This window comes from Bradyrhizobium sp. WSM2793 (assembly GCF_000379585.1).
In the GTDB taxonomy this organism is placed as follows: domain Bacteria; phylum Pseudomonadota; class Alphaproteobacteria; order Rhizobiales; family Xanthobacteraceae; genus Bradyrhizobium.
This window is the reverse complement of the sequence record NZ_KB902772.1, coordinates 56,925-111,854: the sequence shown is the minus strand read 5'-3', so window position 1 is coordinate 111,854 and position 54,930 is coordinate 56,925. Positions and strand designations below refer to the sequence as shown.

Here is a 54,930-nt window from a genome sequence, read left to right as displayed (position 1 = left end):
TGAATCTGCTCGTCGAGCAGGCGAAACTCGACCTTCGCCTTGTCCGCATCGGCCCCGAACACGCTGCGGATGACGTCGAGATTGCCCTGCATCACCGCGATCGGATTGTTGATCTCGTGCGCAACGCCGGCGGTGATCTCGCCGATCGCAGCCAGCTTCTCGGACATGATGAGCTGCTTGGTGGTTGCCTCGAGCTTGAGATTGGCGTGCTCGAGGTCGCGGGTGCGTTCCAGCACGCGGACGTTCAGTTCCTCATTCCACTCCCGGAGCTGCCGGTCGCGTTCCTGGATCTGGTCGAGCAGGCTGTCGAGATGAACCGCGACGCGGCCGATCTCGTCACCCAACACCGGCATCTTGGTGCGGGCGGAGAGGTTCCCGCGCTCCACCTCGCCGATCGTCGCCGTGACGCGCTCCAGCGGCATGAAGATGGAGGTCGCCCAGCGCAGGAAGATCGGTACGGTCGCGGCGGTGATCGCAATGAACGCAGCGATGATGATCACCAACGTCTGGTATTTGGCTTCGCTGAACGGCTTCTCCAGAAAGCCGACATAGAGCATGCCGACCCGCTTGCCATAACTGTCGACCAGCGGCTCGTAGGCGGAGATGTACCAGTCATTGACCACGAAAGCGCTGTCGAGCCAGGTGTGCCCATCGCCCAGCACGGCCGAGCGCACCGCCGCCGACACGCGCGTGCCGAGCGCGCGCCGGCCCTCGAACAGGCGGACGTTGGTCGATATCCGCACGTCGTCCAGGAACAGCGTCGCGGTGCCCTGGCTGCCCTCCGGCAGGCTCGCCGCGCGGTAGACGAGATCGTTGATAGTGTCGATGAATTCGAGGTTCTGGTTGAGCAGCGTGCCGCCGACCAGCGCAGCGGCGCCCCCGTCAGGCAGCATCGCCCGGCTCGCCGCGTGCACGACCATGCCGCGCGTCTCCGTGCTGCGGTCGGTCGGCACCGCGTTCGGGGTCGGCACCAGATCCAATCGCGCGCGCTCGGCCAGGGCCGGCGAAATTGCGGCGAGCTCGTCATTGCCGAAAATGTCGACGCCGGTCGCAGGGACCTGGCCCGACAGCGCCGACATGATGATCGGCCAGTCGCCTCTCGGTTGACGCTGCAGCGGGGGCGATGAGGCCAGGACGTCGCCGCGATCGTTGGTCAGGTACAGGAAATCGAGACCGATCTCCTTGCGGGTCTCGTCGAGCAGGTCCCGCAGCGAGCCGCGCGCATCCGGCGCCAGCACCTCCTGGAAGCGGGCCGACAGGCCGAGCGCCCGGATCTGGACGCCGGTCTTTTCCAGGATGCGGGCGAGATATTGATGGGCGATGGTGAGATCGCCGTTCACCTTGGAAATCAGGGCCGCGTCGAATTTTGCGTTCCAGCGATAGATTGCGACGCCGAGCAGGAGCGGCAGGATGACCAGCATCGGCAGCAGAGCGATCGCGAGCAACCGGAAGCGGACGGACCGTCCCCGCACGAGCTCACCGCTGCGGCGGGCACCATCAGACATCCCATAACGCGCATTTGCGGTCGATGGTCTTGCGCGAGATACCGAGACGCCGCGCCGCCTCCTCGCGATTGCCATTGACCTCCTTCAGCACACCGAGGATGTGACGGCGCTCGAGCTCGGCGAGACTGTCCGCAGGCACCGACTGGCCGTCGTTGCGGGGACCGGCGAAATCGTCGGGGAAGGCGCCGAGGATCAGCGTGCGCTCGATCAAATTGCGCAGCTCGCGCACATTGCCCGGCCAGTCATAGCTTGCGAGCGCCGCCCGCACCGAGGCGTCGATCGGCACCGGCGGCATACCGAGCTGGGTCGACAGCTTGCTCATGAAGATGGCGGCAAGCTCCTGCACGTCATCGCCGCGATCCTTCAGCAGCGGCAGGTGGATCTGCATCACGTTGAGCCGGTAGAACAGATCGGCTCGGAAACGGCCCTTCTCGACCTCTTTCTGAAGCTCGGCATTGGTTGCGAAGATGAAGCGCAGGTCGACCGGAACTTCACGCTCGGAGCCGACCGGACGGACGCGGCGGTCTTCGAGCACGCGAAGCAGCTTGCTCTGCATCGGCAGCGGCAGCTCACCGATCTCGTCGAGGAACAGCGTGCCGCCATGGGCATACAGGAACAAGCCCTCGCGCCCCGAATCGGCACCGGTGAAGGCGCCCTTGATGTGTCCGAACAGCTCCGCCTCGATCATCTCGGGCGGGATCGCCGCGCAATTGACGGGCACGAAGGGCTTGTCGGCGCGATCGGACAGCGAGTGGATCGAGCGCGCTGCCACTTCCTTGCCGGTGCCGGATGCGCCGGTGAGGAGAACCGAGGTCGGCAGGCGCGCGACGCGAGCGATGGTCTCACGCACGCGCAGCGTCGCTGCCGACTGGCCGATCAGATTGTCGCGCAGAAAGGTGCGGTCGGACGAGGCGCGCAGGGCGTAGCGCAGGACATAGTTCTCGCGCTGGAGGCGGACACGGTCGAGGCATCGTGCCACCGCGTTGAGGATCTGGTTGGAGCGGAACGGCTTGAGCACGAAATCGGCCGCACCGGCGCGCAGGGCCTGGATCGCGGTGTCGAGGTCGGCGTAAGCGGTGATCAGGATGGCGTCGGCGAAAAAGCCGACGGCGCGCTGCTCGGCGAGCCAATCGACGCCGTTCTTGCCGGGCATAATGTTGTCGAGAATGACGACATCGTAGCGGTTGGAATCGAGCTTGCGCGAGGCCTGGTCGGTATCGGCCGCCTCGTCCACCAGCTTGCAGCGCGGCGCAAGCGTACGCACCAGGAAATTGCGCATGCCCGGCTCGTCGTCGACGATCAGGATGGAGGCCTGCGCCAGCGCGCCGAACTCCGGCCCCGCAGCCGTCTTGCCGGGCTTGACGGCAGGCTCGCGGCCCGCCGCGGGACCTCCGGCAGCGCTTGCCCTCGATGTTGAGAAAGTCATGCCCGACGTCTTTGAGAGTCTTGGGTTTGAGGGGTCTTGGGTTTGAGGGGTCTTGGGATTGAGGGGTTTTGGGATTGAGGGTCTTGGGTTTGAGAGTCTTGGGTTTGAGCTCATCCACGGCACCAATCGGCGCCTTTCGCATTGCAGCGAAGTTCCGGCCGTGTCCCGCGCAGGCAACATAGTCAAACGTCGCCGCCGTGAATATTCGCCTTTCTACGGGGCGTCGCTCTTTTCGACCAGGAACACGATGCGCGCCTCGTTGCGTTCGGTAATCTCGACCTTGTCGCCGGTCTCGCGGATCAGGTTCGGAATGTCAATCACCGACAAGGGATCGGTGCAGTGGACCTCGAGCTGATCGCCCGGCTGCAATGGCTTGAGCGCCTTGCGCGTCTTCAGGGCGGGCAGCGGGCATTTCAGTCCGGTGAGATCGAGCGTCGTTCTGGCCATGGGCGCAACATGGCGGGACCGACCGATGGCGTCAACGCGACGCCGCTAGAGCAGATCGGCGTAGGACAAAAAACCTACGGCCTGCCCCGGCTCGACGCCCGTGATGCTCTCACCGAGCTCGACGAGGCCGTCGGTCTCAACCAGCGAGGACAACAGCCCGGCCCCTTCGCGCGGAAACTTCACCGCCTCCAGTGTACCGTCCTCCGCCCGCCGCAAGGAGACGCGAACATATTCGCGCCGGCCTGCCTTCTTCTTGTAGGTGAAAGCCGCCCGCAGGGGGATCGGCAGAAGCGGCTCCGGCAGGCCCCCGGCGAGCGCCAGTACTGTCGGCCGCACCACATGGACGAAGGTGACGAAGCTCGCGACGGGATTGCCCGGCAATCCGATCAGCGGCGTGCCGTCGATGATACCCATCGCCACGGGACGGCCAGGCTTGATCGCCATCCGCCACAGCACCAGCGAGCCGATGCTCTCGACCGCCGCCTTGACGTGGTCCTCCTCGCCGGTCGAGACGCCGCCGGTGGTGAGGATCAGGTCATGATCACCGGCCACCTGCTTCAAGCCATTGCCGAGCGAAGTCCGCTCATCGCGCAAGATGCCGAGATCGCTGACCTCGCAGCCGAGCCGGCGCAGCATCGCCATCAGCATGAAGCGGTTGGAATCGAACAGTTGCGAGGCCGCGCGCGGCTCGCCGGGCGGGGCCAACTCGTCGCCGGTCGAGAACACGGCAACGCGAATGCGCCTGATGACGTCGAGACTGACAAGACCGAACGCCGCGGCCAGCGCGACATGCTGCGGCCGCAAGCGCTGGCCGGCGCGCAACGCGACGTGCCCTTTCGGGATGTCCTCGCCGGCGGGGCGAACATTGGCACCGGGCTTCAGCCCCGGCGGCAGCACGATCCTGCCGGAATCGTCGATGCGGACGTCCTCCTGCATGAAGACGGTTTCGGCATCCGGCGGCATCGGCGCGCCCGTGAAAATGCGCGCGGTATGGCCGGGCTTGATCGGCGCCTGTGCGAGGCCGCCGGCCTGGATGCGGCCGTCGAGCGGGAACGCCCGCTCCGCGCCTTCAGGAATGTCGCCGTTGCGCACGGCGTAGCCGTCGACGGCCGAGTTGGTGAAGGGCGGCAGAGGCAAGGGCGCTGCGACATCGCGCGCCAGCACGCGCCCGTCTGCGTCGATGAGCGCCACCGTCTCCAGATCGGCGATCGCGTTGACGCGCGTCGTGATGAGACCAACGGCCTCGTCGACCGACATCATCGGGCCGCCGAAGGCAAAGCAATCGTCCGAGAGTTGCGCCATGGTGCCTCGTCAGCGTATCGCGGCGCTTTTCGCCACCGCTTCCTCGACCGGCATCGCGGCGCGCAGCAGCAACGCCGCAGCTGCCGCGACATCGTCGAGATGGACAGTCGGCAGCTTGGTGTCAATGGCGGTGTCGGCCGCGATCCCGGCAATCCCGGGATCGTCGGGAAACAGCAACGGCTTGCCGTTCGCCGCGCGATGCACCTCGATCTTGCGATGCGGCTCGCGCTTGAAGCCCTCGACCACGACGAGATCGACCGCGGAAAGCTTGTTCAGGAGCTCCGGCAGCCGCGGCTCCGCCGCCCCGCGCAGTTCGTGCATCAGGGCCCAGCGGTTTGACGACGCAACCAGCACCTCCGCCGCGCCGGCCTCGCGATGGCGCCAGGAATCCTTGCCGGGCATGTCGACGTCGAACTGGTGATGCGCATGCTTGATGACCGAGACGCGCAGCCCTTGCGCGTTGAAATGCGGGATCAGCCGCGTCAACAGCGTGGTCTTGCCCGCACCGCTCCAGCCTGCAAGGCCGATGACTTTCATTCCAGCTCCGTGTCCGCGAGCGACTTGGTTTTGGTGGAACCGCTATCCCTTCCCGTCATTGCGAGCGAAGCAATCCAGACTCGTCGCTTCGCTCCTCGCAATGATGACCGGAAGCATTTCGTTTTCCGTCAGCATGCTTATATCGGCTTGACCCGAATGTCATGCTAACCTCGCCGCCATGATGAAGATCGACAAAGCCCCGGTGCCCCTGATCGTCCCCAACCCGGACGACCCGCGCCTGACCCAGAGCGTGACCGGGACCGACCAGACCGGCGCCAGGGTCGAGATCAAGGTACCGATGGAGCGGCCGCTGACGCTCTACCTGAACTCCCAGGAGATCGTCACCATGATGACGATCGGCGATTACCCCGAATATCTGGCGCTCGGCTACCTGCTGAACCAGAACATGCTGAAATATAATGACGTGGTCACCGAGGTCGAATACGACGACGACCTCCAGGTGGTCGTGGTGCGCACCACACACCACACCAATTTCGAGGCCAAGCTGAAGAAGCGCACGCAGACCTCGGGCTGCGCGCAGGGCACCGCCTTCGGCGATCTGCTCGAGGCGGTCGAGAGCGTCGCGCTGCCGAAGGCCGAGCTGCGCACGTCCTGGCTGTACCAGATGACGCAGACCATCAACACCATGCCCTCGCTCTATCTCGAGGCCGGCGCGATCCATGGCTGTGTGCTGTGCAAGGAAGGCACCCCGCTCTGCTACACCGAAGACGTCGGCCGCCACAACGCCGTCGACAAGATCGCGGGCTGGATGTACCGCCACGGTGTCGATGCCAGCGACAAGATCCTCTACACCACGGGGCGGCTCACCTCGGAGATGGTGATCAAGACGGTCCGCATGGGAATTCCGATCCTGGTATCGCGCTCCGGCTTCACGGCCTGGGGCGTCGATCTCGCAAGACAGGTCGGGCTGACGCTGGTCGGACGCACCCGCGGCAAGCGCTTCATCGCGCTCGCGGGCGAGGAACGCATCGTCTACGATCAGGACCTCGCTTACGTCGAGGAAGAGTCGGCCAAGCACAAGCGCAAGGGTGAAGCTGGTGACGACTGACATTCTGCCGACGCAAGGCGTGCTGCTCGCCGGCGGCCTGGCGCGGCGCATGGGCGGTGGCGACAAGCCGATGCGCACCATCGGCGGCCGCACCATCCTGGAGCGCGTGATCGCGCGCCTGTCACCGCAATGCAGCGGGCTGATCCTCAACGCGAACGGCGATCCCACGCGCTTCGCCGCGTTCGGCCTGCAGGTCGTCGCCGACGACGTTCCCGGCTTTCCCGGTCCGCTCGCCGGCATCCTCGCCGCGCTCGACTGGACCGCGGCGAACCGGCCGGGCATCGAATGGGTGCTCAGCGCCGCCGGCGACTGCCCGTTCCTGCCACGCGATCTGGTCGCGCGCCTGCATGACACGCGCGCGCGTGAGAACGCGCAGCTCGCGGTCGCCGCATCAGGCGAGCAGTCGCATCCCGTGATCGGCCTGTGGCGCGTCGCCTTGCGCGACGAGCTCAGGCACGCGCTGGTCGTCGAGGACCTCCGCAAGATCGACCGCTGGACCGCGCGCTATCCGCTCGCGACGGTGACGTGGCCAACCGAGCCGCTCGATCCTTTTTTCAACGCCAATACGGTCGAGGACATCGCCGAGGCCGAACGGCTGGCGGCGCTGGATGATGCATCCTAGGGCATTGCCTGGAGTTCATGGCCTTGAGCTCCTGGCTATGAACCGGGCCTGAGAAGCGAACGACCAATGATTGGGACGTTGCCCCGGATGAGCCATGGCCGACTCGCTCTTGGAAGTCATTTTCGACGTTGTCGATCTCGCGTTCGATGTTTCGGACGCAATCGATCGCACGAAGCAGCTGAGCAAGCCTGACACCGTCGAAGTCCCGCCGGACCCGAAACCGTTGCCGGCCGCCGCCCAGCGTGCGCTCGCCGAAGCCGAGGAGCGGGAGCGCAAACGCGGTCAGTCCGATCAAGCCGCCAGCAGCACCGACCAGGCATCGTAGCTGCAGATCCAGCCGGTATCAGTCCGCTCCTTCCGCCGGATATTTGATGCGCGAGTCTTCTGCACCGTCGCTACGCAGGCCGGAATCCGGCGCGCTCCAGCGCGGCACGGGCCTCATTCGAGCCAAGCGCATCGAGAAACGCCTGCACCGCCGGCCGGTCCTTGCGCGCCGTGACCAGCGCGAAGTCATAATGCTCTTCCGCGAACGGAATGAAACCGAGGCCGGCCGCATGGGCGACCGGTGCAATGGTCATGCCCCAATCGGCGCGGTGCTGCGCAACAGCTGCCGCGACCGCATTGTGCGAACGCGGCTGATTCCAGTAGCCTTCCGGCCGCGCGCCGCCGAGCAGCCGATCGATCAGGATGCGCGTGCCGGCGCCCTGGTTACGGTTGACCATGATGCAGGCGGGGTCAGCGAGAGCGGCGGCGACGGCCTCCTTCGCGCCGAGGCCCTCGAAACGCCTGTCGTCCTTGCGGAAGACGATGCCCTGCATCCGCCGCCAGCCCGGCACGAGCTCGAGGCCCTCGACGAGATAGGGCGAATTGTACGTCTCGCTCTTGTCATCGAACAGATGGATCGGCGCGAGATCGCATTCGCCGCGCTTTGCGGCCGCGAGTCCGCCGAGGCTGCCGACCGCAATCGAGCGCACGGCCAGGCCGGCATGCGCGAGCTGTGCGGTGACGAGATCGAGGCCGGTGCAATGGCTGCCGACGATGACGAGATCGGGCACGCGCACATGCGGCGTGAACAGCGTCACCTCGGCTTCGGTCCCGGCCGGCATCTGGTCGGCGAGCGCGTCGATGCGCAAAAAGCCGTCGGCCTGCGCGAAGGACGTGATCGCGCCAGACCCCTTGCCGGAGGGATAGGCGATCAGGCCGTCCCTGCCCTCGACCAGCGACACCATGACGAACTCGGTGCGGCCGAGCTCGGACGCAATGCGCACCGGCACGGTCGCGTTCACCTTGGCATCCGAGCGCGGCGGCAGGCCGGCCAGCTTGCGCAGCACCGGCACGATCATGTCGTGGAAGGTGAACATCGCCGAGGTCGGAAAGCCCGGCAGGATCACCACCGGCTTGCCGTCGCACACCGCAAGGCACAACGGCTTGCCAGGCTTGAGCGCAACGCCATGCGCGATGATGCCGGGCCGGCCGAGCCGGCCGATGATGCGATGGGACAGGTCGCCCGCGCCTTTCGAGGTGCCGCCCGACAGCACCAGCATGTCGGATTCGGCGAGCGCGCGGCGCATGGCGGACTCGAGTTTCGCCTCATCGTCGGCAATGGCGCCGAGGAAGGCCGCCTCGCCGCCATTTTCGTCGATCGCGGCCGCGACGATCGCGCCGTTGGTGTCGTAGATCGCGGCGGGCGGAAGAGCCCCGCCGGGCTGGACCAGCTCGTCACCGGTGGAGATCACCGCAACCCGCGGCCTGCGCGCGACGAGCACCTCTGCAATGCCGCAAGCCGCGAGCATGCCGATCTCGCGCGAGCCGATGATCGTGCCGGCACGCAGCAGCGCCTCGCCGCGCGCAATGTCGGATCCGGCGTACGACACGAATTGTCCGGGCGAGACGGCACGGCGGACGTCGATCGCATCGGATCCAACCGGCTGGGTGTGCTCGACCATGACGACCGCGTCGGCACCACGCGGCAACGGACCGCCGGTGGCGATCGGCGTTGCGGTTCCCGCCGCCACTTGCATCCTCGGCGCGGTGCCGCAGTGGATGGTCTCGCCGTTCAGCGTGAGGCGCCGAGGAGCGCCTTCGCCAGCCGCCGCAAGGTCGGCCGAGCGCACGGCAAAACCGTCGACATTGGAGCGATCGAACGGGGGAACGTCGATCGGCGCGGTGATGTCTTCAGCGAGCGCCACGCCGAGCGCATCGCCGAGCTTGCGCTTTTCGCTCGGAACGGCGCGCGGGAACAACGCGGCCTCGAAGCGCGCCAGGGCCTCCTCGCGCGAGAGGATCTTGAGGAACTGCTCTTGTTCGAGCGCGCTACGGATTTGCGATTGCGGGTTCATGGACATGTCAAAAACCATATCATTCCCGCATCAGATAGGCATCGATCGGCACGCCCGCCGCAAATCCCTCGTCCCTGTCGGGAATGAGCAGCCATGCGTCCGCACCGGCAATAGCCTGGAGCGGCCATTCGCCCACGGCAAGCGGCATCCACGCGTGCTGTTCCCGGGCCAGCAAAGCGATCTCGGCGATGCCGACGCTGGATGCGATTTTTCGCGCAAGCGGCAGGCTCACCTGCCGGCGCGGCCGGCGCGCCGATAGTCGGTCGACGAGCGGAAGCACGAGCGCGAGCCACGCCGCCAGCGCGTGATCCGGCGAGCCCGGCAAGGCGACGACGGGAACCTTTCCGATCTTCGCGACCGCGGCAGTCCGCCCGGGCTGAAGTGCAAGACCGTGGGCGATCACCTGACCACGCTGAGCCAGCGCCGTCACGGCCGCATCGCCGCGGCCAACGCCGCTGCCGCCGACTGTGAGGATCAGATCGCAGGAGGACGTATCGAGGGCATCGGCAATCGCCACCGCATCGCGCGCGCCCGCCTCACACGTCTTCACATCCAGTCCCGCAGCGCGCGCGATCCCCGCGATCATATGCATCGTTGCCGTTGCACCCGGCACGTTGACGATGCGCAGCCGGGGCCGACGCACGCCGAGCTTGTCCAAACCGGCAATGCGTGCGAGCAGCAGATCGGCTGCGACGACCGGTTGGCCCTCGGCGCCGGCCGGCGTGCGCTCCGCGATGTCGCTGCCGCCACGCCTGACGCCCTGCCCCGGCACGCCCTCCGCCAGCACCTGCACGAGCGGCCCCGATGCATCGACCGCGTCGGCATCGAGCACACAGTCGCAGCCGGCGGGCATTGTGTCACCGGCCTCGACCCACGCGGGCGCTTGTGGCAAAGGCAGCGGCGAATAAGAGGACGCGCCGACGAGATCGTTGGCGCAAAGCGCCCAGCCATCCGCGGCGGCGATGTCGTGATGCGGATGGGCCGCAAGCAGCGGCGTGCCCGCCGCGATGCAGCCGGCCGCTTCGCTCAGCGGCAACTCCACCGGTGCAAGCGGCTCAAGCCCGCTCAGCAACGCGGCGAGCGCGGTGTCGAGCGGCGTCAGCGATGGCGGCAGGCGCTGGGTCATGCGCCATGGTGGACCATGCATCGCCCGGTTTGGCAACCACCGGCGATGCCGACGTCAACCGCCCGACCTGTCCGCATTGGGGAAGAACAGCTGCTGTCCGTCGACCTTGTAGCCTGCGATCGCCGTCTGCCCCTCCGGCGAGGTCAGCCAATCGATGAAGGTCTGCGCGAGATCCTTCTTCACGTTCGGAAACTTCTCGGGGTTCACCAGCATCACGCCATACTGATTGAGCAGCCGCCGGTCGCCTTCGACGACGATGTCGAGATCGCCGCGATCCCTGAAGGCGATCCAGCTGCCGCGATCCGACAGCACATAGGCATTGGCGGCGCGCGCGGCGTCGAGAGCCGAGGCCATGCCCTGTGCCGCCTCGCGATACCAAGCGCCCTTGGCCCCGGCGATGTCGATGCCGGCGACGATCCAGAGCGCAAGCTCCGCAGCATGGGTGCCCGACCGGTCGCCGCGCGTCACGAACGGCGCACCCTTGGCCTCGATCGCCTTCAGCGCCGTCGCGATGTCCTTGCCCTTGACGCCGGCGGGATCGTTCTTCGGCCCGATCAGCACATAGTCGTTGTACATCACGTCAAAGCGCTTCACGCCAAACCCGTCCGCGACGAATTTCTCCTCCTGCGGCCGGGCATGCATCAGCACGACGTCGGCCTCGCCCCTGCGCGGCCCGTCGAGCACCTCGTCGGCGCGCCGCGCGATCACCGTCACGTCGACACCGGTCTTGTCGCGAAAGATCGGCAGCAGATAGTCGAGCAGGCCGGAATCCTGCGTCGCGGTCGTCGTGGCAAGGACGAAGCCGCGGTCCTCGGCGGATGACGCCGCAACGGCGGCGGTGAGGCCGCAGAACAGCGCGAATGCAACGGACAGGCGGCCCATGATCGGGGGTTCCTTTGGCTACGACCCGATCATGATGATGATCGATTGCGCCGCACTCGTGACGCGTTTGCCTTTTGCGCACGTCACCCGGGAAATTTCGGCAACGCGCCGAACGATTCAGGATCATTCACCAAAGCAAAAGACGCGCGCGCGGATGTGTTGCAAAGCAGCGAGATGATCGGGCATGGTTCCGGCGGACACGAATTGAAATGCAGAATTCCACCTGCGTCGAACGTCAAAAAGAAGCAAGAATTTGCATAGGAATGCAGGATGGAATTCCTGACGACCAGCGAAGCCGCCGACTATCTTCGGCTCGGCGAACGCAAGCTCTACGAACTCGTCACCACAGGCGCGATCCCCTGCACCAAGGTGACCGGGAAGTGGCTCTTCCCGCGCCACGAACTCGATCTCTGGGTGCTCTCTGGCCTCGCGCGTCCGGCCGGCATGCTGATCGCGGAGCCGCCGCCGGTCGTCGGCGGCAGCCAGGACGAGCTGCTGGATTGGGCCTTGCGCGAATCCGGCTCGGGCCTGGGATCGATGAGCGAGGGTAGTGTGCGCGGGCTCGAGCGCTTGCAGCGCAACGAGGTGATGGCGGCGGCGATACATTTCCACGGCCTGGATGCTTCCGATGATCTCGCTGGGGATGCCAGTGTCGAGGCGCTGCGGGCCGCGCCGGATTTGCATGATGCGGTGCTGGTCGCGTTCGCGCGCCGCGAACAGGGTCTCGTGCTGCCGCAGGGCAATCCCAAGCACCTGCACGGCCTGACCGACGTGCTCGCGCTCGGCGCCCGGATGGCGATGCGGCAACAGGGCACAGGCGCGCAGATGCTGCTCGACGTGCTCCTGAAGCGCGTGGGCGCCACGACGCGGGATTTGCGCAGGGTCGAGACGCCGGCCCTGACCGGACCGGATCTTGCGGAACTGGTCCGCGCCGGCCAGGCCGATTGCGGCATCGCGACGCGCGCCGCCGCGCGTTCGGCCGGTCTCGATTTCGTGCCGCTGGTCTGGGAGAATTTCGACCTCGCGATGCGGCAGCGCAGCTATTTCCGCCCCGCCATGCAGGCCTTGATCGGATTCCTGAACGAACGGCGGCTGCGCCAGCGCGCCGATGAGCTGACCGGCTACGATCCCTCACCCGCGGGGCGGATCCGCTTCGCAGCCTGACATTGACGCCCGCCCCAAAATAGTTGCAAAAGAAACCAATTCAGCCGGGCATACCCGGGGCAACACCGGCCAACGTGCCGGATCAGGGGAGGACAAGCGTGAATCCAATCAGATTTGGACTGCCGGTCGCGGCCGCCTTGACGGCGGCGCTGCTGTCCGGTGCGGCATCGGCGCAGGTTTCCGACAACGTCGTCAAGATCGGCGTGCTCACCGACATGAACGGCCCGGCCTCTGCGCCGACCGGCCAGGGCTCGGTGACGGCGGCGCAGATGGCGATCGACGATTTCGGCGGCACCGTGCTCGGCAAGCCGATCAGCATCGTGATCGGCGACCACCAGCTCAAGGCCGACATCGGCGGCACGATCGCGCGGCGCTGGTACGACGTCGACCAGGTCGACCTGATCGTCGACGTGCCGGTCTCCGCGGTCGGGCTCGCGGTGCAGAACGTCGCCAACGAGAAGAAGCGGCTGTTCATCACGCATTCCACCGGCACCGCCGATTTCCACGGCAAGTTCTGCTCGCCTTACGCGATCCAGTGGGTTTTCGACACCCGCGCGCTCGCGGTCGGCACCGCGGACGCCGTGGTCAAGCGCGGCGGCGACAGCTGGTTCTTCATCACCGACGATTACGCCTTCGGCCATTCGCTCGAGCGCGACGCGTCCGCGGTCGTCACCGCCAATGGCGGCAAGGTGCTGGGCTCGGTGCGGCCGCCGCTGGCAACGCCTGATCTCTCCTCCTTCGTGCTGCAGGCGCAGGCCTCCAAGGCCAAGATCATCGGCATCGCGGCCGGCCCGCCCAACAACATGAACGAGATCAAGACCGGCTCGGAGTTCGGCGTGTTCAAGGGCGGCCAGCAGATGGCGGCGCTGCTGGCGCTGATCACCGACATCCACGGCCTCGGCCTGCAGGCAGCGCAAGGTCTGCTGCTGACCACGTCGTTCTATTGGGACATGGATGACAAGACCCGCGAATGGTCGAAGCGCTATTTCGCCAAGATGAACAAGATGCCGTCGATGTGGCAGGCCGGCGTCTATTCATCCGTGATGCACTATCTCAACGCCATCAAGGAAGCCGGCACCGACGATCCGCTCAAGGTCGCCGCCAAGATGCGCGAGAAGCCGATCGAGGATTTCTTCGCCCGCAACGGCAAGCTGCGTGAGGACAATCTGATGGTGCACGATCTCTGGCTGGTGCAGGTCAAGACGCCGGAGGAGAGCAAATATCCGTGGGACTATTACAAGATCCTCACCACGATCTCCGGCGACAAGGCGTTCGGTCCGCCGGACCAGGCGTGTCCGATGGTGAAGAAGTGAGTTGGCGAATGGCGAATAGGGAGTAGCGAATGGGGATGCTTCCATTCGCTATTCGCAGCTCGCCATTCGCTACTTCACCACCCCGATCTCGCGAAAATACGTCATCACGCCGGGATGGATCAGCTCCGGCCTCGGCGCCGCTGCGACCGTGTTCGACGCCGTGGTCTCGCAGGCCTGTGTGAGTTTCTTGCAGAATTCTGCTTCGACGCCGTGCAGCGTCTTCGCCAGGCGATAGGCGACGTCATCCGGCAGGTCCTCGCGCGTCAGCACGAAGCTCCAGGACCCCAGCGAGGCGATCGGCGCGTCCTGCTTCGGATAGCTATTGGCCGGCACCAGCAGCGGCTTCAGGAAGGCATGCTTGGCGCGGATGCGCGTCATCTCTTCAACGTCAGGCGCGATGAAGCGCGCGCCTGACGCGCTGGAGGCGACCGCGGCAAAGCCGGGCCAGCCGATGCCGGCGCCCCACAGCGCGGCGACGCGGCCATCCTCGACCATCGCGGGGCCGTCGCCGGCGCGGTCGAGATAGATGGCCTTGAAGTCCTCGTCCTGCTTCAGGCCGAGCCCATCCAGCACATAGCGCGCCAGGATCGGCAGGCCCGAGCCCTTGGCGCCGAACGCAACGGGCTGGCCGACGAGATCGCGGATCGTCTTGTAGGGACTGTCCGCGCGAACCACGAACATGCCGGGATTGGAATAGATCGCCGTGAGAATCTTCAGCCGCACAGGCGCGCGTCCGATGCCGGCGAAGGCTTCATAGGCCGGCTCGCCCGCGACCAGCGCGAGATCGAGCTCGCCCTTCTCCAGCAGCGGAATGTTCTCGTTGCTGCCCTTGGTGTTGCGGGGCGCGATGGAGATTTGCGGATCGGCCGCGTTCATCACCTCCGCAAAAGCGTTGCCATAAAGCGGAAAGCCGCCGCCGGGCGTCGCCGTGCCCAAACTGATCGTCGTGGTCGGAATGGCCGTGCCTCCGGTTTGAGCAGCAACGGGGCTTGCGAGCAGCGCCGCGCCGAGAAGGGTGAGGATCGCGAATCTCATGGGCGTCCCTGACGGACCTGCGTCAACACCGACTTGCGGCGATGTAGGCAGGGAGCGGATTTTGTGAAAGCATGTCGCCAACGACAATAGAACAATGGGAGGCGTCATGTTGCGAATTTTGCGTAACGGTTTTTTCGGGCTCACCGTCCTTTTAGGTCTTTTCAGCGCCACGCCTCCCGCCTCCGCCGCCTATCCCGACCGCCCCGTGCACTGGCTGATTGGATTTGCCGCCGGCGGCCCGGTCGACATCGTGGCGCGGATCATGGCGCAGTGGCTGTCGGACCGTCTCGGCCAGCAATTCATCGTCGAGAACCGCACCGGCTCCGGCGGCAACATCGCTGCCGCCGCCGCGATCAATTCGCCGGCCGACGGCTACACGCTGCTGTTCGTCGCGCCCAACAACGCGATCTCGACCTCGCTGTACAAGAAGCTGCCGTTCGACTTTTTGCGCGACACCACCCCCGTGGCGAGCATCATGCAGCTCACCAACATGCTGGTCGTCTCCAACGCGTTCCCCGCGAAGACGGTCCAGGAGTTCGTCGACTACTGCAAGGCCAATCCCGGCAAGATCTCCTTTGCCTCGTCCGGCAACGGCACCTCGGTGCACATGTCGGCCGAGCTGTTCAAGGTGCTGACCAAGTGCGACATGGTGCACGTGCCCTATCGCGGCTCCGCCATCGCCTTCCCCGACATCATCTCCAACAAGGTGCAGCTGATCTTCGACAATCTGCCATCGGCCATGGAGCAGGTGAAAGGCGGCAATGTCCGCGCGCTGGGCGTGACCTCGCCGCAGCGCTGGCCGAGCGTGCCCGACGTGCCCGCGATCGCCGAGACCGTGCCGGGCTTCGAATCGGTCGGCTTCTACGGCATCTCCGCGCCGAAGGGCACGCCGCCCGAAGTGATCGAGATCCTCAACAAGGCCGTCGGCGAAGCGCTGAAGGACCCGAAGCTGGTGGCACGTCTCGCGGAGACCGGCGGCATCCCCAAGCCGATGACGCCGGCCGAGTTCGGCAAGCTGGTCACCGACGAGACCGAGAAGTGGCGCAAGGTGGTGGAGTTCGCGGGGGTCTCGGTGGACTAGCAATCAGAGCCGCCGCCGGACCATCGGTCGCCGGCAAGACCGTTGAGGGCGCCAACAGGCCCTCTCAACATAAAAATCGCGAAAACAACCCCATGCACAGTAGACGAGGCCAGTGATTTCAATGGGTTAGGGGATCCAAAAAACGGGCTTCGACGAGGTCGTTTTGCTTCGTCGGGCAAAACAGGGGTATACAGGCATTATCGCCAATTTCGGTTATTTGAAACTCGCCGGCGATGCGGCTCCGGTGGTCCCGTCCGCCCCGAGCCAGCATTGCACCCCCGCCTCCATCCCTGTAAACGAACCGCGCACCGTTGCCGGCCGCGCATCCCGCGAACCGTCTCGCGGCGGGGCCTGTAGCTCAATGGTTAGAGCCGGCCGCTCATAACGGTCTGGTTGCAGGTTCGAGTCCTGCCGGGCCCACCAGCGGGATCAATGGTTTCCTCGCGATCGTGTGGTTGCGAATCTGCAAGCGGAACGTGCAGATTGGCGATGTCCAATCCTTTTGGACTCGGCAAACCGGCCAGGACGTACGGCACCTGGACGCCCGTCGATACCGATGCCCCGCAGCCGCAAATTTGCGGATGGCGTAATTCCCTACTCCAGCAACAGCCTGCCGAAGTCGTTGGCTTCGGGCATTTCGCCATGCGTTAGCTCTGATGCATATTCGCGATACGTCAGGCATTCCTACGGCGTCGCCCAGTTGCGAGCAGCACCAGCACGAAGGAAGCCGCCGTCATCAGTGTCGAGATCGCGGCAATGGTCGGATCGATCTCGTCGCGGAGCGCGGTGAACATGCGCTTGGTCAGCGGCTGATATTGCCCGCCGGAGATGAACAGCGCGACGATGGTCTCGTCCATCGCCGAGATGAAGGCGAAGATGCCGCCGGCGACCACGCTGGACTTGATCTGCGGCAGCGTCACCGCAAAGAAGCTGCGCAGGCGGTTCATGCCGAGGCTCCGCGCCACCATCTCCTGCGCAGGATCGAAGCTCTGCAGGCCCGCCAGCACCGAGATGACGACATAGGGCAACCCCAGCATCACATTCGCCAGCACGAGGCCGGGCATGGTCGCGACCAGGCCGACCTTGGCGTAGAAAAAGAAGATGCCGACCGCGGTGATGATGATCGGCACCACCAGCGGCAGCAGCAGCGCAATGTGGATCACGCGCATGATCCGCAGTTTTGAATGGCTGATGGCATAGGCGGCGGCTACCCCCAATGGGGTTGCGATCACCACGGTCAGCAACCCGACCGTCAGCGTTACCCGCGTCGCCTGCATCCAGGCCGGATTCGAAAAATACTGCTGGTACCAGCGCGTAGAGAACGACGGTGGCGGGAAAGTCAGGAAGCGCGCGCTGGAAAACGAGATCGGCGCGATGATCAGCACGGGCAGGATCAGATAGACCAGCACCAGCGCGCTGATCACGTAGAGGGCAATACGTGCGGGCGAGATGCGCGTCATTTCTGCCCCAGCACACGATCGAGCGAGATGAAGCGGCTGACGACAAAGAAGATTGCGAGCACGCTGAGAAGCAGCACCACCGCGACGGCGCTCGCCGCGCCGAACTGGTTGTAGAGCTCGACATTGCGGCTCACCAGCATCGACACCATCACGGTGCGGCCGCCGCCGAGCAGCTCCGGCGTGATGTAGAAGCCGAGGCAGAGCACGAACACCATGGTGCAGCCGGCGAGCACGCCCGGAAACGACAGCGGCAGGAAGACCCTGAAGAAGGTCAGCGACGGGCTCGCGCCCAAACTGGCGCCGGCCTGCATCAGGTCGTTCGGAATCTTCTGCATGGCGGCATAGAGCGGCAGCACCATGAAGGGCAGCAGGATATGCACGGTCGCGACCACCGTGCCAAAGGTGTTGTGGACCAGCGCGAGCGGCTCGGAGATGGCGTCGAGATAGCGCAGGAACTGGTTGATCACGCCGGTGCGCTGCAGCAGCGCCAGCCAGGCATAGGCGCGCACCAGCACGCTGGTCCAGAACGGCAGCACCACCAGCGACAGGATGAGGATACTCCAGCCTTTCGGCAACGCGTTGGCAAGATAAGCCACGGGATAGCCGAGCAGCAGCGCGATCAATGTGACCGCGAGGCTGATCTCGAAGGTCAGTGCGAAGCTGCGCCAGTAGATGTCCTCGGTAAAGACGCGGCGATAATTCTCCAGTGTGAAGCCGTCATGATAGATCGACTGCCAGGCGAGCCAGCCGACCGGCAGCACGATCAGCGCCAGAATCACCAGCAGTGCCGGCGACACCAGCGCCAGCATCAGGCCGTGCTCGCGGCGCTGATGCCTTTGCGATCGATCTGGCTCTGATATCGTCAACGCCGCCTCGTCTTACTTCTGCATGAACGAAGCCCAACGCTTCTCGGCCGCCTCGCCGGCGGGCGAGGACCACCAGGCGTAGGACATCAGCGCCTGCTTCGCTGCATTCGCCGGCTCGCTCGGCAATTGCGCGGCACGCTCGGGCTTGATCACATTCGTTTCGAAAGCCTTTGGATTGCCCGGGCCGTAGTCGATGTGGAGTGGCAGGTTGGCCTGGTGTACGGGATCGACGGCCTCGTTGAGAAATTTCACCGCCGTGGCGAGATTCGGCGCGCCCTTGAGGATGCAGAGCGAGGTGCTCTGCAAAATGCCCTGATTGTAGGTGAAGGAGACTTTGGCGCCTTCCTTGGCGACCGCGCTGACACGGCCGTTCCAGGCCATCTCCATGTCGACCTCGCCGTCGTTGAGCAGCTGCGCCGACTGCGCACCCGAGGTCCACCACACCGTGATGTGCGGCTTAATCTCCTCCAGCTTCTTGAAGGCGCGGTCGACATCGAGCGGATAGAGCTTGTCGGGCGCAACACCGTCGGCCATCAGCGCGGCCTCGAGCGTTGCGAACGGGTGGTTGCGCAGCGCGCGGCGGCCGGGAAATTTCTTGACGTCCCAGAAATCGGCCCAGCCACTCGGCGCGTCCTTCGGGAACGTCTTCTGGCTGTAGGCCAGCACGCTGGAATAGAACTCATAGGAGACCGAATAGGGACTGCGATACGCCTCCGGCATCGCCGCGCCGTTCGGGATCTTCGAGAAGTCGAGCTTCTCCATCAGCCCCTGCTCGCCGCCGCGCAGGCAATTGCCGGTCGGCGTGTCGACGACGTCCCAGATCGGCTTGCCGCTGCCGACCTGGGTCTTGATCGCGGGCCAGGCGTCGGGAATGGAATCCTGGTTGATGGTGATGCCGAGCTTCTTGGCGGAGGGATCCAGGATCGCCACCGTCTGCGCCTGCTGGTAGGCGCCGCCCTGCGAGACGAAGGTGATCTGCTCGGCGGCATCGGCCGCATTGGTCAATCCGATTGCGCCCAGCAGCGCGCAGCCCAGTCCAAACTTCTGCTTCATCGTCATCCTCGCCTCCTCCAAAGACTTCTCACTGACCGATCGCATCCAGAAACTGGTACCAGCCGGCGACCATGCGCACGGCGGGCTCGCGCAGCGGATAGAACGGAATGGTCTTCATGCGACTGACATCGAGCAGGCCGACGTCGGGGCTCTCGCCGCGCACGAAGGCGGCGAGATAGCGGCCCATCAGGCTCGACATCGCCACACCTGCTCCGTTGTAGCCCAGCGAGACCAGCGTGCGGTCGTCGAGCCGGCCGATATGCGGCACCGAGTCCAGCGTCATCGCGACGAGGCCCGACCATTTGTATGCGAGCGGGACCTCGGCCAGATCAGGGAAGATGCTGACCATCGCCTTGCGCAGCGCGTCGAACGCGGCCTGGGAATCCTGCTTGCCGAATGCGCCGCGCCCGCCGAAGATCACGCGATTGTCGACCATGCGGAACCAGCGCATCATGCGCTTGGTCTCGGTGTAGGTCCGTCCCGTCGGCATCAGCTTTCCAGCGAGATTGCGCGGCAGCTGCTCGGTCGCCACCATGGCGCTGCGGAACGGGATCAGCGTGCGCTGCAGATCCGCGGTCGCGCCGGTCAAATCCGAATAGCTGTTGGTCGCGATGATCGCCTGTTTCGCGCGCACCGCGCCTTGCGGCGTCTCGGCGACGATGCCGCCATTCTCGCGCCGCAGCTTGACGACCGGAGATTCCTGGAAGATCGGAACACCGCGGCGCGCCACGCCATCGGCGAGGCCGCGCAGATAGTTCAGCGGATGGATCCCGCCCGAGCCGGGATTGAGCACGCCACCGACGAAAATGTCGGAGCCGGTCTCCTCGCGCACGCCGCTTCTGTCGAGGATGCGGACCTCGGCGGAGCCCATCTCGCGCGTCATCCAGTTGGCTTCGTCGATTGCCGCCTTGAGCGTCGTCTCGTTGTGGGCAGCCTTGACCTGGCCGGTGCGCGTCAGATTTGCGCTGGTGATACCGAATTCGGACACCAGCTCCTCGACCATGTCGGTCGATTCATGAGCGATCTCGTACATGCGCTTTGCCATCGCGCGGCCGTGCACGGCGTCGATCTCACGGAACGACAGGCGAAACTTTGCGGTGATCACGCCACCGTTGCGCCCGCTCGCGCCCCAGCCGGGGCGGTTGGCCTCGAGCACGATCGGTGCGAGCCCGCTCTTGGCGATATGGTGCGCGGCGGAGAGCCCGGTATAGCCCGCGCCGATGATCACCACATCGGCCTGATGCTCGCCCGACAGCACGGGACAATCGCGCGCCGGCTCCGCCGTGGCTTCCCACAGCGAGTTGACCGATGGCTGCGCGCTCCAGTCCCGTGTCATGCCCGCGCTCATGGATTTATGCCGCCGGCCCGATCGCTGCGTCGGCCAGTGCCTTCAAGGTCGGATAATGGAAGTCCGGCTTGGTTAGCGTCTCCACCGCGGGCGTGCCGCCAAAACCGGCAATGCCCTGGCGGCGCTCGATCCAGCACACCTTGTAGCCCAGCTTCCGCGCGATGCCGATGTCGTGGTACTGGCTCTGCGCGACATGCAGAATGTCGGACTGCTTGTAGCCGAAGGCGGACTGACGCCCCTTGTTGTAAGCGAAGAACTCTGGATTGGGCTTTGCCACCCCGGTGTCGTCGGCGCAGACGGTGTCGTCGAAGGGATTGCCGAGCGCATGCGCGTAACACGAGAGCGCGACGCGGTCCGCATTGGTCATCGCCACCAGCCGGAATTTCGTGCGCAAGCGCTTCAGTGCTTCGACTGAGTCCACGAATGGTCCCCAGCGCAGCACCGAGAGCTGGAAGACATCGCACGACGCGTCGTCAGACGGCAGGCCGAGCTCCTTGGCGAGATGGCGATAGACGTGGAACATCGCCTCGCTCGAGCGCTCGTAGTGCATGTCGCGGCCGCGCTTGTAGGGCTCGAAAATCTGATCGTCGCTGAGCTCGGCCGGCGTTTTGCCCGAGATTTTGCGCACTGCGTTGATCACGCCGGTTTCGAAATCGATCAAGGTGCCGACGACGTCGAAGGTGAGGACCTTGAAATTGCTGAACGCGGCTTGGGTCGACATGTCGTTTTTCTCTCAGGTTAGACAGGCTAGGGTTCAGTCCACCCGGGGCACGATGATGGTGTCCTCGGGGTGAAGGGTGACGGTGAGGCTGCCGCCGAGTGGCGGAATGCGGCTGTAGGCCTGGTGATAGCTCGGCTGTCGCAGGCTGAGCGCGACGCCGTCGGCAAGCGCCAGAAAGATGCGCAGGCTCTCGCCCTGATAAACGATGTCGGTGACCGTAGCCGTGAGCCGGTTGCAGGCGGCATCCTGCGCGCCATCGTCGATCAGCAGTTTTTCGCTGTGCACGGCCAGCATCAGCGCATCGCCTGTGGGAATGGCGCGGGCGCTGCGCAGCAGCGCGTTGCCGAGCGCGACGCTGGAGGCGTCGACGCGGCGCACCGGCAGCATCGTGGCCTCGCCGATAAAGCTTGCGACGAAGGAGTCGGCGGGATGATCGTGCAGCCGCTCGGGCTCGTCGATCTGGATCAGGCGGCCGTCCTTCATCACCGCGACGCGGTCGCTCATGGTCAGCGCCTCGCGCTGGTCGTGGGTGACGTAGATGATGGTGGCACCGATGCGCTTGTGCAGCGCGCGCAGCTCGATCTGCATGGTCTCGCGCAGCTGCTTGTCCAGCGCCGAGAGCGGCTCGTCCATCAGGATCAGCCGCGGCTCGAAGATCATCGCGCGCGCGAGCGCGACGCGCTGGCGCTGGCCGCCGGAGAGTTGCGCGATGCCGCGCTCCTCGTAGCCGGCAAGGCCGACCATCGACAACGCCGCGCGCACCTTATCGGGCCAGATCACCTTCGGCAGACGCCGTGCACGTAAGGGGAAGGCGACGTTCTCGCCGACGCTCATATGCGGGAACAGCGCGTAGTTCTGGAAGACCACGCCGATATCGCGCTTGTGCGGCGGCATCCAGGTGACGTCGCGACCACCGAAGAGAATTGCGCCCGACGTCGGGATGATGAAGCCGCCCAAAATGCCGAGCAGCGTGGTCTTGCCGGAACCGGAGGGACCGAGCAGCGAGACGAACTCGCCGGCGCCGACATTGAGGGAGACGTCATCGAGGGCGCGAACCGGGCCATAGGCCTTGCTCGCGGATCTGATCTCGACGCTTTCCGCTCGTTTGTCCAACGATCGACCTCGCCTCGTCCCTGCAATGGCGTGCCTCACTGCACGCCATAAGCCTGCTTTATAGACAGGGGAGTTGACGCACTCACGCTCGAAGCGTGCACCGCACCATCTCTTCTCCCGTAAGCCCTGTCTTTAGGCTGTCATGCCAATGACACCAGACTTGGCAAAACTCGGCAATTGCCAAATTCTCACCGCGCTCATAACATGACGTTATGCCTGAGCTACGCCGGATGCTGCCCTCCAGCAACGCCCTCTTCGTCTTTGACGCAGCGGCGCGCAACGGCAGCTTCACGGCCGCAGCCGCTGAATTGAACGTCACGCAACCCGCGGTGAGCCGCATGCTCGGCCAGTTCGAGGAGCATCTCGGCGTCCGCCTGTTCGATCGCAAGGCGGGCCGCGCGGTGCTCACCGAGGAAGGCGAGCTTCTGTATCGCCGCGTGCTCGAAGGCTTTCGCAGCATCGAGACCGGACTGGTCGAGATCGAGCGCCGCCGCAAGGGCACCGAGACGGTGACGCTGTCGGTGTCCTCCGCCTTCACCACGCACTGGCTGATGCCGCGCATCGACAAGCTGCAGAAGCAGTTTCCCGAGGTCGATCTGCGCTTCCAGCTCATCTCCGGCGCGTTGCGCGGCCCTGTGGAGAATGTCGATCTTGGCATGCGCTTTCGCGATCGCGACGAGCCGTCGTCGGGCGGCACGCTCGTGATGAAGGAAGTCATGCTGCCGATGTGCAGCCCAACCTATCTCGGGGAAACCGATCCCACCGAGAGCAACACCATCATCCGCCTCGCCGAGACGCCGGGCGACTGGGCCGCGGATTACGCATCGCTCCTCACCGGACGCCGCGGCGCGGCCAAGGCGCTGAGCTTCACCGATTATGCCGTCGTGGTGCAGGCCGCCCTGCTCGGCCAGGGCATCGCGCTCGGATGGTTGACGGTCGCCTCGCACTGGCTGCTCACCGGCGCGCTTGTGCCGGCATCCGACCGCCTGACCACCACGCGCCGCGTGTGCGAATTCCTGCCGCCGCGCAACCGGCCGATGCGCCCGATCGCTGCTGAGATCCGGGATTGGATCATCGTACAGATGCGGGATGAGCTAGTGGCAATCGATCGGCAGTACCCACCACTTGGATTGATGGCTGCGTGCTACTGAACCGAAGGCAGGTTGGTGACGCCCCAACTTGCAAAATCTAGACGTGCCAGAAGGGGTTAGAGTGTGGGGTCTCCGCAGAGACTAATTGAGACGGCCACTGTGTTCCGCGGGGCTGCCGCGCCGAAGCCCTGAGGGCGAAGGCGGCGCTGCGTTACGCCGCTTGAGCGTTCGAGACACCGTTCGGATCGAAGCTCTCTTGCTGCGATCGGAAGACGCCAGGCTCCTCGCGAGCTGATCAGATCGCCTACTCCGCAGCCATTGCCGTTCGCAACTCCGGTTTGTCCGTCGCGCTCTCAGGGCTCTCATCCGCGGTCGGCTTGATGCGGAACCACGCGGCATAGAGCGCGGGCAGGAAGAGCAGGATCAACACCGTGCCGACGGCCGTGCCGCCGATCAAGGTATAGGCCATCGATCCCCAGAAGACGGAGTGTGTGAGGGGGATGAACGCCAGCACGGCGGCAAGCGCGGTCAGGATCACGGGCCGCGTGCGTTGCACCGTGGCTTCGATGACGGCGTGGTAATCGTCGAGGCCCGCCGCGCGGTTCTCCTTGATCTGTTCGGTCAGGATCAGGGTATTGCGCATCAGGATCCCGGCCAGTCCGATCAGTCCCAGGATCGCGTTGAATCCGAACGGCTGGTTGAAGATCAGCAACGCAGGGACGACGCCGACGAGACCAAGCGGTGCGGTCAGCATGACGAGGGCCATCATCGAGAATGATCTGACCTGAAGCATGATGACGATCAGCGTTGCGGCGATCATGGCGGGAAAGATGGTCGCCAGCGCGTCATTGGCCTTCGTCGCCTCCTCGATCGAGCCGCCGGTCTCGATGCGATAGCCGGCCGGAAGCGATGCGATCAGCGGCTGAAGCGCTTTCATGATGTCCTTGGAGACCTCGGGAGGCTGGGTCGCCTCGTTGATGTCCGAACGAATCGTGATGACCGGCGTGCGATCGCGGCGCTTCAGGATCGGCTCTTCGAGCTGGACTTCCGAATGGCCGATCTGGTCGAGCGGGATCAGACGGCCGTCCCGGCTCGTCAGTGAAAAGTCGGCCAGCCGCGCCGGATCCAGCCGCTCGCCGCCGGCGCTGCGCGCCACGATCGGGACATTGCGAATGTCCTCGCGGACCTGCGTGACGGCGATGCCGGTCAGGAGGAACTGGAGCTGCCGCCCGACTTCCGCCGGCGAGAGGCCGATGAGGTTCAGCCGATCCTGATCTGGAATGAAGCGGAGCACGGGTGTGCGATTGCCCCAATCGCGATTGGCTTGTCGCACGTCGGGAACGCCACGCATGACCTCGACGGCTTTTTCAGAGAGCGCATACAATTTCGCGGGATCGGGGCCCATCACCCGAAACTCCACCGGGAACGGCGTGTAGGGTCCGAAGACGAGCTGGGTGACGCGCACGCGCGCTTCCCGGGCAAGGCCGTGTGAGACCGCGCTCCGGAGGCGCTGCTTCAAAGCCTCGCGCGCCTCGGCGTCAGGCGTCAGCACGACGATCTTGGCAAAGGCCGGATCGGGGAGCTCCGGCGCCATCGCGAAGAAGAAGCGGGGCGCGCCCTGACCGACATAGCTGGTGACGATCTTCGCCTCGGGCTGATCATGCAGCCAGCCTTCGAGCTTCTCGACGGCGGCGGTCGTCGTCTCGATGCTGGTGCCCTCCGGCAGGCGAACCTCGACGAGAACCTCGGGGCGATCCGACGTCGGGAAAAACTGCTGCTTGACCGCGCCCATGCCGAGGCCGGACAGCGCGAAAGCGATCACGACGAGGCTGCAGGTCAGAAACTTGTGGCGCACGGCGAAGGTGATGAGCCCCCGCAAACGCCGGTAGTTCGGCGTGTTGTAGATCGCGTGGTGGCCACCCTCGATGGGCTTGATCGCGGGCAGCATCTTGACGCCAAGATAAGGCGTGAAGATCACCGCAACGATCCAGGAGACGATGAGAGCGAACCCGACAACCCAGAAGATGTTGCCGGCATATTCGCCGGCCGTCGAGCGCGCGAAACCAACCGGCAGGAATCCCGCGATCGTCACCAGTGTGCCCGAGAGCATCGGCGCCGCGGTGTGGCTCCATGCGTAGGCCGCCGCACTGAGGCGGTCCATGCCCTCTTCCATCTTCACCACCATCACCTCGATGGCGATGATGGCGTCGTCCACGAGAAGGCCAAGCGCGAGGATGAGAGCACCGAGCGTGATGCGGTCGAAGAACCGGCCCGTCTCGAGCATGATGAGGAACACGACGGCCAGCGTCAGAGGGACCGCTGCGGCCACGACGATTCCCACGCGCCAGCCGAGGCTGAGCAGGCTGACCAGCAGCACCACTGCGAGCGCCATTGCGAATTTGATCATGAACTCGTCGACCGCGGAGGTGATGTTCACGGCCTGGTCGGTCACCTTGTCGAGCGTCATCCCGAGCGGCAGTGTCCGCGCCATGGCAGCGGACCTCTCTTCCAACGCCTTGCCGAGCGCCAGGCCGTTCCAGCCCTCCTGCATCACCGCCGCGAGCATGATCGTGGGCTCACCCTGGTGCCGGATGATGTAGGTGGGAGGATCCTCATAGCCGCGACGGACCTCGGCGATGTCGGACAGCTTCAAGGTTCGTCCCGCCGCAACGATCGGCGTGTCGGCGATCGCCTGCACGCTGTCATAACCGCCGTCGACCCGGATGAAGACCTGCGGCCCGCTTGTGTCGATCGAGCCCGCCGGGGTCACCGTATTCTGCCGCTGAAGGGCGGCAACAATATCCTGTGCCGACACGCCGAGCGTTGCCAGCTTGGGATAGGAAAACTCCACGAAGATCTGCTCGGGACGTTCGCCGAAGATATTGATCTTCTTGACGCCGGGCACGTGCAGCAGGTCCTGGCGGATCACTTCCGCCTTCCTGGCGAGCTCACGCATCGGCATGCCCTTCGCCTTGAGGGCATAGAGTGCGAAGCTCACGTCCGAATATTCGTCGTTGACGAAGGGGCCGAGCACGCCGGCCGGCAGCTTGCGCGCTTCATCCCCGAGCTTCTTGCGCGCCTGATAAAACTCTTCCTGCACGCTCGATGGCGGCGTGCTGTCCTTCAGCGTCACCGTCATGTAGGCATAACCCGGCCGCGTGGTCGTCTCGACCCGGTCGTACCAGGTCAGCTCCTGAATCCGCTTCTCCAGGGGTTCGGCGACCTGGTCCTGCATCTCGCGTGCCGTCGCACCCGGCCAGACCGTGGTAACCGTGAGCGTCTTGATGGTGAAGGACGGGTCCTCGGCCCGTCCGAGCATGAAGAAGGCGTAGGCGCCTGCGGCCGCCAGCAGCATGATGAAGAACAGGCTCACGGCCCGCTCGCGAACGGCGACCGCGGAGAGATTGAAGCTCATGATTTGCTCCCGCCGTCAGTGACGGTCCTGACGCGAGCGCCCTCGTGCAGGAGGTGAGCGCCGAGGGACACAATGGGGTCACTGGAGCTCGATCCAGAGATGATTGCCGCTTCGCTGGTCACGCGCAGAAGCTTGATGGGGCGAAAGTGTACGGTCGAGCTGGCGCTATCGAACACCCAGACGCCGGTGGTCCTGCCATCATCGAGCACGGCGCCGAGCGGCACCTGGACTTCCGACTGACTGTCCTGGCTTGCGAGCCGAATGGTGACTGTCGCGCCGAGTGGTGCTGCTGCCGCCTCGCCGCCGAGCACATAGCGGGCCTCGTAGGTCCGGGTCTGCGCGTCGGCAGAGTTCGACAATTGGCGCAGATGCGCCGCGTAACGGCGTCCATCGCTGCCATATAGGCTAGCCTCGGCGAGCGAGCCGATCGCCGGCCGGATCGTTTCGGGAAGCGCCACCACGGCTTCGCGAGGCCCGGACTGCGCGAGCCGAACGACGGTCTGGCCGGCCGAGACCACCTGGCCGGGCTCGCCAAGCGTTTGCGTGACCGTGCCGTCCGCGTCTGCCACCAGCACAGAATAGGTCGCCTGATTTTCCGCGACCCCGGCCTCGGCTTCGGCCGCGGCGAGCTGGGCCTTGGCTGTATCCGAGGCGGCCTTCGCCTGCTCGTAGCGCTGCTTGGACGTCCATCCGTCGTTGACCAGGTTGGCGTATCGACGCTCATCCGCATCGGTCTGCACGACGACCGCGCGCGCTGCGGCGACAGCGTTGCGCTTCGCCGCGAGCGCAAGGCGGAGGTCGGTCTCGTCGATCCGCATCAGCGGCTGCCCGGCCTTGACCTGCTCACCGACATTCACCAGCCGCTCGACGATCTTGCCGGCGACGCGAAAGCCGAGATTGCTCTCCACCCGCGCGCCGATGGTGCCCGTGAACCCGCGGTCGGATCCGCTCACCCGCGTGGCCGTCGCCAGGCTGACCATCGGCGGCTCCTGTCTCGGGTCGCTCACGGCAGAGGCGTTGGGGGCGAAAATGCCAAGACTGACGAACGTGGCCACCCCCGCCGGGATCATAATACCGGCCAAAACGGCAATTCCCCTCTTCATGACGGTCTCCTCTGGAATTTAGATTTCGTTCGAACTCTATATTGACTTAGCGCTCGATCGCAATCTAAATTTGCGTCCTGACGGAAACGTGATCTCAGGAAACCACCGCGTCGTCCGACGGCAACTTGATAGATGTCGTTCGAAATCTATATTGGGCATAGATTTCGACTGAAATCCAAATGGAGGAGCATGATGCGCGTCAGTCGCGTTCAAGCCGCGGAGAACCGCCAAACCGTGATCAATGTGGCAAGTCGCCTCTTCAGGGAGCGCGGCTTTGACGGCATTGGGCTCAAGGATCTGATGGAAGGGGCCGGGCTCACCCAGGGCGCCTTCTACAAGCAGTTCGCGTCCAAGGAGGACTTGGCGGTCGAGGCCTCCAAGCGAGCGTTGGAGAGCGCTTCCACCCGATGGTCGGACGCGGCCGCGCGCAATCCTGACGATCCGCTCAGCGCAGTGATCGGATTCTATCTCAGCGCAGATCATCGCGAAGAGAGAATGGACGGATGTCCGATCGTGGCCCTCGGCTCGGATGCCGCCCGGCAGGGTCCCGACGTCAAGGCCGAGTTCGAAGCAGGCATCAAGGCCCATCTCGACGTGCTCAGCCGCTTCATCGCCAAGGACGGCGGCAAGGGGTCGAGAGACAAGGCCATGGCCATTCTCGCGACGATGGTGGGCGCCGTAACGCTGGCGCGCGCGGTCAACGACACAGACCTCGCACGGGCCCTTCTCGATGCCGCGGCCGCGCTGGTCCGTGAAGCCGCCGCGGCTTGAACGACGGCCCCCTCGAAACATGGAGAGACCGGATGCTTGACGTGAGCGAAGCCGGGCCGAGCTTGCTCAAATTATCGGAGAGGCTCAGTGTGCGTTTTCACAAGACCGGCAGCGGGCCTCCGCTGCTCCTCCTCCATACGATCCGGACGCAGCTCGAGTATTTCCGCAGCCTTGCGCCTCTGCTCGCAGGATCGCACACGGTATACGCCATCGATCTGCCCGGCCACGGACACTCGCCGATCGATCCGGACGCAAGCTTCAACGAACCCTATTTCAGGCAGGCGCTGATACGTTTCCTCGAGGAGCTAGACCTCTCGGATGTCACGCTCGTCGGCGAGTCGATCGGGGGCGCATTGGCTCTCACGGTGGCGGCGTCACTTCCGCAGAGGGTGAAGCGGGTCTTTGCAATCAATCCCTACGATTACGAGACCCGCTATGGCGACGGACTTCGACGTGGCAACTGGCTCGCGAACTTCATCATCGGAAGCCTGCAAGTGCCGGTGCTCGGCGCGATCAACGCGTCGCTCGAAAACAAAATCGTTCTCGGCAAGATCATGGGCGGCGGATATCACGACCCGCGCAAGCTGCCGGCCGATCTGCTCGCCGAGTTCGACAAGGTGGCCCATCGCGCGGGATACAAGCGGGCCGCACGCAAGGTGTTGGCCGGATGGCGATCCTGGAGCCAGGCCCGCGACTATTATTGGCAGATCGCGGCGCCGGTGACGCTCATCTATGGCGACAGCGATTGGTCCCGGCCCGACGAGCGCGAGCGCACACGGTCTCTCATTCCCAACGCGCAGATGGTGACGCTGAGGAATACCGGCCACTTCTCGGCTGTCGAGAACCCGTCGGAGCTGGCCCGGGCGATATTGGGCGCAGAATGAGCGCATGATCAAGCAGAGCACGCTCCTCCAACAGAAGGAGGCGAAGCGCGGCCAATGTGCTATCCTCCCCGCGAGGCCACCAACGGAGACAAAACATGCCAACCAGCGTCAAGCAAATGCTCGAAGCCGCCAATGCGGCGGTGCCCAAGATCACGTCGGAACAGGCCACTGACATGATCAAGAACGGCAACACGCTGGTCGTCGACGTTCGCGATGCGCCGGAGGTTGCGGCCAGCGGCAAGATCGCGGGGCCGTGCACGTCTCGCGCGGGATGCTGGAGTTTCGCGCGGACCCGGAGTCACCCTATCACGACAAGGCGTTCGACAAGAGCAAGTCCGTCATTCTCTACTGCGCGTCCGGCGGCAGGTCGGCGCTGGCGGGCAAGGTGCTGAAGGATATGGGCTACGAGAAGGTCTATAACGTCGGCGGCTTCAAGGACTGGTCGGGGGCGGTCGAGAAATAGAACACGCGGGCTGGCCGCCTGCCGGGCCTGGTTGCGGCCGAACGTCATCACCGGCGCTCGGCGCCCGCCCATATACGCCGCGATCCATTGACGGTTGCCCGCCACGTCGCAGCACAATCGACGGAACCGATCAGGCGGAACGCGGCATGGAGACAGGCTGCGCGCTTCGCTCGCCCAGCAGCTTGCCGGTCGTACTGTTGACGAAGTGCAGCGACATGCAGGCCGGGCACCTCACGGACACATAGCTGTCCGCCGGCTCGAAACTCTCGGGCCGCGCGTCATCGATCCGATGCTGGACGTTCATGCCGGTGCGCGGGCACCTGAAGAGGATCTGGCGCTGCATGTCCTTATTGATGCGCCCGAACCGCGGCCGGCGAAATTGCGGATGATTCCTTAGGGGCCTTCCCCGTGTTTGAGATGGGTCAAGGCGAACGGTCTGCCCACGCCTATGCTCTGCATGACATCGGGCGCTCCTGCTCCGGTGCCGAACGAAGCGGAGCCCGGACTCCTAGGCACTCCGGGCACCGCTTCGCAAGACGGGCACCGACCGACCGCGACCAGGAGCCGGCTCCGGACGAGCGGCTTCGTTGGAACCAGGGCAAGAACCGCGGGTTGAGATGGCGCAGCCCTGAACAGAACACGCAATCGGCCTCGGCGCTTCAAGGAAGCCGACGCTGATTGACGTCGTCCTTGTCGCCTGACCCGACCAACACGGCCGTACGGTACGACCTCCGCCGGAAACGGGCCACCATCGGGACCGCCACGATCAGGAGAGCAGCCATGATATCCGCCAACATCGACGATCTGACCGCAGTGGTGCGCTACGCGCTCGAAACCACCCGTGCGACCACGATCTGCCCTTTCCACGATGAGGTGATCGTCCGCGTCGGCGACGACGCCGCCGAGAGCCATGCCTACGAACGCGCCAAGCGAATCCTCAGGAGCGACGGCACGGCCTTCGAGGCGGACGCTCTCAGGGAAGAGATCGGCCACCAACTCGCCGCCGCCGCGGACGGGCGATGCCCGAGATGCGACCGGACCGATCCGAACGGATAGGCCGCAATCCCCTCAATCCTCCACCCGAAACAGCCGCCACCGCTCCGGCACGCCCTTGAGCTGATGCACGCCGTGATCGCGGAACCGGATCTCCGACTGCGCCATCAGGTCCTTGACTGCGCTCGAGACCAGGACTTCGCCGGCGCGCGCTTTGGCGGCGACGCGCGTGCCGATGTGAAACGCGAGACCGACCATCTCGCCTCCGCTCACACTGTACTCGCCCGCATGCAGCCCGACCCTGATGTCGAGCCCCAGCGTGCGCACGGCCTTTTGGATCGCAGTCGCGCAACGGACGCCGGAAGCCGGCGCCTTGAATGTCGCCAGCACGCCGTCGCCGGTCGTCACCACTTCCTTGCCACGCGTACTCTTCAGCTCCTTGCGCACGGCCGCGTAATAGTGGCCCATGACCTTGGTCCACCGGGCATCGCCTAGCTTTGCCGCCTTTTCGGTGGAGCGGACGATATCGACGATCAGGATGGTGGCGAGTGCCTGCTTGAGCTCCGCGCTCCGCTCGCCGGATCGGGGCCGGAGCGCTATCGGCCCGGCCAGCGGTTCGTAGCGGTGGCTGCGGCGCCGGGCGATAGCCGCTTTGGCGTAGTCCTGGGCGCGCTGCGTCGTGCCGCAGCGAACTGTCTTCTCCTGCGGCAGTCGCGTCCAGTAGACCCTTCGCCCATCGCCGGCGCCCTGCACCTCCACGGCACCCCACTTCAGGAACACCGCCGAGCCGACGCGCCGAACGCACCACGCCTTCGACGTGTAGCCGGATACGTTGGACTGCAGGACTCCGATGCGAAGGAATTTGGGCATGAACGTGCGGCCGATTTGAAAGACCCTTTGGGCGTCTTCGGGGCGGAAGCCTATTCGTACAATCCTGCATCGGCAATAGGGGCTTGCCAGGGCTGCCGGCGGCGCCTGACATCGGGATCATGCTGACAACGCCCAAACGCGAGCCGCCCGTCCATTCGTCGGTCGGAAGATTCTCTTGTCCAAGCAACGATCAGCCTCCAGACGTGTTCTTCCGACATGAGATGCAGTGAGGCGCGCCATGGGCAAGGATGATGGACTGAAGCCTGACGACTTCCCGATCGAGGCCGACAAGGACAAACTCAGGACACGCAAGGGCGAGCCCGTCGCCTCGGCGGAGTCGGACAAGATTGCGGACCAGATCGCCGAACGTCTGAACGAGCACGCGCACCAGGAAGAGCAGGATCGTTGGTCCGCGTAGGCGTGATGGGCGTGCCGTCCCAGATTGGAACGACCGCGCGGTCCTGAGCATTGGCCTGCACCGGGGTCCGACAATTCCGGCGAATGGCGGCCTCGGCTCGACCTCCGCCCCCTGGACCGAGAGCCGGGGCTGCTTGACCGAAGCAAGAGGAGCGGACATGAAAGTGCTTGTTCTCGCAGGGCTCGTTGCGGCTCTCGCATCGCCTCCCTCCGCGTTCGCGCAAGGCGGCGCGGGTACCTCCAGGACCGGGTCGAGCATCAATTCGACCGGGACGGGCGGCACGACCGGAGCAGGAGCTTCGGGCCTCAATACCTCATCGGACAACAATAGCGGCGGCGCCAGCGCACCGGCCAAATCGACAACGACGCGGCCGGGGGACAACGACCCAAGGCAAACCCAGGGCGGCCAGCAGGCGATGCCGAACTCGGGCTCCACCGGAGCGAACCGCAAATAGATGCGCCGCTGGCAATTCGTCCTGGGTGAGGCAGTCGCCCTACCCGTGATACGCGAACAGCTCGATCGGATCGCTGAAGCCGCGGACCTCGTGCTTGCCGACGTGCTCCAGCTCGAACTTCTCCTCCACCAGCTCCGCAAAGTCGCGTGACAGCAGCACCGTTCGACCGAGCTTCTTGGTGAGGGCTTCGAGGCGGGAGGCCATGTTGACGGCGGGGCCGATCACGGTGAAGTCGAGCCGGCTGGTTGAGCCGATATTGCCGTACATGACATCGCCGACATGGACGCCGATGCCGTAATTCAGCGGCGCGCGGCTGGTCGCATTCTTCCGCTCGTTCAGCGCGGTCATGGCTTGACGGGCTTCGGTCACGGCGTGGAGCAGGTTCGCGCAGGCATCGGGCTCATGAAGCGGGAAGATGGCGAGCAGGCCGTCGCCGATGAATTTCAGGATCTCGCCGCCGTGCCGCGCGATCGGCTCGGACATCGCGTCGAAATAATCGTTGAGCAGATCGATGACGTCGTCGCGCGGCCAATTGTCGGAGATCTTGGTGAAATCCCTGAGGTCGCAGATCATGATCGCGGCGCGCACGGTCGTGCCGCTGCCGCGCCTGGTGGCACCGGCGAGGATCAACTGGCCGGCATGGGAGCCGACATAGGTCTCCAGCAGCGTGCGCGCCAACCGGTTCTTGATGCGGATCTCGCTGACCAGCGCCAGCACCGGCAGCAGCTTCTTGAGCGCAGCAATATGCGAATCCTCGAAGCCGCCGGGACGGTCGGTCGCGAAGGTGATGAGATGCCGCTTGCCGAGCGTGTGGTAGAGCGGCCAGGCCACATAGTCGGTCAGGCCCTTTTCGCGCATCTCGTCGTAGAGGGCGTGCTTGCGGCCGAGCGAGGGATCGCGCTCGAGATTCTCGCGCACCTCGCTGGCGCCGTCCTGCATTTCGTTGGCGGGACTGCCAATGAATTCGGACCGCTCGCGGACGTCATAATCCACCCGCGCGATCTCCGCCTCGCGCATGCCGTCGGACCACATGAACCGGGCGCCAAGCCATTGCGGATGGTGGATCAGGACATGCAGCGTCGACCGCTTCAGCGGAATGCCCGCCTGCTGCAGACGGATGCACATGTCGGCGAAGATATTGTCGATGAAGCGTTCGTCGCGCGTGCCGTTGGTCAGCCAGTCGACGACACCGTCGGCCTGCGTGGCGTGGTTGTCTTGCGCGGTCATGTCCTGCCCTTCACGGCGGTCTGCATCAGGGCAGATATCGTGCCCCGGCTCCGCCGCGTCAACCTAGCCAGTTGCATGGATTGTACGCATCGGCCGGTCGGGGCTATCGCCCCTTAGCCGACGATCCGGATCGACCCCAGCACCACCAGACCCGAAACGAGCGCGAGCCTCGATGTCTCGGTCATTTCGATCCTGAGCGTGCCGTTGCCGGGGATGGCAAAATCCTCACCATCGAGGCGGATGCGGCAATCGCCGTGCGCTGCGTAAACCAGATGCGTGCCGGCATGCAACGGTCGATCGCCGGCTTCCCTGAGCGCTTCAAGCTCGATCTCCACGACGCCGCGCCGCGCCATCAGGTTGACGACCTCGACCGGCCCGGCGTGAAGCTCCGTCACAATCTCGAGCTCGCCGGTGAAGCGCACGGTCGTAAAAGGTTCACGCTCGTCGAATTCCTGGCCCGGAGCCTTGAGCACCAGCCCGCGCCCACCGACCACCATCTGCAAGCGGTCGATGCCCGGCATATGGGAGAAGGGACCGGGCGCCACGATCGGCGTGCTCGCAAAACGCCAGAGCATGCTATCCCAATTCTTCTGCGGCGCATCGGCCCGATGAGCGTCCGCGATATCGGTGAAGATGCCGCCGCCGTTCTTCCATGGCGAGCGGGTGTAGTCTTCAGATCTGAGCAGTGTTGCCTTCATGGCGGTCCTCGATGCGATGGCGATGCAGGGAAGCGCGTTCGCCCGGCGGGCGGCAATGCGTCCGGAATTGCGGTCATGTTGCGGCTTCCGCTCGCCCGGGTGCGCTGGCCTTGAGATGACGCAAAAGCGCTGCCGCCTCCGTCGGCGGCCGACGCTCGATCCGGCGATACGCGCGCCCGTCGGCCGTTCGTGAGACCATGCCGTGATCGCACAGCGCGCGGCGAAGCAAGGCATCATCGGCGAAAGCGTGCTGACGGTTCAGCAGCGTCTTCACTTCCGCCTCGGCCAGACTGCTCCGCGGCGGAAAGCCGGCCCACAGCACCCAGAGACTCAGCTGCTGCAGGCTGTGGCGGGCCGGCCAGCGCAACAGCCTGCCGTGGTCGTCGAAATGGCGCGCCGCGCGTTGCACGCGCTTCAGATCGACCGCATCGACTTGTGGTGCGGGCGTGCCGCGGTCATCCACGGCAGTGCCGACCGCACGCGCGCGGAAATGCTGATAGTTCCTGTGCCCTGTCGCACGTGCAAGAATGTTGAGCAGCTCGACGTGACCGGGCGGCGACGTGCGCTCCAGAAGCTGGGCGCGCAGAGATTTCGCGAGCGCGGAGATGTCGCCCGCAACGAATTCAACGGGGGTTCTGGTCATGACCAATCCTCGATGTGCCGATCCACAGATGGATTGTCGGAGGTCACCGGCTTACGACGCGGCACGAGGTTTGGTGTCGGTACGATTGAGCCTTGCAGGTTTAGCTTCCCTCGCGGGACGGTGACGCCTGGGTGAACTGCAGACCCACGCAGTTCCTACTATAGACGCCCGGCGGGCTCAAGAGCCTGATGCGAGATGCGCGGACAAACGCGATTAGAACGCCAGATGTCCCGGACTCGGACGCCGCTATTTCGACGCCAGTGTCGCCACGGCCCGCCAGGCGGGGTCGGGCGCGGCCGATGCGAGCTGCTTGCAGCGGTCGCGCATCAGCTCGGCGGGACGATCGTGGCCGCGGCGTTTCAGCACGGCCTCGAAATCGCCGAGCGCATCGGCGAACCGCCGCGCGCGATAGCAGGCAAGGCCGCGCTCGTAATCCCCGATCCAGCCGATCGCCTCTCCGTCGATGGCGTCTTCGTCCGCGATCCCGACCAGTTCGTGGACGGAAAGTCCCTCCTCCCGTCCGTAGACCGCGATGCTGTCGACCTCCCGCGTGATGACGGCGCCGCGCGCCAGGCGTTCGGTCGCCTCGCCGATCAGGATCTGCGTGCCATAGGATTTGTTGGCGCCTTCGAGCCGGCTGGCGACATTCACGGCATCGCCGATCACGGTATAGTTCAGCCGCAACTCCGAGCCGATATTGCCGACCAGCATCCGGCCCGAATTGATGCCGATCCGGATCTGGAGCGGCTGACCGAGATCGTCGGCGAGGCCCGATGCTTCGATCGCCCTGCGACAAGCGAGCGCCGCGCGGCAGCATCGCGCGGCGTGGTCGCGTTGCGGCTGCGGCGCACCCCAGAACGCCATCACGGCATCGCCGATGAACTTGTCGATGGTGCCGCCATTGGCGACGATGATCTCCGAGGTGACGTCGAGATAGCGCGACAGCAGCGGCACCACACGATCGCCCAGCCGCTCGGACAGCCCGGTGAAGCCGGCAATGTCGATGAACATCACACTGAGCTCCTGGACGCTGCCGCCGGGCCGCGCCTCGACGCCCTGGCGCAGCAGGCCACGGACGAGATCGGCCGGGATGAATTTGCGGAAGGCGGACAATCCGGCCGCCATCTCGGCGATCGCTCCCGACAGGCTTGCGATTTCCTTGAGCCGCGAGGGGTGGCGGCGGACCTGCTCCAGCGCGAAAGCCTCGACGTGGCGAAGCTCGCCGACGACACGCGATAGCGGCGCGGCGATGACGGACCGCGCCAGCATCGCCGAGGCCAGCGCCGCGAGCACGGCGCCGATTGCGAGGCCGAGGATCAGGCGGTGCAACGTCGTCTCGACCGGCCCGAGAAATTCGGCCTCCGGAATCACGGTGGCGAGCGACCAGCCGGGAAACGGCAGCGGCGTCAGCGCAACCTCGTAGGCCGCGCCGCCGGAGGTGAGCTGGCTTCGCCAGGCCTCCTTGCGGCCGTCCTCGCCCGCCTTGTCGAGCGCAGCGCGCGCCAGCGGCAGCAGCGTCGTGTTGCCGCGCGCCGGATGGAGTTCGTCGGCCTCCTTGTCCGGCGCCGCGACGAGCTCGCCGCTTCCATCGACGATGAAGGCAGTTCCCGTGCGCCCGACCTCGAGCTGCGACAGGAAACGCGCAAGCCTGGTATATTCGATGATGACGGCCAGAACGCCCTGCCGCTCCTGATAGACGTCGATCGGCCCCGCGAACGCGATCGACGGCCGCTCGCCGGTCGGGTGGTCCATCACCCTGAACCATTGCGGCTCGTCCGCGGTCAGCCCCGCCTTGAACCAGGCCTGATCGGCGACGTGGAATCCGCTGGGCTCGAACCGGCGATTGGCGAATTCGATATCGCCGGGCACCACGTCATATTCGTCGACGCGGCGCTGGCGCGGATGATCGGTCAGCGAGATCTCCATCATCTCCAGGCGGCGATCGCCGAGCTTGTGCGCGGCGAAGAAGGAGCCGTCGGGCCAGCCGAAGGCGACCCAGGAAATCGTCGCCTGCGACTGCAATTGCGACAGGAACACGAATTCCCGCTTGTCGGCCTCGCGGGTGTCGAGCACGTTCTGCAGGAACAGCGTTCGGATCGCGGTGTGCGCGGCGCGGGCCTCGTCGACGATGGCCGAGACCTCCTTGCGCACCGCCGCAACGATCTGCTCGTTGATGGTCGCGGCGAGCTGCCGGCTGGTCGCCTCCGCCGTGCGCCACCAGAGCAGGCTGGAGAGCGCGGCCGTCAGCAGGATCGCCGCGAGGACCAGCGCGGACACCGCAAGACGGATGCTGACCGTCAGCCCAGCGATCGCATGAAGCCGTCGTTCGGGATCAACCTTCATCGCTGTCTTCGCCTGCCGGTCCATACGAGCCACTGACATTGCTCTACGCCGCCGGCGCTCGCCCCGTTACGTCTGGCAGGAAATGAACGCGCGCCGCCAATGCCCGGTGGCTACCGTCTCGATAGACCCTAGGCATTGGCCTTCAAGGGACGCTTGCCCGCTAATGCCGACCCAAGCGCACCGGCGGTGCGCCCGATCCCATCGGTCTCACGGGTTCGTGAGCAGTCTCGCCGTAACGCGGGCTGCGCGCGCAACGAAGGAGACCATGCGCGCGTCGCCTGCCAGGCGATGCCATCTCGAACAGGAGAATCTCGATGTCTGCCAAACATGCCGTCACCTCGCTCGTCCTTGCCGGCGCCGTCTCGACCGCGCTCGCGACCCTCGCCGCCGCCGGCCCGCTGACCAAGGCCGAGGGCGAGGCTGCCATTGCCGCCAAGAAGGAGAAGTGCTTCGGCGTCGCACTGAAGGGCCAGAACGATTGTGCCGCAGGACCGGGCACGACCTGCCAGGGCACCTCGACCATCGATTTCCAGGGGAACGCCTGGAAGTTCGTGCAGGGCGGCACCTGCACCAGCATCGAGCTGCCGGGCGGCAAGAAGGGTTCGCTCAAGCCGGTCTGACGGCCGCCGCGACGTCGCCAACAAGCACGAACGGAGCAGCACGATGAGCACGGTGATCCAGCCGACCCGACCAGCAGCCATGCCGCTCCGCTTCGCAACCCCAATCGGCGGCGTTGCCGGGACGAGCTTCAAGCCCGAGCATCTGCCTGATATCCTCGAGGCGGGACCTCGGCGTGGGTTCTTCGAAGTCCACGCCGAGAATTACATGGGCGATGGCGGTCCGCCGCATCGCGCCCTGGAAGCGATCCGCCGCGACCATCCTCTGTCGCTGCATGGCGTCTGCATGTCGATCGGCGGACCGCGGCGGCTCGACAAGACGCATCTGGCACGCTTCCGTAGCCTCGTCGCGCGCTATCAGCCGGCGCTGGTGTCCGAGCATCTGGCGTGGTCGACCCATGAGACCAGCTTCTTCAACGATCTGCTGCCGCTGCCCTATACCGAGGCGTCGCTGGCTTGCGTCTGCGACCATATCGACCAGGTGCAGGAGGCGATCCGGCGACCGCTGCTGCTGGAAAATCCGTCGACCTATGTCGCCTTCCGCGAATCCACGATGCGCGAGACTGACTTCATCCGCGCCATTGCCGAGCGAACCGGCTGCGCCCTGCTGCTCGACGTCAACAACGTGTTCGTCTCCGCCACCAATCAGGGCTATTCGGCGCTCGACTACCTCGCGGATTTCCCGCTGTCGCTCGTCGGGGAAATTCATCTTGCGGGCCATGCCGAGCAAGCCGACGATGAAGGCGATCTGCTGTTGATCGACAGCCACGACGGCCCGGTCGCGGACGCCGTCTGGAAGCTCTACGAAATCGTCATCAGGCGCCGCGGCGCTGTGCCGACGCTGATCGAATGGGACAGCAACATTCCGGACTGGCCGGTTCTGCAGGCGGAAGCCCTTGCCGCACAGGCGATCCTCGACCGTCATCAGTCCACAGCAGTGGCGGGAGACCGTCATGCTGCCTGAACCCGGCTTGTGCTTCGCCGCTTCGTTCGCGCCGGCGCTGCTGGATCCAGCACGCAGCACGCCTGCAATCGTGACCGGCCCGAACGGCAAGGCCGCCGGCCGGCGTTACGACGTCTACCGCAACAACGTCACGGTCAGCCTGATCGACGCGCTGGCCGCGGTCTATCCGGCGGTGCAGCGCATCACCGGCGCCGAGTTCTTCCGCGCCATGGCGCGCTTCCATGTTCGCAGCAATCCGCCGACCTCGCCGCTGCTGTTCGAGTATGGCCGCGACTTTCCGGAGTTCATCGCAGCCTATGAGCATGCGCAAAATATGCCGTGGCTCGCCCACGTCGCGCGTATCGAGCGGGCCTGGCTCGATTGCTACCATGCGCGCGATGCCGCCCCGCTGTCGCCCGCCCGGCTGTCGGCGGTAACGCCCGATCGTTTGGCCGATCTGATGTTCGTTCCACACCCCGCCGCGCGATGCCTGCGCTCGCAATACGCAGCCGTCACGATCTTTGCGGCCAACCGCGACGGTGCTGCACCACTCCTGCACATCGATGCCTCGACGCCGGAGGACGCCCTGATCACACGGCCCGAATTTGACGTCACGGTGCGTCGCCTTCCGCCGGGCGGAGCGGTGTTCGCGGACGGCCTGATCTCGGGACGGTCGCTCGGCGAGGCCGCGGCGGTGGCGCTGGACGCTGCGCCCGAATTCGACATCGCCGCGAACATCGCCGGACTGATCGAAGCCGGCGCCTTCATCTCGCTCGCCTGCGGAGATCCATCATGATCACGGACCAACATATGACCACCGAAAGCCGACTGCCCTCGCCCTGGTTGCTCGTCGACAGGGCCAATCGTCTGATCCAGACGCTTGCGACGCCGTCGCTCGTCCAGTTCGTGCTGCGCCTCGCGCTGGCGGTGCCGTTCTGGCGCTCGGGCATGCTCAAATGGGCCGGCTTCCTCAAGTTGAACGACACCGCCGTGACGCTGTTCAGCGACGAATTCATGCTGCATCTGCCCGGTGGGCCCTATCACTTTCCAGCACCGACGGTGATGGCGTTCCTGTCGGGCTGCGGCGAGATCCTGCTTCCGATCCTGCTGGTGCTGGGACTAGGCACCCGGCTGGCCGCGCTCGGGCTGTTGTTCATGACTGTCATCGTCGAGCTCACGGTGCCTGACGGCTGGCCGATCCATCTCACCTGGGCAGCGATGGCGCTCGGCATCATGGCTCATGGGCCGGGGAACATTTCGCTCGATCATTTGCTTTGTCGCGCGCGATCGCAGCCGCAGTAGATACCCGATTTTGTGTCTCCACATGCATCGCCGTCATCCTGAGGTGCGCGCCCTTGCGCGCCTCGAAGGATGGGCCGCAAGCGCCCGTGGCCCATCCTTCGAGGCTCACCCTGCGATGCTCTCGCATCGCAAGGTGAGCGCCTCAGGGTGACGTCAAAGGGTGTGGTCAGCAGTAGCCCGAATGGCAGGCCTCACATTCCACTGAGACCGCTATCCACTGCGAGTGTCTGCGCGGTGACGTAGACGCTTTCGTCCGACAGGAAGAACAGCACCGCATAAGCGATCTCCCAGGCCGTGGCCTGGCGGCCGAACGGGACGTGGCCCTTGCCGCGGTTGGGGCGGCCGGCGCCGGCTTCGCGACCGTTCGGGGTATCGACCAGACCGGGATAGACGAGGTTGGCGCGGATGCCGCGGCGCGATCCCAGATGAGCGATGTTGCGCATCAGGCCGCCGAGCGCGGCCTTGGAGGAATCGTACACCGCCATCTGCGATCCAGCCTTCAAGGCGGCGATCGAGGAGATGAAGACGACCGAGCCGCCATTGTCGAATCGCGGCAGCGCGGCGCGGCAGCACAGCATGGGACCGCGGACATTGACGTCGTAGATCCTGTTCCACTCCTCGGGGCTGACGTTATCGAGGCCGGTCTTGCCGAAGGTGCCGATGTTCAGAACCATGCCATCAAGGCCGCCCATGGCGCGATGGGCTTCCTCGATCATGCGCTGGACGTCCGCCTCTGACGTGACGTCGGCCACGATGGCAAAGCCCTCGCCGCCTTCATCGGTGATGTGCTTGACGGTCTGCTGCGCGGAGGCATGGTTGAGGTCGGCCACCGCGACCCTCGCGCCCTCGCGTGCGCACAAAATGCTCATGGCACGGCCATTGCCGATCGGATCGCTGGCGGCGTCGAACACGCGCTGGCCGCCGCCGACGATCAGGATGCGGCGGCCTTTCAGCCGCCCCCTGCCCGGCGCTTCGCCTAGCGATTCCGCGCTCGGCGGACGAACATGGCGCTCCGGCCTGCTGTCGGTTTCCGCCATCTCAACCACCCGGCCTCTTGCCGCCGTCATAAACCGTCATCCCGGCCGCGGGATCGAGATCGGTTTCGGTCGCCTCGGTCAGGCGCGCCATCATCATGTAGAAGCCGAGCGCGACGATGGATTCCACGATCTCCTGCTCGCTGAAATGCGCGCGAGCAGCGGCGAAGGTCGCCTCGGGCACGCGGACGTTCTCGACCACCTCGCGGCCAAACTTGAGCAGCGCACGCTCGGCCTCGCTCAGCGCGGCGGCGTCATAATCGCTGCGCTCGACGGCATCGACCTGCCCTTGCGTGCAGCCGACCCCGAGCGCGATCGGCACGTGCTGGCGCCATTCATAGGCGCCGCTCTCGAGCTGAGCGGCCTGGAGGATCAGGAGCTCGCGGTTGACGGCCGAGAGCTTCTGCTTGTGCAGGATCGAATTGCCGAGCCGCATCGCCGGGATCATGTTGGCCTCGGCATGGGCCATCATGCGAAAGATGTTGAGCTTAACCGGCATGCGGTCGAACGAGGCGCGGATGTCGCCGCTCGTCGTCTCCGGATCAATCAGGGGCAGCCTTGCCACGGTTCTCTCCCTTGGGCTTTCGTTTCTTGTTGTCGGTGGCCTCGCCTGCCGCGATCAGCGACAGGAAGAAGGCGAGATAGCGCTCGATCGCCTCGATCACCTTCGCCCGCGGCGAAGGTGCTGCGCCCATCACGTAATGCTCGAGACGGATGTAGATCAGGCCCGCCGCGAACAGCCGGGCGGTCTCGCGCGGATCCGGCGTCTTGACCAGGCCGGCGAGCGCAAAGCCGCGGAAATAGTCCGTCATCATGCTCTGCTCGCGCGCGTAGAAATGATCGGCGAATTTGGCGCGGATACCGGGCACGCGGTTACGCTCGGCGGTGATGACTTTCTGAAACTGGTGCTCGCGCGGGTCGGACCATTGTTCGACGAGGTCGAGCGCAAACTGCCGGCAGAACGCGGCGGGCTGGCGCGCCAGCTGCTTGTAGCGCACTTCTTCCAGCCGGCTCGCCGAGCTCGCTGGGCCGTGCTCGCTGACGATCGCCTCCAGGATCGCGGCCTTGCCGGAGAAATGATTGTAGAGGCTGCTCTCGCGGATGCCGACGCGGCGCGCGAGCTCGCGCATCGAGGCGCCGCCATAACCGCTCTGCGCAAACAGGTCGAGCGCTTCGACGAGGATGCGCTCACGGGTCGTGGGCGCAGCCGCTTCCGCCGCGCTGGAGGTGTGGACAGCCATGCCGACTTGACTAACGAACGATCGTTCGCTAGTCAACCGTACGAACGATCGTTCGTTTCGCCAATCTGGCGGCAACGGTCGCGGCCGCAAGTCCGCTTGCGGGCGCTGTTCTCGCGTTTCAACTCCGCCCTCGAGAGGCGGAGAGCAATTTTGGGGAGACGACGTCATGGCGCGCTTTGCCCGCCTTCGTGCGGCCTGCATCCTGTTGCCGCTGTTCGCAAGCAGCGCCGCCTCTGCCCAAAGCAAATACGATCCCGGCGCCGACGACAGGACCATCAGGATCGGCACCACCGCGCCACTGAGCGGCCCGGTCTCGGCCTTCGCTCAGATCGCGAAATCGGCGGAGGCCTATTTCCGCAAGGTGAACGACGACGGCGGCGTCAACGGCCGGCGCATCCAGATGATCATCGCCGACGACGCCTATAGCCCGCCGAAGACGGTGGAGCAGACCCGGCGGCTGGTCGAGAGCGAGGAGGTGCTGCTGATCTTCGGCGGCGTTGGCACGCCGACCAACAGCGCCGTGCACAAATATCTCAACGACCGCAAGGTGCCGCAGCTCTTTCTGGGTTCGGGCGCGGCGAAGTGGGACGATCCCAAGAACTTTCCGTGGACAGTCGGCTGGCAGCCGACCTATCGCGACGAGGCGATCGCCTACGCCAGGTTCATCAAGGCAAGCCACGCCAATGCGAAGATCGGCGTGCTCTACCAGAACGACGACCTCGGCAAGGATTACCTGAAGGCGCTGGAGGAAGGCCTTGGCAGCGGCGAGGCCATTGTAACGCGCGCCGCTTACGAGACCTCGGGGCCGACCGTGGACACACAGATTCTGCAGTTGAAAACCGCCGGTGCCGACGTGGTGCTGGTCGCGGCGACGCCGAAATTCGCGGCGCAGGCGATCCGCAAGATCGGCGAGATCGGCTGGAAGCCGGTCACCATCATCTCCAACGTCTCGGCCTCGATCAGCGGCGTGCTGGAGCCGGCCGGCAAGGACAATTCCACCGGCGTCATCTCCAGCCAGTATCTGAAGGACGCCACCGACCCGGCCAACAAGGATGACGCCGGCTACCGGGAGTGGCTCGCCTTCATGGACAAGTACATGCCGGACGCCAACAAAAGCGACTGGCTCAACGTCTACGGCTACACCATCGCGCAGACGTTGGTGACGGTGCTGAAGGCCTCCGGCAACGATCTCACCCGCGCCAACGTGATGAAGCAGGCGACGACCATGAAGGACGTGAAGCTGCCGATGCTGATCAACGGCACCGCGGTGAACAACTCGCCCGAGCGCTTTACGCCGATGACGAGCCTCCAGCTGATTCGTTTCGACGGCACGCGCTGGGTGCCGTTCGGCGATCTCCTGAAGAACTGATCGATGCGGCAGGTCAAGATCGGCGGCATGTGGGTCGATCTCGTCAGCGAGATCCCTTCGCTTGCCTTCGACAAGAGCTGGCTGTTCGCCAACGTCACCGACGCGGTGATCGCGGAGAACCGGAGCTGGCTCGATCATCGCTACATCGAGCCGGAGACCGGCCGGTTCATCCTCAGCCATCACTCCTATCTGGTCCGAACACCGCGCTGGACCGCGATCGTCGACACCTGCTGCGGCAATCACAAGAAGCGGCCCCGCGTGCCGGCGTGGAACAACCTCGACCAGCCTTATCTCGAGAACCTGCAGGCGCTGGGCGTTGCACCCGAACAGGTCGACTTCGTGATGTGCACGCACCTGCATGTCGATCATGTCGGCTGGAACACGCGGCTGATCGACGGCCGCTGGGTGCCGACCTTCCCCAATGCGCGCTATCTGATGGGCCGCGCCGAATATCGCCACTTCGAAGCCGCGCACAATGCGGCGCCGAGGAGCCCAGTGAACCACGGCTCGTTTGAGGATTCCGTGCTGCCGGTAGTGGCGGCCGGCCTTGCCGAATTCGTCGAGACCGATCATCACCTATTTAGCGATCACGACGCGACCTTGCGCTTTGCGCCGGCACCTGGGCACACCGCCGGCAACATGCAGATCCACCTCAACGGCGGCCACGATCACGCGGTGATGTCCGGCGACGTCATCCATCATCCGATCCAGTGCGCGGCGCCGTGGCTATCGAATGCCGCCGACGTCGATCCGGCTGCGGCGGTCGCAACGCGCATGGCGCTGCTGGAAGAGCTTGCGGATACGCCGAGCTATCTGCTCACCGGCCATTTTCCGGCACCGACCGCGGGACGCGTGGTCAGGCACGGCGATGCCTACAGATTTCATTTCGAGAATTAGGGGGAAACATCATGAAGCTGCGCACCATCACGCTTTCGTTTCTAGCATTGCTGTCGGCGGCCCTGCCGGCACGAGCCGAAGATCCCGCCGCCTACCCGACCCGCAAGATCCGGATGTTGCTGCCCTACGCGGCCGGCGGCGGCGGTGACGTGGTCGGCCGGCTGCTTGCGGACAGGATGGGCAAGACGCTCGGACAGAGCATCTACATCGAGAACCACACCGGTGCGGCCGGCACGCTCGGCACGCAGATGGTCGCGACATCTGCGAATGACGGCTACACCATCACCGTCGGCGGCATGACCACGCATGTGCTGGCTCCCGCGATCTATCCAAAACTGCCCTACGATCCGATCAAGGATTTCACGACCATCGGCCGCGTCGGCACCTCCTCGATCATGCTGGTCGCCACCAGGAATTTTGCCGCCAACGACATCAAGGGCCTAGTGGCGCTGGCCAAGAAGGGCGAGCCGATCCAGTACGGCAGCTGGGGTGTCGGCTCGACCGGGCAATTCTGCGCGGAGATCCTGATGCAGCAGGCCGGCATCAAGATGGACCACGTGCCGTTCAACGGCATCGCAAAACTCGCCGGCGACCTGCTCGGCGGCCACATCTCCCTTGCAACGCTCGACGTGGCGACGGCAACGCCGCTGGTGAAGGACGGTTCGATCAAGGCGCTGGCCGCTTGCGGCGAGCGTTCGCCGAGCCAGCCGGATGTCGCCAGCTACGGGGAGCAGGGGGTGCCGTTCGATCGCAGTCTGTCCTGGGCGATGTATGCGCCGGCGGGCGTCGCTCCGCCGGTCGCACAGAAGCTTTCGGCGGCCCTGAAGGACGCGCTCGGTGACGAGGTGGTGAAGCAGAAGCTGCTGGCACTCGGCATCACGCCGCAATTCGTCCCCGGCGACGAGCAGCGCGATCTCAACGCGCGCGACATCGCGGCCTGGAAGCAGGTTGCCAAGGACGCAGGCATTGAGGTCAAGTGAATAGGCAAAGGACAGGAGCGCGGGCATGAGCCGCATCTTCGGCGCGGTGCGCCAGAACGGATATGTGGTGCGGGACATCCACGCTGCGATGAAGCATTGGATCGAGGTGATGGGGGTCGGCCCCTGGTACTACATGGACCGCGTCAAGACCGACTGGTTTCGCCATCGCGGCGAGGACTCCGCCGTGGAGATGAGCATCGCGCTGGCCAATTCCGGCGAGCTCCAGATCGAGCTGATCCAGCAGCGCAACGACGCGCCCTCGCTGTACAAGGAATTCCTCGACGCCGGGCACGAAGGCCTCCAGCACATGTCGTACTGGAGCCACAACTATCAGGCGCTCTACGATAAGGCGATCGGGCTCGGCTACAGGATTGGCCATGAGGGCCAGATCGGCGGCGAGAAGGGGCGCTTTGCCTATTTCGACACGCAGGACCATCCGGGCACGGTGATCGAGATCTCGGACATCAGCGGCACCAAGGGACCGTTCTTCGAGCGTGTCCGACAGGCGGCGTTGAGCTGGGACGGCACCCGGCCGATCCGCGAGGTCGGTGGCGGGAAATCGTAGGAGCTTTCGCCGGCTGGGCAGGCGCGTTGGCGGACAAACCATGGTACATAAGCCAGGTGTCCGAACCTTCAGCGAGGCAAGCATGTCCGACACTGACAAGGTTTTCGCCGGCTCGATTCCGAAAATCTACGACGAGTATCTCGTCCCGATGATCTTCTCCGTCTATGCCGAGGACATCGCAAGACGGATCGCCGCCCGCTCTCCTTCCGTGCTGCTCGAGATCGCCGCGGGCACCGGCGCAGTGACGCGCGCCGTGGCGGCGGCGCTGCCGCGCGGCATCCGTTACGTAGCCACCGATCTCAACGAGCCCATGCTCGCAGTCGCCGCGCAGCGTCAGAAGGACGATGATCGCATCAGCTGGCGCCAGGCGGACGGCATGGCCCTGCCCTTTGGTGATGCCGAGTTCGACGTGGTCTGCTGCCAGTTCGGCGCGATGTTCTTTCCGGACCGCACCAAAGCTTACACGGAAGTGAAGCGCGTCCTGAAGCCGGACGGCGCGTTCGTGTTCAACGTCTGGGATCGGATCGAGGACAATGTGCTGACGCATGAAGCGACGGTCGCGCTCGGAAAGCTGTTTCCCGACGACCCGCCGCGCTTCATGGTCCGCACGCCCCACGGCTATCACGACAAGGCCATCATCAGAACCGAGCTCGAACGAGCCGGCTTCCGCGACATCTCGATCGAGACGCGAGCTGAAACAAGCCGCGCGCCATCGCCCGAATATGTCGCGCTCGCCCTTTGCCAGGGCACGCCGCTGCGCAGCGAGATCGAGGCAAGGGATGCCAGCAAGCTTCAGGCTGCGACCGACATCGTTGCCGAGGCGATCCGGACGCGTCACGGCGCCGGACCGGTAGAAGGCAAGATTCAGGCTGTGGTGATCGAAGCCCGCCCGTAACTGCAGGCCGCCCGGGCGGCTATCCTGCGTCCTACCACCAGCTCCGCTGCATCGGCTCCGTCGATTGATAATATTGGTACTGGCCGCGCTGCCGGCGCGGATTGGCCGGCTGTACATAGGGGTCACGTTGGTAGAAGAAGCCGAAGCCGTTACCTCCATTGTCCCAGCCGTCATCGCTGGCGATCATGGCAGGAGCGGTCGGCTTGCGCGTGATGAAGCCGCCTTGCGGCTGGTCGCTCAGCACCGCGACGAATTCAGTCCGGTAATTGGTTTCGCTGCTCAGCGGCTCGTCCGAGATGATGATGGAAGAACGCGGCAATGCAGTTGGCCCGATGCGATCCCAGACGTCCTGTGGGATGGTGATGCGGTCGAGCGCATTGCGGGCCTCATCGCCGTTTTCGATCGTGACCACGCTCCAGCGCAAGCCCGTAGCGGACTTCGCCATCGCCGTGAAGATATGCGTGCCGATCGGCTGCTCGGGATTTCGGATCGTGACGGGAACCTCGATGCTGGTGTCGAACACTTCGCCGCCGCCATCGGGGGCTGGCTTGTGCGTGTTTCGCCGCACGTAGAGCTTCTGTGTCGAGCGGCTGATGTAGACCGAGACCGGCTCACCCGCGAGCTTCGCGTCGGTCGCAGCCTTCACGGCGTCGGCCTTCCTGGCCGCGGTGGCCTTCGCGGCGTCCTTCGTCGCGGCCACGGCATCGCGCTTCGGCTGCGCGGCGGCCTTGGCGGCGTCGAGCTGCGTCGCCGCGTCGGCGGCCTTGGTCGCCGCCTTCTGCTTCAACTCCTCGGCCTTGGCGCGGGCCTGATCGTTCTTGGCATTCGCGAGCGTCTTGTCGGCGAAGGCGAGCTCGGCGTCAGCGCGGGCCTTCTGCTGTTCCAGCTTGCGCAGCGCGGCAGGAAGCGACGCAGCTTCCTTGGCGGCGGCGGACGCAGTCTTCTTGGCCTCGTCGGCAGCCCTTGTGGCCTCGTCGGCCTCGACGGAGAGCTTGTCGGCCAGCCTGGGCGCTGCCGCGATCGCTTCCGGCTTCGGTACGAACAGCGTGGGGTGAGCGATATCGGTCGGGACCGTGTCGTGTGGCGAGATGATCACGCGCATCCCGATATAGGTCTTGTCGAACAGGTTCTCGGCAAAGCCGAAGGGCATGCGCACGCAGCCGTGCGAGGCGGCATAGCCGGGCAGCGGTCCGCCATGCAGCGCGATGCCGTTCCAGGTGATGCGCTGCATGTTCGGCATCCAGGCGTCGTCATACATGGTCGAGCGGTGGTCCTTGTCCTTCTCGACGACGGCGAAGACGCCGGCCGGCGTCTCGCGTCCCGTGGTGCCGGTCGACACCGGCGCGCGCAGGATCCAGCCCTCTGAATCGTAGAACGTGACCTGCTGGCTCTTGATCGACACGATCGCCATGATGGGATCGCCGGCCTGGCGCTGCGCCACCGCCTCGGCCGGCTGCCGCGCCTGCTTGGCCGCACCGGCCGGCGCGACCGACGCCAGGACCGCAATTGCCGCCAATGTCACGATTCCGGGAGGCAACCGACGCCGCATCGCCTTGGTGGGTTGCGCCGTCGTCAGTCGGTTTTTCATGCCATCCTCGGTCGAAATGCCGGCCCGCTCGTGCCGATCATGTATCAGATTGCGGTCATTCAATTAAGAAATCGCAGCCGCCATACGTTCCGTCTGTGGCGATATTCGGCCCGGTCCGGCGACAAATCCCTCATATATGACGGCCCGAGCCGGCGGAAGGTCGGTTGCAGCCGGGGGTGGTCCGAACCGGGTGGCAGTCACTGCGGCAGAATGTCCGGCTGTGCCGGCGAGGACACGCCCGTCAGACGCCCAGAGCCTTACGGTTGAAGCCTCGCAGGAAGCGCAGCGACAACGTCCGGACATTGGCGACGTTGAGCAGCCAGGCCGCTCCGACATAGGCAAGGCCGCCGGCGAGGCTGACGATGAGGAGCGAGACGAAGCCGGTGCCGCCCGCTTGCGACCGCGCCGCCAGGATTGCAGCCGCCATCGCCGCTGCGGAGGCCGCAATACCGGCGAGGCGGCCGAGGTCGAACGGGACCGGGTGGGCGCGATGCATCAGGACGACGGCGACGACGAAACCGAGCGCCTCGGTCGCAAGCGTCGCAAGCGCGGCGCCGTAGATGCCGTAGCCGGCGACCAGCGCGAACATCAGGACCACGCTGACCACCAGCGTGAGAAAGGACTGCGCCGCCAGCATGAAGGGCCGCTCGGCAAGCTGGAAGCTGATCTGGACGTAGAACTGATTGGCGATACCGAAGAAGCGGGCGAGCACCAGGGTCGGCAGCAGCGCCGACACGCCGGCGCGGAAGTCGATGCCGACGAGCGTGCCGGCAACCTGATCCGCTGCAAGCGCGAGCCAGATCGCAACGGGGGTGACGACGACGAGCAGAAGCTCGAGGCTCTCGGTCAGCCGCTCCCGTGTCGCCTCCTTGCTATTCTCCGACAACGACCGGAACACCAGCGGCACGGTGGCCGCGGCAACGCTGGATGCGATCATGACCATGAACTGGCGCGGCAGGTCGGCGGCAACGCCGAAGATGCCGGCGGCGTCCTTGCCGAGCAGATACGCGACAATCAGGCGGTCGCAGGCCGAATAGACTGCAACGGAGAGCCCGGCCAGCGTCAGCGGCAGACCGTAACGCGCGAGCTGCATGAACTGGCTGCGCTCAAAGCGGGCGATTTTGGTGCGGTCGCCGACGAGGTTCAGGATGATGCCAGTGAGCGACCCCAGACCAAACGCGGCAAGCAGCCCCAATCCACCCCAGCCGAGCCAGATGCCGAGGAGGCCGAAGCCGACGCTCGACACGCTGCGCACGATCGAGATCGCGGCAAACCGGTAGGGACGCAACTTGGCGCGCTCGAACTCCTGGCCGACATCGACGGCATTGGCCATGACCGCGACGAACATGCTGGCGAGCAGCAGCTCGACACTGAGGTCGCTGCGGAACACGAAGACCAGCGGCGTCGTGGCGCAGAGCACCGCGACGGTGAGCCCGAAAGCCACCATCGCCGTGCCGCGAAAATCAACCTCCGCCGACATCGCCTGATAACGCGACACCGACAGCTTGATCCAGGCGAAGAAGATCGCGCCCAGAATGCCGGCGAGGCTGATGCCGACGACATAGACGCCGTACTCTGCCGGCGTCAGCAGCCGCGTATAGGCCGTGACCGCGAAGAAGCCCACCGCCGCAGGCAGGATGTAGGCGACGAGATAAATCGAAAAATGTCGGTTCAGCATGCGAGCACGGGACCGGCAGCGGTCTTGCGAGTGTGGCGGCCGTTCATCAATGGGGCCTTGAATGGGGCCTTAAATGGGGCCTTTGGCGGGGCAAACGAATGCGCCGCAGCATCGCTCAAGAGTGTCACATAAGTCTGCAGATCGGGCGGCGAATGAAGCCTGGGAGCCGCTTTCGCGCGTTAGCGTTAAATTTGCCCTTCCCTGAACGGCAAGGCGCGATCACGAAAAGGAACCATGACTTCCAGGCGGCAGAGGTTAACCCAACAAGGCGAAACCCCGGCGTCGCCGGGCGCCGCTTGGTACGATGGTGCGTTGGTTCGAAAAGGACGGCCGTGACCAGGCTCGACAGACGCGAATTTCTCCTCGGCAGCGCCGCAGCCCTCGCGGCGGGCGCATCCGCGTCGGCGGCACCGGCGTCGAAACTTGCGCAGCGCCATCCGGGGTTCGGCGCAGCGGCCACGCTCTGGGACCTGCAGGCCGATCCCAGGCTCGGCGAAGCCATCAGCACCTATTGCACCCAGGTCGTCCCGGTGCTCGAGCTGAAATGGCCGATGCTGCGGCCGAATGCGCACACGTTCAATTTCGAGCGCGCCGACGCGATTCTGGATTTTGCGCGGGACAACGATCTGACGATGCGCGGCCACGCGCTGGCCTGGTATCACGACATTCCGGACTGGGCCAAGCAGATCAAGGACACACGCGGCGTCGAGCGCGCCTATGTCGACCACATCGGCACCGTCGTCTCCTATTACAAGGACAAGCTGACGTCGTGGGACGTCGTCAACGAGCCGATCCCTGACAATCCCCGCAGCACAAAGGACCGGCGCGACACGTTCTGGACGCAGCATCTCGGCCAGAGTTGGATTCCGCTGGCGTTCCGCACGGCCGCTGCGGCCGATCCGTTCGTCAAGCTCGCGATCAACGAATATGATATCGAGTCGGCCAAGGACTCGTTCATTGCCAAGCGCGCGGCTTATCGCAATTTGATCATGGACCTGCTCGACCAGGGTGTTCCGCTGCACGCCGTCGGACTGCAATCGCATCTGCACGCCGAGCTCGAGATCGATACCCATGGGCTCGCCGAGTTCGTCACCGAGCTGCGCTCGTGGGGACTCGAGGTGTATGTCACCGAACTCGACGTCGACGACCAGAAGCTGACGGGCAATCCGGCCGAGCGCGACGCCATCGTCGCCAAACGCGTCGACGATCTGCTGACGGCCATTTCAACCAGCGGCCCGGTGCGGTCGATCCTGACCTGGGGCCTCTCGGATCGCTACAGCTGGATCAACGGCACCTTCGCCCGCGCGGACAAGCAGCCGAACCGGCCGCTGCCGCTCGACGGCGAGTTCAAGCCGAAGCCATTCATGGACGTGATCAGCAAGTTCACAAAGGACGTTTGAACGCGCGAGCTTAGCTGCGCGTCTTCACCTCGAACTCGGCCGCGTCACCCATATCTTCGGGAGACAGGCTCGGAGCCCGGCGATCGCGCGAGCTGAGGCGGAACACGTCGCGGATGTCCTCGACCGAGGTCGAGGAATAGGACTGGATGCAGAGCGCGACCTGCCCGGGCGAAGCGGCACGCATCAGCGCTTCGATCGCCGGGCGGTCGAGCGGCGTGTCATCCCAATGCGAGACCGCGATGCTGTCTTCGGTGACCCGGTGGGCGGCGAGATACGCGGGCGAGTTCGCGACGAAATGGCCATACATCAGATATTCCGAGAACTTCTTCTTCCGGCACAGCGCCAGAACCCAGTTCAAGCCGGTCGCCGACTTGATGGCGGCGGTCATCGCGCGCGCGGTGTCCTTGTCCCAGACCAGCGCATTGCCGACATAATCGTCGGCGGGAAACGAGCGATCCTTGATACCGAGAAGCTGATCGACGGTGCGCAGCCACAATCCGTGCAGCGGGTGGTCAGCGCGGATGTCCTTCGGCGTGACGAACAGAGGCGTCTTCTCAGCCCCGGCATATTGGCCGACGTCGAATTCGCGGAAGAACAGATTGTCCGAATCCAGGATGCAGACGCGCTGCTCGGGCGCATTGAGGACGCCGGCGATCTTCAGGATCTGCTGGATGTGCCAGCCATGCACCGGCGAGGACAGCAGCGACAGCCAGACGCGGCGCTTGCTGATGAACTGGAGCGCCGGCGGCAGCGCAAACAGCCATTTCGGCAAATAGCGCGAGGCCGGAACGATGACCCGCTTGTCGGAGGCGAAGCGCTCGAACAGCGGCACGTCTTCATCGTTAACGAGAACATAATGCCGCGTGTATCCCGAGAGCCAGGTGTCGATGCTCTCGCTGAGCAGCGAAAAGCGTTCGATATCCTTGGCATAGCTGGCGGTCAGCAGGGCAACGGAATGCATGGAGCGCGCTCAAATGGCCATCAGGCCGTACTCATAGCGGCGCGGATAGAGACTGGAAACTCTCAACCCGAATCAAGGTAAAGCGAAATGGAGCGCGACACGGGAAATCTAGCTTTTGGATTTCAGGCTTCTGATGTAGGCGACCGCTCGCTCCGCAATAGCCGGATCAAGGTCGGTTTCTCGGATTCTCCGTTCGATCAACTCCAGGTCCAACGGATGCGTCTCATGGATCGCGCCAACGAACCGCTTGTCTGGCGATTTTGGACACGACGAGGTCTTCCGGCGCAGGCGCCACGCCAATTACCGTCCGTCCTTCGACTTCGGTCTGCACTGTAACGGCGCGGTGCCGCCAGCCTCTCGGAAGCTTGGCCGTCGTCTCATCCACGCCGTCGATGTAGAAACCATGTGTTCGGTGAAAGTGGCTTTCAGATCCGAAAAGACCATCGATGTGCTCAGACGCAATAGGCTGCACACCGTCACGCGTGCGCTTGGCCTCCGTCATTTCCCAGACTTTCGCGTTTGCTGGAAACGCATCGATTTCCGGCGATTCCGTCGCCGCCTCCGGCGCGTCCGACATGGAAGCCAGAATCGCCTGGCTACCAACGATGAACACGGTGTCCGTCTTGAACTCCAAGGCAAGTGCCCTCACCACTCTGAGCAAATCCTCGAAATCGCGGAAGGGGCCACCAGGCATCACAGGCCTCGAGCAGAAGCGAGTTGAGTGCTCAAGCCGCGCTCGACGATTCTTCTCGCAGCCCTCCGTAGCCGGATCCTCGTGTCGTAATCGCCGAAATGAATGCCATCGGTTAGAAAGAACGGCGACGAATTGCGCAATCTGACCATCTCGCGATCGCGACTGATCAGTTTCACCGCCAACTCTCCGGTCGGAAGCGCCAACAATTCCTGCCATTCCTGCACGAATGGCCAGTCGGTGAATTGGTCGGCCTGACGCGTGTGAGCTGCCTTGGCCTTGTCCACCAAAGTTGGGTCACGACGAAGTCTCCGCGCGATCAGCCGATGCATCATCAGCTTAGCGGTGTCGCCAACCACGCCTTCGTTCAATCCGTCACTCATCTGCTTGTCCGTGGACCGGACCAGAATATAGACAACCAACGCGAAACAAAAAAGAGCATAACTTCCAGATAGTTGCCACCTCGATTCCGGCAAGCCCTAATCCGAGGGCAGTCCCTGCTCGATCCCGCGAAAGCGCAGCGGCGCCAGAGCCGCGGCGCGCTGCCACCAGTCGGCGACACGGTCGTCGAGCGCGGTCACACCACGGCCCTGGCCGGGGAAGATCCGGATCTGCTGCACCGCCTCGGCTTCGAACCCCCCGCCCCTGCGCGTGATCTTGAGGGCGGCGCCTTCACGGTCCCGCTGGGTCAGCGGCACCAACAGGCGGCCGCGCGGCCGAAGCGCCTCCAGCCAGAGCGGATGCGGATGCGAGAAGCCGGCGTGGATGATGATCACGTCAGCCGGTTCGCGGATCTCCTCACATCCGTCGCCATGGACCACCTCGACGTTATGATAAGTCTGAAGGAAACCTGCAGCGCGGCGCGCCAGACGCTCGTCGCATTCGATGGCGATCACCCTGCCCTTGGGTCCCACGATCTTCGACAACACCGCCGAGAAATAACCGAGCCCGCAGCCGATCTGGACCACGCGGTCCTTCTCCTTGATG

General features: G+C 65.0%; 55 protein-coding genes, 1 tRNA gene and 1 pseudogene (2 of these 57 running past the window's edge). 25 read left to right on the top strand and 32 right to left on the bottom strand.

What is annotated here, in order from left to right:
- The 5 genes from A3AS_RS0107695 to mobB all read right to left on the bottom strand — a co-directional run.
- A protein-coding gene (locus A3AS_RS0107695; protein ID WP_026201773.1) for a cache domain-containing protein crosses the window boundary here: on the bottom strand, positions 1–1,505 show its 5' portion. The gene continues 520 nt to the left of window position 1, outside the view; 1,505 of the gene's 2,025 nt are visible here — the first part of the coding sequence; the start codon lies at positions 1,503–1,505; its stop codon lies off the left edge, out of view.
- Positions 1,498–2,931 carry a sigma-54 dependent transcriptional regulator gene (locus A3AS_RS0107690; protein WP_018317015.1) on the bottom strand — a complete coding sequence of 478 codons (1,434 nt, stop codon included), beginning with the start codon at positions 2,929–2,931 and terminating at the stop codon, positions 1,498–1,500. Before A3AS_RS0107690 ends, A3AS_RS0107695 begins: the two co-directional genes overlap by 8 nt.
- Positions 2,932–3,144: 213 nt before the next feature.
- Positions 3,145–3,378 carry a sulfurtransferase TusA family protein gene (locus tag A3AS_RS0107685; RefSeq protein ID WP_018317014.1) on the bottom strand — a complete coding sequence of 78 codons (234 nt, stop codon included), beginning with the start codon at positions 3,376–3,378 and terminating at the stop codon, positions 3,145–3,147.
- Positions 3,379–3,423: 45 nt separating this feature from the next.
- Positions 3,424–4,680, bottom strand: a complete 1,257-nt coding sequence (glp, locus tag A3AS_RS0107680; protein WP_018317013.1) for a gephyrin-like molybdotransferase Glp — start codon at positions 4,678–4,680, stop codon at positions 3,424–3,426.
- A 9-nt stretch (positions 4,681–4,689) separates the two neighbouring features.
- Complete coding sequence (mobB, locus tag A3AS_RS0107675) at positions 4,690–5,217, bottom strand: molybdopterin-guanine dinucleotide biosynthesis protein B (protein ID WP_018317012.1); 528 nt, start codon at positions 5,215–5,217, stop codon at positions 4,690–4,692.
- Between the two features lie 178 nt (positions 5,218–5,395).
- Between mobB and fdhD the strand changes: the two genes are divergently transcribed.
- The 3 genes from fdhD to A3AS_RS0107660 all read left to right on the top strand — a co-directional run bounded on the left by fdhD (position 5,396) and on the right by A3AS_RS0107660 (position 7,233).
- Positions 5,396–6,286, top strand: a complete 891-nt coding sequence (fdhD, locus tag A3AS_RS0107670; protein ID WP_018317011.1) for a formate dehydrogenase accessory sulfurtransferase FdhD — start codon at positions 5,396–5,398, stop codon at positions 6,284–6,286.
- Positions 6,276–6,908, top strand: coding sequence for a molybdenum cofactor guanylyltransferase MobA (gene mobA, locus A3AS_RS0107665; protein ID WP_245283156.1), 633 nt, complete (start codon positions 6,276–6,278; stop codon positions 6,906–6,908). The genes fdhD and mobA overlap by 11 nt, the downstream gene beginning before the upstream one ends.
- Before the next feature lie 94 nt (positions 6,909–7,002).
- Complete coding sequence (locus A3AS_RS0107660) at positions 7,003–7,233, top strand: hypothetical protein (RefSeq protein ID WP_018317009.1); 231 nt, start codon at positions 7,003–7,005, stop codon at positions 7,231–7,233.
- 70 nt (positions 7,234–7,303) lie between these two features.
- Here A3AS_RS0107660 and A3AS_RS0107655 read toward each other — a convergent pair whose 3' ends face one another.
- The 3 genes from A3AS_RS0107655 to A3AS_RS0107645 are packed head-to-tail and all read right to left on the bottom strand — an operon-like array spanning position 7,304 to position 11,255.
- Positions 7,304–9,253: a molybdopterin biosynthesis protein gene (locus tag A3AS_RS0107655; protein ID WP_026201772.1), complete on the bottom strand. Its 1,950-nt coding sequence runs from the start codon at positions 9,251–9,253 to the stop codon at positions 7,304–7,306.
- Positions 9,254–9,266: 13 nt separating this feature from the next.
- Positions 9,267–10,373 carry a molybdopterin-binding protein gene (locus tag A3AS_RS0107650; protein WP_018317007.1) on the bottom strand — a complete coding sequence of 369 codons (1,107 nt, stop codon included), beginning with the start codon at positions 10,371–10,373 and terminating at the stop codon, positions 9,267–9,269.
- Between the two features lie 54 nt (positions 10,374–10,427).
- On the bottom strand, positions 10,428–11,255 hold the full coding sequence (locus A3AS_RS0107645; protein WP_026201771.1) for a substrate-binding domain-containing protein: 828 nt from the start codon (positions 11,253–11,255) through the stop codon (positions 10,428–10,430).
- Between the two features lie 45 nt (positions 11,256–11,300).
- On the opposite strand from A3AS_RS0107645, the gene A3AS_RS47070 reads away from it, so the two are divergent.
- From A3AS_RS47070 to A3AS_RS0107635, 3 genes are all read left to right on the top strand, one after another.
- A complete protein-coding gene (locus tag A3AS_RS47070) occupies positions 11,301–11,516 on the top strand; it encodes a hypothetical protein (RefSeq protein WP_157644218.1) in 216 nt (71 codons plus the stop codon).
- A gap of 9 nt (positions 11,517–11,525) precedes the next feature.
- Complete coding sequence (locus tag A3AS_RS0107640; RefSeq protein ID WP_018317006.1) at positions 11,526–12,419, top strand: helix-turn-helix transcriptional regulator; 894 nt, start codon at positions 11,526–11,528, stop codon at positions 12,417–12,419.
- Between the two features lie 98 nt (positions 12,420–12,517).
- Positions 12,518–13,732, top strand: coding sequence for an ABC transporter substrate-binding protein (locus tag A3AS_RS0107635; RefSeq protein ID WP_018317005.1), 1,215 nt, complete (start codon positions 12,518–12,520; stop codon positions 13,730–13,732).
- A gap of 69 nt (positions 13,733–13,801) precedes the next feature.
- On the opposite strand, the gene A3AS_RS0107630 is transcribed toward A3AS_RS0107635, so the two are convergent.
- Positions 13,802–14,767, bottom strand: coding sequence for a TAXI family TRAP transporter solute-binding subunit (locus A3AS_RS0107630; protein WP_018317004.1), 966 nt, complete (start codon positions 14,765–14,767; stop codon positions 13,802–13,804).
- A 106-nt stretch (positions 14,768–14,873) separates the two neighbouring features.
- Between A3AS_RS0107630 and A3AS_RS0107625 the strand changes: the two genes are divergently transcribed.
- A complete protein-coding gene (locus A3AS_RS0107625) occupies positions 14,874–15,848 on the top strand; it encodes a tripartite tricarboxylate transporter substrate binding protein (RefSeq protein WP_026201770.1) in 975 nt (324 codons plus the stop codon).
- Positions 15,849–16,195: 347 nt separating this feature from the next.
- Positions 16,196–16,271 (top strand) — tRNA-Ile (locus tag A3AS_RS0107620).
- A gap of 251 nt (positions 16,272–16,522) precedes the next feature.
- On the opposite strand, the gene A3AS_RS0107615 is transcribed toward A3AS_RS0107620, so the two are convergent.
- The 6 genes from A3AS_RS0107615 to A3AS_RS0107590 form a co-directional block, all read right to left on the bottom strand.
- Entirely contained in the window at positions 16,523–17,308 is a 786-nt protein-coding gene (locus A3AS_RS0107615) for an ABC transporter permease (RefSeq protein WP_018317002.1), read from the bottom strand.
- Complete coding sequence (locus tag A3AS_RS0107610; protein ID WP_049814808.1) at positions 17,305–18,117, bottom strand: ABC transporter permease; 813 nt, start codon at positions 18,115–18,117, stop codon at positions 17,305–17,307. Before A3AS_RS0107610 ends, A3AS_RS0107615 begins: the two co-directional genes overlap by 4 nt.
- A gap of 69 nt (positions 18,118–18,186) precedes the next feature.
- The gene (locus tag A3AS_RS0107605) at positions 18,187–19,233 is read right to left on the bottom strand and encodes an ABC transporter substrate-binding protein (RefSeq protein WP_026201769.1); all 1,047 of its coding nucleotides are present in this window, start codon (positions 19,231–19,233) and stop codon (positions 18,187–18,189) included.
- 22 nt (positions 19,234–19,255) lie between these two features.
- On the bottom strand, positions 19,256–20,563 hold the full coding sequence (locus A3AS_RS0107600) for an FAD-binding oxidoreductase (RefSeq protein ID WP_026201768.1): 1,308 nt from the start codon (positions 20,561–20,563) through the stop codon (positions 19,256–19,258).
- Positions 20,564–20,579: 16 nt separating this feature from the next.
- Complete coding sequence (locus A3AS_RS0107595; protein WP_018316998.1) at positions 20,580–21,296, bottom strand: HAD family hydrolase; 717 nt, start codon at positions 21,294–21,296, stop codon at positions 20,580–20,582.
- Between the two features lie 33 nt (positions 21,297–21,329).
- Positions 21,330–22,409: an ABC transporter ATP-binding protein gene (locus A3AS_RS0107590; protein ID WP_018316997.1), complete on the bottom strand. Its 1,080-nt coding sequence runs from the start codon at positions 22,407–22,409 to the stop codon at positions 21,330–21,332.
- 212 nt (positions 22,410–22,621) lie between these two features.
- Here A3AS_RS0107590 and A3AS_RS0107585 point away from each other — a divergent pair, with 212 nt between their 5' ends.
- Positions 22,622–23,560 carry a LysR family transcriptional regulator gene (locus tag A3AS_RS0107585; RefSeq protein WP_018316996.1) on the top strand — a complete coding sequence of 313 codons (939 nt, stop codon included), beginning with the start codon at positions 22,622–22,624 and terminating at the stop codon, positions 23,558–23,560.
- A 244-nt stretch (positions 23,561–23,804) separates the two neighbouring features.
- Here A3AS_RS0107585 and A3AS_RS0107580 read toward each other — a convergent pair whose 3' ends face one another.
- Both A3AS_RS0107580 and A3AS_RS0107575 read right to left on the bottom strand, forming a co-directional pair.
- Positions 23,805–26,915 carry an efflux RND transporter permease subunit gene (locus A3AS_RS0107580; RefSeq protein ID WP_018316995.1) on the bottom strand — a complete coding sequence of 1,037 codons (3,111 nt, stop codon included), beginning with the start codon at positions 26,913–26,915 and terminating at the stop codon, positions 23,805–23,807.
- A complete protein-coding gene (locus tag A3AS_RS0107575; protein WP_026201767.1) occupies positions 26,912–28,018 on the bottom strand; it encodes an efflux RND transporter periplasmic adaptor subunit in 1,107 nt (368 codons plus the stop codon). The genes A3AS_RS0107580 and A3AS_RS0107575 overlap by 4 nt, the downstream gene beginning before the upstream one ends.
- A 192-nt stretch (positions 28,019–28,210) precedes the next feature.
- Between A3AS_RS0107575 and A3AS_RS0107570 the strand changes: the two genes are divergently transcribed.
- The 3 genes and pseudogenes from A3AS_RS0107570 (at position 28,211) to A3AS_RS0107560 (ending at position 30,136) form a co-directional block, all read left to right on the top strand.
- Positions 28,211–28,789 (top strand): TetR/AcrR family transcriptional regulator, encoded by a 579-nt coding sequence (locus A3AS_RS0107570; protein ID WP_026201766.1) that lies wholly within the window; start codon positions 28,211–28,213, stop codon positions 28,787–28,789.
- A gap of 32 nt (positions 28,790–28,821) precedes the next feature.
- Positions 28,822–29,673 carry an alpha/beta fold hydrolase gene (locus A3AS_RS0107565; RefSeq protein ID WP_018316992.1) on the top strand — a complete coding sequence of 284 codons (852 nt, stop codon included), beginning with the start codon at positions 28,822–28,824 and terminating at the stop codon, positions 29,671–29,673.
- Between the two features lie 95 nt (positions 29,674–29,768).
- Positions 29,769–30,136, top strand: a pseudogene (locus tag A3AS_RS0107560) (rhodanese-like domain-containing protein).
- A 130-nt stretch (positions 30,137–30,266) separates the two neighbouring features.
- On the opposite strand, the gene A3AS_RS0107555 reads toward A3AS_RS0107560, so the two are convergent.
- Positions 30,267–30,479, bottom strand: a complete 213-nt coding sequence (locus tag A3AS_RS0107555; RefSeq protein WP_018316991.1) for a hypothetical protein — start codon at positions 30,477–30,479, stop codon at positions 30,267–30,269.
- Between the two features lie 437 nt (positions 30,480–30,916).
- Here A3AS_RS0107555 and A3AS_RS0107545 point away from each other — a divergent pair, with 437 nt between their 5' ends.
- Positions 30,917–31,192: a hypothetical protein gene (locus tag A3AS_RS0107545; protein WP_018316989.1), complete on the top strand. Its 276-nt coding sequence runs from the start codon at positions 30,917–30,919 to the stop codon at positions 31,190–31,192.
- 12 nt (positions 31,193–31,204) lie between these two features.
- On the opposite strand, the gene A3AS_RS0107540 is transcribed toward A3AS_RS0107545, so the two are convergent.
- Entirely contained in the window at positions 31,205–31,999 is a 795-nt protein-coding gene (locus A3AS_RS0107540; RefSeq protein WP_018316988.1) for an adenylate/guanylate cyclase domain-containing protein, read from the bottom strand.
- A 238-nt stretch (positions 32,000–32,237) separates the two neighbouring features.
- On the opposite strand from A3AS_RS0107540, the gene A3AS_RS0107535 reads away from it, so the two are divergent.
- Positions 32,238–32,417 (top strand): hypothetical protein, encoded by a 180-nt coding sequence (locus A3AS_RS0107535; protein ID WP_018316987.1) that lies wholly within the window; start codon positions 32,238–32,240, stop codon positions 32,415–32,417.
- A gap of 157 nt (positions 32,418–32,574) precedes the next feature.
- On the top strand, positions 32,575–32,871 hold the full coding sequence (locus A3AS_RS44800; RefSeq protein WP_084674798.1) for a hypothetical protein: 297 nt from the start codon (positions 32,575–32,577) through the stop codon (positions 32,869–32,871).
- A gap of 39 nt (positions 32,872–32,910) precedes the next feature.
- Here A3AS_RS44800 and A3AS_RS0107530 read toward each other — a convergent pair whose 3' ends face one another.
- From A3AS_RS0107530 to A3AS_RS0107515, 4 genes are all read right to left on the bottom strand, one after another.
- On the bottom strand, positions 32,911–34,098 hold the full coding sequence (locus A3AS_RS0107530) for an adenylate/guanylate cyclase domain-containing protein (protein ID WP_018316986.1): 1,188 nt from the start codon (positions 34,096–34,098) through the stop codon (positions 32,911–32,913).
- 113 nt (positions 34,099–34,211) lie between these two features.
- Positions 34,212–34,796: a HutD family protein gene (locus A3AS_RS0107525; protein WP_018316985.1), complete on the bottom strand. Its 585-nt coding sequence runs from the start codon at positions 34,794–34,796 to the stop codon at positions 34,212–34,214.
- A 73-nt stretch (positions 34,797–34,869) separates the two neighbouring features.
- Positions 34,870–35,439: a DUF2087 domain-containing protein gene (locus A3AS_RS0107520; RefSeq protein WP_018316984.1), complete on the bottom strand. Its 570-nt coding sequence runs from the start codon at positions 35,437–35,439 to the stop codon at positions 34,870–34,872.
- Positions 35,440–35,685: 246 nt separating this feature from the next.
- Positions 35,686–37,782, bottom strand: a complete 2,097-nt coding sequence (locus A3AS_RS0107515; protein WP_026201765.1) for an adenylate/guanylate cyclase domain-containing protein — start codon at positions 37,780–37,782, stop codon at positions 35,686–35,688.
- 314 nt (positions 37,783–38,096) lie between these two features.
- Between A3AS_RS0107515 and A3AS_RS0107510 the strand changes: the two genes are divergently transcribed.
- From A3AS_RS0107510 to A3AS_RS0107495, 4 genes are read left to right on the top strand one after another with little or no spacing between them, the layout of a single operon-like run.
- A complete protein-coding gene (locus tag A3AS_RS0107510; RefSeq protein ID WP_018316982.1) occupies positions 38,097–38,402 on the top strand; it encodes a DUF2282 domain-containing protein in 306 nt (101 codons plus the stop codon).
- Positions 38,403–38,445: 43 nt separating this feature from the next.
- A complete protein-coding gene (locus A3AS_RS0107505; RefSeq protein ID WP_018316981.1) occupies positions 38,446–39,363 on the top strand; it encodes a DUF692 domain-containing protein in 918 nt (305 codons plus the stop codon).
- The gene (locus tag A3AS_RS0107500) at positions 39,353–40,138 is read left to right on the top strand and encodes a DNA-binding domain-containing protein (protein WP_018316980.1); all 786 of its coding nucleotides are present in this window, start codon (positions 39,353–39,355) and stop codon (positions 40,136–40,138) included. The genes A3AS_RS0107505 and A3AS_RS0107500 overlap by 11 nt, the downstream gene beginning before the upstream one ends.
- A complete protein-coding gene (locus A3AS_RS0107495) occupies positions 40,135–40,644 on the top strand; it encodes a DoxX family protein (RefSeq protein ID WP_018316979.1) in 510 nt (169 codons plus the stop codon). The genes A3AS_RS0107500 and A3AS_RS0107495 overlap by 4 nt, the downstream gene beginning before the upstream one ends.
- Positions 40,645–40,835: 191 nt before the next feature.
- Here the strand turns inward: A3AS_RS0107495 and A3AS_RS0107490 are convergent, their stop codons facing one another.
- Genes A3AS_RS0107490 through A3AS_RS0107480 form a run of 3 tightly spaced genes read right to left on the bottom strand, consistent with a single transcriptional unit; the run spans position 40,836 to position 42,919 of the window.
- The gene (locus A3AS_RS0107490) at positions 40,836–41,681 is read right to left on the bottom strand and encodes an SDR family NAD(P)-dependent oxidoreductase (protein ID WP_026201764.1); all 846 of its coding nucleotides are present in this window, start codon (positions 41,679–41,681) and stop codon (positions 40,836–40,838) included.
- Position 41,682: 1 nt separating this feature from the next.
- Positions 41,683–42,243 carry a carboxymuconolactone decarboxylase family protein gene (locus A3AS_RS0107485; protein ID WP_018316977.1) on the bottom strand — a complete coding sequence of 187 codons (561 nt, stop codon included), beginning with the start codon at positions 42,241–42,243 and terminating at the stop codon, positions 41,683–41,685.
- On the bottom strand, positions 42,221–42,919 hold the full coding sequence (locus tag A3AS_RS0107480) for a TetR/AcrR family transcriptional regulator (protein WP_018316976.1): 699 nt from the start codon (positions 42,917–42,919) through the stop codon (positions 42,221–42,223). Before A3AS_RS0107480 ends, A3AS_RS0107485 begins: the two co-directional genes overlap by 23 nt.
- Positions 42,920–43,085: 166 nt before the next feature.
- Between A3AS_RS0107480 and A3AS_RS0107475 the strand changes: the two genes are divergently transcribed.
- From A3AS_RS0107475 to A3AS_RS0107455, 5 genes are all read left to right on the top strand, one after another.
- The gene (locus A3AS_RS0107475; RefSeq protein WP_018316975.1) at positions 43,086–44,288 is read left to right on the top strand and encodes an ABC transporter substrate-binding protein; all 1,203 of its coding nucleotides are present in this window, start codon (positions 43,086–43,088) and stop codon (positions 44,286–44,288) included.
- A 3-nt stretch (positions 44,289–44,291) separates the two neighbouring features.
- The gene (locus A3AS_RS0107470) at positions 44,292–45,185 is read left to right on the top strand and encodes an MBL fold metallo-hydrolase (protein ID WP_018316974.1); all 894 of its coding nucleotides are present in this window, start codon (positions 44,292–44,294) and stop codon (positions 45,183–45,185) included.
- Positions 45,186–45,196: 11 nt separating this feature from the next.
- Positions 45,197–46,165, top strand: a complete 969-nt coding sequence (locus A3AS_RS0107465) for a tripartite tricarboxylate transporter substrate binding protein (protein WP_018316973.1) — start codon at positions 45,197–45,199, stop codon at positions 46,163–46,165.
- Positions 46,166–46,190: 25 nt separating this feature from the next.
- Positions 46,191–46,730, top strand: a complete 540-nt coding sequence (locus A3AS_RS0107460) for a VOC family protein (RefSeq protein ID WP_018316972.1) — start codon at positions 46,191–46,193, stop codon at positions 46,728–46,730.
- A gap of 82 nt (positions 46,731–46,812) precedes the next feature.
- Positions 46,813–47,625, top strand: a complete 813-nt coding sequence (locus tag A3AS_RS0107455) for a class I SAM-dependent methyltransferase (RefSeq protein WP_018316971.1) — start codon at positions 46,813–46,815, stop codon at positions 47,623–47,625.
- A gap of 31 nt (positions 47,626–47,656) precedes the next feature.
- Here the strand turns inward: A3AS_RS0107455 and A3AS_RS0107450 are convergent, their stop codons facing one another.
- Positions 47,657–49,213 carry a L,D-transpeptidase gene (locus tag A3AS_RS0107450; protein ID WP_026201763.1) on the bottom strand — a complete coding sequence of 519 codons (1,557 nt, stop codon included), beginning with the start codon at positions 49,211–49,213 and terminating at the stop codon, positions 47,657–47,659.
- A gap of 241 nt (positions 49,214–49,454) precedes the next feature.
- Complete coding sequence (locus tag A3AS_RS0107445; RefSeq protein ID WP_018316969.1) at positions 49,455–50,891, bottom strand: lipopolysaccharide biosynthesis protein; 1,437 nt, start codon at positions 50,889–50,891, stop codon at positions 49,455–49,457.
- A 332-nt stretch (positions 50,892–51,223) separates the two neighbouring features.
- Between A3AS_RS0107445 and A3AS_RS0107440 the strand changes: the two genes are divergently transcribed.
- Positions 51,224–52,291, top strand: a complete 1,068-nt coding sequence (locus A3AS_RS0107440; protein WP_018316968.1) for an endo-1,4-beta-xylanase — start codon at positions 51,224–51,226, stop codon at positions 52,289–52,291.
- Positions 52,292–52,301: 10 nt separating this feature from the next.
- Here A3AS_RS0107440 and A3AS_RS0107435 read toward each other — a convergent pair whose 3' ends face one another.
- The 4 genes from A3AS_RS0107435 to A3AS_RS0107420 all read right to left on the bottom strand — a co-directional run.
- Positions 52,302–53,252, bottom strand: coding sequence for a DUF6492 family protein (locus A3AS_RS0107435; RefSeq protein ID WP_018316967.1), 951 nt, complete (start codon positions 53,250–53,252; stop codon positions 52,302–52,304).
- Between the two features lie 223 nt (positions 53,253–53,475).
- Positions 53,476–53,946: a DUF6036 family nucleotidyltransferase gene (locus A3AS_RS0107430; RefSeq protein ID WP_018316966.1), complete on the bottom strand. Its 471-nt coding sequence runs from the start codon at positions 53,944–53,946 to the stop codon at positions 53,476–53,478.
- Positions 53,946–54,326 carry a hypothetical protein gene (locus A3AS_RS0107425; protein WP_049814814.1) on the bottom strand — a complete coding sequence of 127 codons (381 nt, stop codon included), beginning with the start codon at positions 54,324–54,326 and terminating at the stop codon, positions 53,946–53,948. The genes A3AS_RS0107430 and A3AS_RS0107425 overlap by 1 nt, the downstream gene beginning before the upstream one ends.
- A 96-nt stretch (positions 54,327–54,422) precedes the next feature.
- Positions 54,423–54,930: the 3' portion of a protein-L-isoaspartate O-methyltransferase gene (locus tag A3AS_RS0107420; protein WP_026201762.1), read on the bottom strand. The gene runs 284 nt beyond the window's last position; the window shows 508 of its 792 coding nt (coding positions 285–792); the start codon falls outside the window, past its right edge; it ends in the stop codon at positions 54,423–54,425.

What these genes read in the sequence shown, in the direction of transcription:
- A3AS_RS0107515 (WP_026201765.1), bottom strand. Translation starts at nt 37,782, where the DNA reads ATGAAGGTTGATCCCGAACGACGGCTTCATGCGATCGCTGGGCTGACG.
- A3AS_RS0107450 (WP_026201763.1), bottom strand. Translation starts at nt 49,213, where the DNA reads ATGAAAAACCGACTGACGACGGCGCAACCCACCAAGGCGATGCGGCGT.
- A3AS_RS0107605 (WP_026201769.1), bottom strand. Translation starts at nt 19,233, where the DNA reads ATGACGATGAAGCAGAAGTTTGGACTGGGCTGCGCGCTGCTGGGCGCA.
- A3AS_RS0107595 (WP_018316998.1), bottom strand. Translation starts at nt 21,296, where the DNA reads ATGTCGACCCAAGCCGCGTTCAGCAATTTCAAGGTCCTCACCTTCGAC.
- A3AS_RS0107495 (WP_018316979.1), top strand. Translation starts at nt 40,135, where the DNA reads ATGATCACGGACCAACATATGACCACCGAAAGCCGACTGCCCTCGCCC.
- A3AS_RS0107655 (WP_026201772.1), bottom strand. Translation starts at nt 9,253, where the DNA reads ATGTCCATGAACCCGCAATCGCAAATCCGTAGCGCGCTCGAACAAGAG.
- A3AS_RS0107475 (WP_018316975.1), top strand. Translation starts at nt 43,086, where the DNA reads ATGGCGCGCTTTGCCCGCCTTCGTGCGGCCTGCATCCTGTTGCCGCTG.
- A3AS_RS0107520 (WP_018316984.1), bottom strand. Translation starts at nt 35,439, where the DNA reads ATGACCAGAACCCCCGTTGAATTCGTTGCGGGCGACATCTCCGCGCTC.
- A3AS_RS0107690 (WP_018317015.1), bottom strand. Translation starts at nt 2,931, where the DNA reads ATGACTTTCTCAACATCGAGGGCAAGCGCTGCCGGAGGTCCCGCGGCG.
- A3AS_RS0107545 (WP_018316989.1), top strand. Translation starts at nt 30,917, where the DNA reads ATGATATCCGCCAACATCGACGATCTGACCGCAGTGGTGCGCTACGCG.
- A3AS_RS0107510 (WP_018316982.1), top strand. Translation starts at nt 38,097, where the DNA reads ATGTCTGCCAAACATGCCGTCACCTCGCTCGTCCTTGCCGGCGCCGTC.
- A3AS_RS0107600 (WP_026201768.1), bottom strand. Translation starts at nt 20,563, where the DNA reads ATGACACGGGACTGGAGCGCGCAGCCATCGGTCAACTCGCTGTGGGAA.
- A3AS_RS0107565 (WP_018316992.1), top strand. Translation starts at nt 28,822, where the DNA reads ATGCTTGACGTGAGCGAAGCCGGGCCGAGCTTGCTCAAATTATCGGAG.
- A3AS_RS0107585 (WP_018316996.1), top strand. Translation starts at nt 22,622, where the DNA reads ATGCCTGAGCTACGCCGGATGCTGCCCTCCAGCAACGCCCTCTTCGTC.
- A3AS_RS0107685 (WP_018317014.1), bottom strand. Translation starts at nt 3,378, where the DNA reads ATGGCCAGAACGACGCTCGATCTCACCGGACTGAAATGCCCGCTGCCC.
- A3AS_RS0107455 (WP_018316971.1), top strand. Translation starts at nt 46,813, where the DNA reads ATGTCCGACACTGACAAGGTTTTCGCCGGCTCGATTCCGAAAATCTAC.
- A3AS_RS0107645 (WP_026201771.1), bottom strand. Translation starts at nt 11,255, where the DNA reads ATGGGCCGCCTGTCCGTTGCATTCGCGCTGTTCTGCGGCCTCACCGCC.
- A3AS_RS0107610 (WP_049814808.1), bottom strand. Translation starts at nt 18,117, where the DNA reads ATGCTGGCGCTGGTGTCGCCGGCACTGCTGGTGATTCTGGCGCTGATC.
- A3AS_RS0107535 (WP_018316987.1), top strand. Translation starts at nt 32,238, where the DNA reads ATGGGCAAGGATGATGGACTGAAGCCTGACGACTTCCCGATCGAGGCC.
- fdhD (WP_018317011.1), top strand. Translation starts at nt 5,396, where the DNA reads ATGATGAAGATCGACAAAGCCCCGGTGCCCCTGATCGTCCCCAACCCG.
- A3AS_RS0107480 (WP_018316976.1), bottom strand. Translation starts at nt 42,919, where the DNA reads ATGGCTGTCCACACCTCCAGCGCGGCGGAAGCGGCTGCGCCCACGACC.
- A3AS_RS0107570 (WP_026201766.1), top strand. Translation starts at nt 28,211, where the DNA reads ATGCGCGTCAGTCGCGTTCAAGCCGCGGAGAACCGCCAAACCGTGATC.
- A3AS_RS0107615 (WP_018317002.1), bottom strand. Translation starts at nt 17,308, where the DNA reads ATGACGCGCATCTCGCCCGCACGTATTGCCCTCTACGTGATCAGCGCG.
- A3AS_RS0107430 (WP_018316966.1), bottom strand. Translation starts at nt 53,946, where the DNA reads ATGCCTGGTGGCCCCTTCCGCGATTTCGAGGATTTGCTCAGAGTGGTG.
- glp (WP_018317013.1), bottom strand. Translation starts at nt 4,680, where the DNA reads ATGGCGCAACTCTCGGACGATTGCTTTGCCTTCGGCGGCCCGATGATG.
- A3AS_RS0107575 (WP_026201767.1), bottom strand. Translation starts at nt 28,018, where the DNA reads ATGAAGAGGGGAATTGCCGTTTTGGCCGGTATTATGATCCCGGCGGGG.
- A3AS_RS0107640 (WP_018317006.1), top strand. Translation starts at nt 11,526, where the DNA reads ATGGAATTCCTGACGACCAGCGAAGCCGCCGACTATCTTCGGCTCGGC.
- mobB (WP_018317012.1), bottom strand. Translation starts at nt 5,217, where the DNA reads ATGAAAGTCATCGGCCTTGCAGGCTGGAGCGGTGCGGGCAAGACCACG.
- A3AS_RS0107435 (WP_018316967.1), bottom strand. Translation starts at nt 53,252, where the DNA reads ATGCATTCCGTTGCCCTGCTGACCGCCAGCTATGCCAAGGATATCGAA.
- A3AS_RS0107530 (WP_018316986.1), bottom strand. Translation starts at nt 34,098, where the DNA reads ATGACCGCGCAAGACAACCACGCCACGCAGGCCGACGGTGTCGTCGAC.
- A3AS_RS0107425 (WP_049814814.1), bottom strand. Translation starts at nt 54,326, where the DNA reads ATGAGTGACGGATTGAACGAAGGCGTGGTTGGCGACACCGCTAAGCTG.
- A3AS_RS0107490 (WP_026201764.1), bottom strand. Translation starts at nt 41,681, where the DNA reads ATGGCGGAAACCGACAGCAGGCCGGAGCGCCATGTTCGTCCGCCGAGC.
- A3AS_RS0107500 (WP_018316980.1), top strand. Translation starts at nt 39,353, where the DNA reads ATGCTGCCTGAACCCGGCTTGTGCTTCGCCGCTTCGTTCGCGCCGGCG.
- A3AS_RS0107580 (WP_018316995.1), bottom strand. Translation starts at nt 26,915, where the DNA reads ATGAGCTTCAATCTCTCCGCGGTCGCCGTTCGCGAGCGGGCCGTGAGC.
- A3AS_RS0107505 (WP_018316981.1), top strand. Translation starts at nt 38,446, where the DNA reads ATGAGCACGGTGATCCAGCCGACCCGACCAGCAGCCATGCCGCTCCGC.
- A3AS_RS44800 (WP_084674798.1), top strand. Translation starts at nt 32,575, where the DNA reads ATGAAAGTGCTTGTTCTCGCAGGGCTCGTTGCGGCTCTCGCATCGCCT.
- A3AS_RS0107625 (WP_026201770.1), top strand. Translation starts at nt 14,874, where the DNA reads ATGTTGCGAATTTTGCGTAACGGTTTTTTCGGGCTCACCGTCCTTTTA.
- A3AS_RS0107460 (WP_018316972.1), top strand. Translation starts at nt 46,191, where the DNA reads ATGAGCCGCATCTTCGGCGCGGTGCGCCAGAACGGATATGTGGTGCGG.
- A3AS_RS0107555 (WP_018316991.1), bottom strand. Translation starts at nt 30,479, where the DNA reads ATGCAGCGCCAGATCCTCTTCAGGTGCCCGCGCACCGGCATGAACGTC.
- A3AS_RS0107465 (WP_018316973.1), top strand. Translation starts at nt 45,197, where the DNA reads ATGAAGCTGCGCACCATCACGCTTTCGTTTCTAGCATTGCTGTCGGCG.
- A3AS_RS0107470 (WP_018316974.1), top strand. Translation starts at nt 44,292, where the DNA reads ATGCGGCAGGTCAAGATCGGCGGCATGTGGGTCGATCTCGTCAGCGAG.
- A3AS_RS0107525 (WP_018316985.1), bottom strand. Translation starts at nt 34,796, where the DNA reads ATGAAGGCAACACTGCTCAGATCTGAAGACTACACCCGCTCGCCATGG.
- A3AS_RS0107650 (WP_018317007.1), bottom strand. Translation starts at nt 10,373, where the DNA reads ATGACCCAGCGCCTGCCGCCATCGCTGACGCCGCTCGACACCGCGCTC.
- A3AS_RS0107540 (WP_018316988.1), bottom strand. Translation starts at nt 31,999, where the DNA reads ATGCCCAAATTCCTTCGCATCGGAGTCCTGCAGTCCAACGTATCCGGC.
- A3AS_RS0107660 (WP_018317009.1), top strand. Translation starts at nt 7,003, where the DNA reads ATGGCCGACTCGCTCTTGGAAGTCATTTTCGACGTTGTCGATCTCGCG.
- A3AS_RS0107630 (WP_018317004.1), bottom strand. Translation starts at nt 14,767, where the DNA reads ATGAGATTCGCGATCCTCACCCTTCTCGGCGCGGCGCTGCTCGCAAGC.
- A3AS_RS0107445 (WP_018316969.1), bottom strand. Translation starts at nt 50,891, where the DNA reads ATGCTGAACCGACATTTTTCGATTTATCTCGTCGCCTACATCCTGCCT.